Annotated in this window: 51 protein-coding genes, 2 tRNA genes, 2 rRNA genes, 1 pseudogene and 2 other annotated features (1 of these 58 only partly in view); of the genes and pseudogenes, 26 read left to right on the top strand and 30 right to left on the bottom strand. The window is 41.7% G+C overall.

Annotated elements, in window-relative coordinates; translation table 11 throughout:
• The 4 genes from acnD to F967_RS02770 all read right to left on the bottom strand — a co-directional run.
• A protein-coding gene (acnD, locus tag F967_RS02785) for a Fe/S-dependent 2-methylisocitrate dehydratase AcnD (protein ID WP_004798036.1) crosses the window boundary here: on the bottom strand, positions 1 to 1,948 show its 5' portion. It extends 683 nt beyond the left edge of the window; the window shows 1,948 of its 2,631 coding nt (coding positions 1-1,948); its start codon is at positions 1,946 to 1,948; its stop codon lies off the left edge, out of view.
• On the bottom strand, positions 1,948 to 3,105 hold the full coding sequence (prpC, locus tag F967_RS02780; protein ID WP_004777666.1) for a bifunctional 2-methylcitrate synthase/citrate synthase: 1,158 nt from the start codon (positions 3,103 to 3,105) through the stop codon (positions 1,948 to 1,950). The genes acnD and prpC overlap by 1 nt, the downstream gene beginning before the upstream one ends.
• Positions 3,106 to 3,263: 158 nt before the next feature.
• Complete coding sequence (gene prpB / locus F967_RS02775; RefSeq protein ID WP_004680108.1) at positions 3,264 to 4,145, bottom strand: methylisocitrate lyase; 882 nt, start codon at positions 4,143 to 4,145, stop codon at positions 3,264 to 3,266.
• Entirely contained in the window at positions 4,138 to 4,848 is a 711-nt protein-coding gene (locus F967_RS02770) for a GntR family transcriptional regulator (RefSeq protein WP_004665303.1), read from the bottom strand. Before F967_RS02770 ends, prpB begins: the two co-directional genes overlap by 8 nt.
• 443 nt (positions 4,849 to 5,291) lie before the next feature.
• Here F967_RS02770 and F967_RS02765 point away from each other — a divergent pair, with 443 nt between their 5' ends.
• Positions 5,292 to 6,497 carry an amino acid aminotransferase gene (locus F967_RS02765; protein WP_004798035.1) on the top strand — a complete coding sequence of 402 codons (1,206 nt, stop codon included), beginning with the start codon at positions 5,292 to 5,294 and terminating at the stop codon, positions 6,495 to 6,497.
• A gap of 201 nt (positions 6,498 to 6,698) precedes the next feature.
• On the top strand, positions 6,699 to 8,069 hold the full coding sequence (locus tag F967_RS02760; RefSeq protein WP_004798034.1) for a phosphohexomutase domain-containing protein: 1,371 nt from the start codon (positions 6,699 to 6,701) through the stop codon (positions 8,067 to 8,069).
• A gap of 51 nt (positions 8,070 to 8,120) precedes the next feature.
• Here F967_RS02760 and galE read toward each other — a convergent pair whose 3' ends face one another.
• The 11 genes from galE to F967_RS02705 form a co-directional block, all read right to left on the bottom strand.
• Positions 8,121 to 9,137: a UDP-glucose 4-epimerase GalE gene (galE, locus tag F967_RS02755; RefSeq protein WP_004798033.1), complete on the bottom strand. Its 1,017-nt coding sequence runs from the start codon at positions 9,135 to 9,137 to the stop codon at positions 8,121 to 8,123.
• Complete coding sequence (gene pgi / locus F967_RS02750; RefSeq protein WP_034430997.1) at positions 9,130 to 10,803, bottom strand: glucose-6-phosphate isomerase; 1,674 nt, start codon at positions 10,801 to 10,803, stop codon at positions 9,130 to 9,132. Before pgi ends, galE begins: the two co-directional genes overlap by 8 nt.
• Positions 10,804 to 10,805: 2 nt before the next feature.
• Positions 10,806 to 12,065, bottom strand: coding sequence for a nucleotide sugar dehydrogenase (locus F967_RS02745; RefSeq protein ID WP_004798031.1), 1,260 nt, complete (start codon positions 12,063 to 12,065; stop codon positions 10,806 to 10,808).
• Between the two features lie 18 nt (positions 12,066 to 12,083).
• Positions 12,084 to 12,959, bottom strand: coding sequence for a UTP--glucose-1-phosphate uridylyltransferase GalU (gene galU / locus F967_RS02740; protein ID WP_004798030.1), 876 nt, complete (start codon positions 12,957 to 12,959; stop codon positions 12,084 to 12,086).
• Between the two features lie 21 nt (positions 12,960 to 12,980).
• Positions 12,981 to 13,601: a sugar transferase gene (locus F967_RS02735; RefSeq protein WP_004798029.1), complete on the bottom strand. Its 621-nt coding sequence runs from the start codon at positions 13,599 to 13,601 to the stop codon at positions 12,981 to 12,983.
• 183 nt (positions 13,602 to 13,784) lie between these two features.
• The gene (locus F967_RS02730; protein WP_004798028.1) at positions 13,785 to 14,879 is read right to left on the bottom strand and encodes a glycosyltransferase family 4 protein; all 1,095 of its coding nucleotides are present in this window, start codon (positions 14,877 to 14,879) and stop codon (positions 13,785 to 13,787) included.
• 46 nt (positions 14,880 to 14,925) lie between these two features.
• A complete protein-coding gene (locus tag F967_RS02725; protein WP_228127267.1) occupies positions 14,926 to 15,945 on the bottom strand; it encodes a glycosyltransferase in 1,020 nt (339 codons plus the stop codon).
• A 61-nt stretch (positions 15,946 to 16,006) separates the two neighbouring features.
• On the bottom strand, positions 16,007 to 17,011 hold the full coding sequence (locus F967_RS02720; protein WP_004798025.1) for an EpsG family protein: 1,005 nt from the start codon (positions 17,009 to 17,011) through the stop codon (positions 16,007 to 16,009).
• Between the two features lies 1 nt (position 17,012).
• Positions 17,013 to 17,999, bottom strand: a complete 987-nt coding sequence (locus F967_RS02715; protein ID WP_228127266.1) for a glycosyltransferase family protein — start codon at positions 17,997 to 17,999, stop codon at positions 17,013 to 17,015.
• Positions 18,000 to 18,012: 13 nt separating this feature from the next.
• On the bottom strand, positions 18,013 to 19,146 hold the full coding sequence (gene wecB, locus F967_RS02710; RefSeq protein WP_004798020.1) for a non-hydrolyzing UDP-N-acetylglucosamine 2-epimerase: 1,134 nt from the start codon (positions 19,144 to 19,146) through the stop codon (positions 18,013 to 18,015).
• Positions 19,143 to 20,423: a flippase gene (locus F967_RS02705; protein WP_228127265.1), complete on the bottom strand. Its 1,281-nt coding sequence runs from the start codon at positions 20,421 to 20,423 to the stop codon at positions 19,143 to 19,145. Before F967_RS02705 ends, wecB begins: the two co-directional genes overlap by 4 nt.
• 518 nt (positions 20,424 to 20,941) lie before the next feature.
• On the opposite strand from F967_RS02705, the gene F967_RS02700 reads away from it, so the two are divergent.
• From F967_RS02700 to F967_RS02680, 5 genes are all read left to right on the top strand, one after another.
• Positions 20,942 to 22,051, top strand: coding sequence for a polysaccharide biosynthesis/export family protein (locus F967_RS02700; RefSeq protein ID WP_004798016.1), 1,110 nt, complete (start codon positions 20,942 to 20,944; stop codon positions 22,049 to 22,051).
• 1 nt (position 22,052) lies between these two features.
• A complete protein-coding gene (locus tag F967_RS02695; protein ID WP_004680161.1) occupies positions 22,053 to 22,481 on the top strand; it encodes a low molecular weight protein-tyrosine-phosphatase in 429 nt (142 codons plus the stop codon).
• Between the two features lie 19 nt (positions 22,482 to 22,500).
• Positions 22,501 to 24,699, top strand: a complete 2,199-nt coding sequence (locus tag F967_RS02690; RefSeq protein ID WP_004798014.1) for a polysaccharide biosynthesis tyrosine autokinase — start codon at positions 22,501 to 22,503, stop codon at positions 24,697 to 24,699.
• Positions 24,700 to 24,876: 177 nt separating this feature from the next.
• Entirely contained in the window at positions 24,877 to 25,584 is a 708-nt protein-coding gene (locus F967_RS02685) for a BamJ family beta-barrel-assembly machinery protein (RefSeq protein ID WP_004798012.1), read from the top strand.
• 47 nt (positions 25,585 to 25,631) lie between these two features.
• A complete protein-coding gene (locus F967_RS02680) occupies positions 25,632 to 26,315 on the top strand; it encodes a BamJ family beta-barrel-assembly machinery protein (RefSeq protein ID WP_010589301.1) in 684 nt (227 codons plus the stop codon).
• A gap of 42 nt (positions 26,316 to 26,357) precedes the next feature.
• Here the strand turns inward: F967_RS02680 and murJ are convergent, their stop codons facing one another.
• Positions 26,358 to 27,908, bottom strand: coding sequence for a murein biosynthesis integral membrane protein MurJ (murJ, locus tag F967_RS02675; protein WP_171062068.1), 1,551 nt, complete (start codon positions 27,906 to 27,908; stop codon positions 26,358 to 26,360).
• A 61-nt stretch (positions 27,909 to 27,969) separates the two neighbouring features.
• Positions 27,970 to 28,548 (bottom strand): 1,6-anhydro-N-acetylmuramyl-L-alanine amidase AmpD, encoded by a 579-nt coding sequence (gene ampD, locus F967_RS02670; protein WP_004798010.1) that lies wholly within the window; start codon positions 28,546 to 28,548, stop codon positions 27,970 to 27,972.
• A 144-nt stretch (positions 28,549 to 28,692) separates the two neighbouring features.
• Between ampD and nadC the strand changes: the two genes are divergently transcribed.
• Positions 28,693 to 29,538 carry a carboxylating nicotinate-nucleotide diphosphorylase gene (nadC, locus tag F967_RS02665; protein ID WP_004798008.1) on the top strand — a complete coding sequence of 282 codons (846 nt, stop codon included), beginning with the start codon at positions 28,693 to 28,695 and terminating at the stop codon, positions 29,536 to 29,538.
• Here the strand turns inward: nadC and F967_RS02660 are convergent.
• The 4 genes from F967_RS02660 to F967_RS02645 form a co-directional block, all read right to left on the bottom strand.
• On the bottom strand, positions 29,535 to 29,729 hold the full coding sequence (locus F967_RS02660) for an ABZJ_00068 family colistin stress protein (RefSeq protein WP_004675344.1): 195 nt from the start codon (positions 29,727 to 29,729) through the stop codon (positions 29,535 to 29,537). The two genes, nadC and F967_RS02660, sit on opposite strands and share 4 nt — an antisense overlap.
• 235 nt (positions 29,730 to 29,964) lie before the next feature.
• Positions 29,965 to 30,681 (bottom strand): ribonuclease PH, encoded by a 717-nt coding sequence (gene rph, locus F967_RS02655; protein ID WP_004680175.1) that lies wholly within the window; start codon positions 30,679 to 30,681, stop codon positions 29,965 to 29,967.
• Positions 30,682 to 30,789: 108 nt separating this feature from the next.
• A complete protein-coding gene (locus F967_RS02650; RefSeq protein ID WP_171063066.1) occupies positions 30,790 to 31,932 on the bottom strand; it encodes a fatty acid desaturase family protein in 1,143 nt (380 codons plus the stop codon).
• 30 nt (positions 31,933 to 31,962) lie between these two features.
• The gene (locus tag F967_RS02645) at positions 31,963 to 32,988 is read right to left on the bottom strand and encodes a flavin reductase family protein (RefSeq protein ID WP_004798006.1); all 1,026 of its coding nucleotides are present in this window, start codon (positions 32,986 to 32,988) and stop codon (positions 31,963 to 31,965) included.
• 310 nt (positions 32,989 to 33,298) lie between these two features.
• On the opposite strand from F967_RS02645, the gene F967_RS02640 reads away from it, so the two are divergent.
• Positions 33,299 to 33,949 carry a TetR family transcriptional regulator gene (locus tag F967_RS02640; RefSeq protein ID WP_004675352.1) on the top strand — a complete coding sequence of 217 codons (651 nt, stop codon included), beginning with the start codon at positions 33,299 to 33,301 and terminating at the stop codon, positions 33,947 to 33,949.
• Between the two features lie 107 nt (positions 33,950 to 34,056).
• Positions 34,057 to 34,692, top strand: coding sequence for a TetR/AcrR family transcriptional regulator (locus tag F967_RS02635; RefSeq protein WP_004675353.1), 636 nt, complete (start codon positions 34,057 to 34,059; stop codon positions 34,690 to 34,692).
• 54 nt (positions 34,693 to 34,746) lie between these two features.
• Here F967_RS02635 and F967_RS02630 read toward each other — a convergent pair whose 3' ends face one another.
• The gene (locus tag F967_RS02630) at positions 34,747 to 35,370 is read right to left on the bottom strand and encodes a thiol:disulfide interchange protein DsbA/DsbL (protein ID WP_004798004.1); all 624 of its coding nucleotides are present in this window, start codon (positions 35,368 to 35,370) and stop codon (positions 34,747 to 34,749) included.
• A gap of 181 nt (positions 35,371 to 35,551) precedes the next feature.
• On the opposite strand from F967_RS02630, the gene ubiG reads away from it, so the two are divergent.
• The 11 genes and pseudogenes from ubiG to F967_RS02580 all read left to right on the top strand — a co-directional run bounded on the left by ubiG (position 35,552) and on the right by F967_RS02580 (position 44,939).
• Positions 35,552 to 36,265 carry a bifunctional 2-polyprenyl-6-hydroxyphenol methylase/3-demethylubiquinol 3-O-methyltransferase UbiG gene (gene ubiG / locus F967_RS02625; RefSeq protein ID WP_004675359.1) on the top strand — a complete coding sequence of 238 codons (714 nt, stop codon included), beginning with the start codon at positions 35,552 to 35,554 and terminating at the stop codon, positions 36,263 to 36,265.
• Positions 36,265 to 36,963, top strand: a complete 699-nt coding sequence (locus F967_RS02620) for an HAD family hydrolase (RefSeq protein WP_004798002.1) — start codon at positions 36,265 to 36,267, stop codon at positions 36,961 to 36,963. Before ubiG ends, F967_RS02620 begins: the two co-directional genes overlap by 1 nt.
• 30 nt (positions 36,964 to 36,993) lie before the next feature.
• On the top strand, positions 36,994 to 37,740 hold the full coding sequence (locus F967_RS02615) for a YciK family oxidoreductase (RefSeq protein WP_004758644.1): 747 nt from the start codon (positions 36,994 to 36,996) through the stop codon (positions 37,738 to 37,740).
• Positions 37,741 to 37,909: 169 nt separating this feature from the next.
• Positions 37,910 to 38,335 (top strand): RcnB family protein, encoded by a 426-nt coding sequence (locus tag F967_RS02610; RefSeq protein ID WP_004798000.1) that lies wholly within the window; start codon positions 37,910 to 37,912, stop codon positions 38,333 to 38,335.
• Between the two features lie 111 nt (positions 38,336 to 38,446).
• Positions 38,447 to 39,802: an amino-acid N-acetyltransferase gene (gene argA / locus F967_RS02605; protein ID WP_004797998.1), complete on the top strand. Its 1,356-nt coding sequence runs from the start codon at positions 38,447 to 38,449 to the stop codon at positions 39,800 to 39,802.
• Between the two features lie 291 nt (positions 39,803 to 40,093).
• A complete protein-coding gene (locus F967_RS02600) occupies positions 40,094 to 41,086 on the top strand; it encodes a sulfonate ABC transporter substrate-binding protein (RefSeq protein ID WP_004758648.1) in 993 nt (330 codons plus the stop codon).
• A gap of 13 nt (positions 41,087 to 41,099) precedes the next feature.
• Positions 41,100 to 41,262: pseudogene (locus tag F967_RS14035) on the top strand (aliphatic sulfonates ABC transporter substrate-binding protein); the annotation flags it as partial.
• A 30-nt stretch (positions 41,263 to 41,292) separates the two neighbouring features.
• The gene (ssuD, locus tag F967_RS02595; protein WP_004680184.1) at positions 41,293 to 42,468 is read left to right on the top strand and encodes an FMNH2-dependent alkanesulfonate monooxygenase; all 1,176 of its coding nucleotides are present in this window, start codon (positions 41,293 to 41,295) and stop codon (positions 42,466 to 42,468) included.
• Positions 42,465 to 43,268: an aliphatic sulfonate ABC transporter permease SsuC gene (gene ssuC / locus F967_RS02590; RefSeq protein WP_004758650.1), complete on the top strand. Its 804-nt coding sequence runs from the start codon at positions 42,465 to 42,467 to the stop codon at positions 43,266 to 43,268. The genes ssuD and ssuC overlap by 4 nt, the downstream gene beginning before the upstream one ends.
• A 15-nt stretch (positions 43,269 to 43,283) precedes the next feature.
• The gene (locus tag F967_RS02585) at positions 43,284 to 44,084 is read left to right on the top strand and encodes an ATP-binding cassette domain-containing protein (protein WP_004797995.1); all 801 of its coding nucleotides are present in this window, start codon (positions 43,284 to 43,286) and stop codon (positions 44,082 to 44,084) included.
• A gap of 243 nt (positions 44,085 to 44,327) precedes the next feature.
• A complete protein-coding gene (locus F967_RS02580) occupies positions 44,328 to 44,939 on the top strand; it encodes a TetR/AcrR family transcriptional regulator (protein ID WP_026040037.1) in 612 nt (203 codons plus the stop codon).
• Positions 44,940 to 44,987: 48 nt separating this feature from the next.
• Here the strand turns inward: F967_RS02580 and F967_RS02575 are convergent, their stop codons facing one another.
• A complete protein-coding gene (locus tag F967_RS02575; RefSeq protein WP_034430964.1) occupies positions 44,988 to 45,554 on the bottom strand; it encodes a phosphorylase family protein in 567 nt (188 codons plus the stop codon).
• Between the two features lie 184 nt (positions 45,555 to 45,738).
• Between F967_RS02575 and ribF the strand changes: the two genes are divergently transcribed.
• The 5 genes from ribF (at position 45,739) to F967_RS02550 (ending at position 51,356) form a co-directional block, all read left to right on the top strand.
• On the top strand, positions 45,739 to 46,740 hold the full coding sequence (ribF, locus tag F967_RS02570) for a bifunctional riboflavin kinase/FAD synthetase (protein WP_004797993.1): 1,002 nt from the start codon (positions 45,739 to 45,741) through the stop codon (positions 46,738 to 46,740).
• Positions 46,741 to 46,803: 63 nt separating this feature from the next.
• Positions 46,804 to 49,641: an isoleucine--tRNA ligase gene (gene ileS / locus F967_RS02565; protein WP_004797992.1), complete on the top strand. Its 2,838-nt coding sequence runs from the start codon at positions 46,804 to 46,806 to the stop codon at positions 49,639 to 49,641.
• A complete protein-coding gene (lspA, locus tag F967_RS02560) occupies positions 49,634 to 50,215 on the top strand; it encodes a signal peptidase II (protein WP_004797991.1) in 582 nt (193 codons plus the stop codon). Before ileS ends, lspA begins: the two co-directional genes overlap by 8 nt.
• Position 50,216: 1 nt before the next feature.
• Positions 50,217 to 50,699 carry an FKBP-type peptidyl-prolyl cis-trans isomerase gene (locus F967_RS02555; RefSeq protein ID WP_004675386.1) on the top strand — a complete coding sequence of 161 codons (483 nt, stop codon included), beginning with the start codon at positions 50,217 to 50,219 and terminating at the stop codon, positions 50,697 to 50,699.
• Between the two features lie 114 nt (positions 50,700 to 50,813).
• A complete protein-coding gene (locus F967_RS02550) occupies positions 50,814 to 51,356 on the top strand; it encodes an NADPH-dependent FMN reductase (RefSeq protein ID WP_004797990.1) in 543 nt (180 codons plus the stop codon).
• A gap of 208 nt (positions 51,357 to 51,564) precedes the next feature.
• Here F967_RS02550 and F967_RS02545 read toward each other — a convergent pair whose 3' ends face one another.
• The 7 genes from F967_RS02545 to F967_RS02520 form a co-directional block, all read right to left on the bottom strand.
• Positions 51,565 to 51,876 carry an ankyrin repeat domain-containing protein gene (locus F967_RS02545; RefSeq protein WP_004758663.1) on the bottom strand — a complete coding sequence of 104 codons (312 nt, stop codon included), beginning with the start codon at positions 51,874 to 51,876 and terminating at the stop codon, positions 51,565 to 51,567.
• Positions 51,877 to 51,903: 27 nt separating this feature from the next.
• A complete protein-coding gene (locus F967_RS14445) occupies positions 51,904 to 52,245 on the bottom strand; it encodes a hypothetical protein (protein ID WP_004797989.1) in 342 nt (113 codons plus the stop codon).
• 82 nt (positions 52,246 to 52,327) lie between these two features.
• Entirely contained in the window at positions 52,328 to 52,630 is a 303-nt protein-coding gene (locus F967_RS14440) for a hypothetical protein (protein WP_004797988.1), read from the bottom strand.
• A 91-nt stretch (positions 52,631 to 52,721) separates the two neighbouring features.
• Positions 52,722 to 52,836 (bottom strand): 5S ribosomal RNA (gene rrf, locus F967_RS02535).
• A 195-nt stretch (positions 52,837 to 53,031) separates the two neighbouring features.
• Positions 53,032 to 55,925: ribosomal RNA gene (locus tag F967_RS02530) — 23S ribosomal RNA — on the bottom strand.
• Between the two features lie 451 nt (positions 55,926 to 56,376).
• A tRNA-Ala gene (locus F967_RS02525) sits at positions 56,377 to 56,452 on the bottom strand.
• Positions 56,453 to 56,523: 71 nt separating this feature from the next.
• Positions 56,524 to 56,600: transfer RNA gene (locus F967_RS02520), tRNA-Ile, on the bottom strand.
• A 190-nt stretch (positions 56,601 to 56,790) separates the two neighbouring features.
• Positions 56,791 to 57,436 (bottom strand) — a sequence feature (16S ribosomal RNA rRNA prediction is too short).
• Between the two features lie 4 nt (positions 57,437 to 57,440).
• Positions 57,441 to 57,671: a sequence feature (16S ribosomal RNA rRNA prediction is too short), on the bottom strand.

Here is a 57,671-nt window from a genome sequence, read left to right as displayed (position 1 = left end):
GGTCAGTCGTGATGTTATCACCCAAAATTGCAAGCGGACGCATGTTGGTCAAAGTACGTGGTGCAGCCAACGCCCCTTCCCAATACGGCGGACGACGAATATAAGTACTCATAGGACGCCAGTCGTAAAGTGGGCTTTCCGCTTGCTCAACTTCACCGAGGTCAAACATAGGAATGTAGACTTTACGGAATTGTTCAGGCTTCACCGCTTCTTTTACCAGTGCATCGATTTCAGCATCAGATGGCCAGATGTCTTTCAGGTAAATTGGATTACCGTCTTTGTCTGTACCCAATGCATCTTTTTCGATGTCAAAACGAATTGTCCCTGCAATCGCATACGCTACCACAAGTGGAGGCGATGCCAAGAACGCTTGTTTTGCATAAGGATGGATACGACCATCGAAGTTACGGTTACCTGAAAGTACCGCTGTCGCATACAGGTCGCGGTCAATGATTTCTTGTTGAATCACTGGATCAAGTGCGCCTGACATACCATTACAGGTTGTACATGCATAGGCTACGATACCAAAACCAAGTTTCTCTAGGTCTTTCAGTACGCCAGCTTCTTCAAGATACAATGCCGCCGCTTTAGAACCTGGTGCAAATGATGATTTCACCCAAGGCTTACGTACTAAGCCCAGTTCATTGGCTTTACGTGCCAATAGACCTGCTGCCACGGTATTACGTGGGTTAGAAGTATTGGTACAAGAGGTAATCGCAGCAATAATCACAGCACCATCAGGCATTAAACCTTCTGCTTCTTGTGCTTTTGCAACATCCAAATTCCCTGCAATACCTTTCGCTTTCAAGTCAGCAGTCGATACACGTGCATGTGGGTTTGATGGACCTGCAATGTTACGAGTGACTGTTGAAAGATCGAAACGGAGTACACGTGGGTACTGCGCTTTGGTCATATCAGATGCCCAAAGACCGATTTCTTTGGCATATTGCTCAACCAATGCCACTTGCGCATCTTCACGACCCGTCAGGCGTAAATAATCAATGGTGTTCTGGTCGATGTAGAACATCGCCGCTGTTGCACCATATTCAGGTGTCATGTTCGAAATCGTAGCACGGTCGCCTACAGACATGCTGTCAGCGCCTTCACCGAAGAACTCTAAATAAGCACCAACAACACGCTCTTTACGCAAGAACTCAGTTAAAGCGAGTACGATATCCGTTGCAGTAATGCCTGCTTGACGCTGACCGACTAGCTCAACACCGATAATGTCTGGTAGGCGCATCCACGATGCACGACCAAGCATGACATTTTCAGCTTCCAAACCACCCACGCCAATTGAAATTACGCCAAGCGCATCGGTATGTGGTGTGTGAGAATCTGTACCCACACAGGTATCAGGGAAAGCCAAGCCATCACGGTTTTGAATCACTGGAGACATTTTCTCCAAGTTGATCTGATGCATGATGCCGTTGCCCGCAGGGATCACATCAACATTTTTAAAAGCGGTTTTGGTCCACTCAATAAAATGGAAACGGTCTTCATTACGACGATCTTCAATCGCACGGTTTTTCTCAAACGCGTCAGGATCAAAGCCGCCATATTCCACTGCCAAAGAGTGATCCACGATCAACTGTGTTGGAACTACTGGATTGACTTTAGATGGGTCGCCGCCCTGTTCAGCAATCGCATCACGCAAGCCTGCAAGATCAACCAATGCCGTTTGACCTAAGATGTCATGACAGACCACGCGCGCAGGATACCAAGGAAAATCCAAGTCCTGACGGCGTTCAATCAATTGCTTTAAATAATCAGTTAAGTTTTCTGCATCAGCTTTACGTACAAGCTGCTCTGCCAACACTTTCGAAGTGTATGGCAAAGTTTCATATGCGCCTGGCTGAATGTCTTCAACGGCTTGACGCACGTCATAGTATTCGAGCTGGGTATCGCCTTGATAATTTGGCAGCGGTTTACGGTATTGATTTGACATTAACCACGCTCCGCCAATGGTTTGAATTCTAGGTTTTCAGGGCCAGTGTAGTTCGCGCTTGGACGAATGATCTTGCCATCTTGACGTTGTTCAATCACATGTGCTGACCAACCTGCGGTACGTGCAATTACGAATAATGGCGTGAACATTGCTGTTGGAACACCCATTAAGTGATAGCTCACCGCGCTGAACCAGTCGAGGTTCGGGAACATGTTCTTTACTTCTTTCATCACTGCTTCTAAACGTTCAGCGATGAGATACATTTTGGTGTTCTCTTGAGCATCTGCAAGATCACGCGCCACTTTCTTGATCACTTCGTTACGTGGATCAGAGATGGTATAAACAGGGTGACCAAAGCCGATGATCACTTCTTTTTTCTCTACACGGCTACGAATGTCTGCTTCGGCTTCATCCGCATTGTCATAACGCTGTTGAATTACAAATGCAACTTCATTGGCACCACCATGTTTAGGGCCACGCAATGCACCGATACCGCCCGTGATTGCTGAATACATGTCTGAACCTGTACCTGCCACAACACGTGACGTAAATGTAGATGCGTTGAATTCATGCTCAGCATACAGAATCAAAGACGTATGCATTGCTTGAATCCATTCTTCAGATGGCGCTTCGCCATGAAGTAAATGGAGGAAATGTGCAGCAATTGAATCATCATTGGTTTCAACTTCGATACGACGACCGTTGTTGCTAAAGTGATACCAATACAACAACATTGAACCCAAGCTTGCCATCAATTTATCAGCGATGTCTTTTGCACCTGCTTCATTGTGGTCTTCATGTTCAGGCGTTAAACAACCTAAAACTGATACACCTGTACGCATCACGTCCATAGGGTGTGCAGATGGTGGTAACTGCTCAAGTGCAGTTTTCAATGCTGCTGGTAAGCCACGAAGTGCTTTCAGTTTTGCTTTATATGCTTTCAACTCAGCTTTGTTTGGCAGTTTGCCATGTACAAGTAAGTGCGCCACTTCTTCAAATTGGCTGCCCACTGCAAGGTCAAGAATGTCGTAACCACGATAGTGTAAGTCGTTGCCGCTGCGACCTACGGTACAAAGTGCTGTGTTGCCTGCAACTTGACCACTTAACGCAACTGATTTTTTTGGCTTGAAGCCGACTGGTGTTTCATTACTGCTCATAAGATTGACCTTTTTATGGTGTTTATGTGTTTGCACTTTTACCCCCTCTAAATCTCCCCCTTATAAGGGGGAGACTTTCACGAAATCAAAATGTGATCTGATTGGTGAGGTTCCTCCCCTTTTTTTAAGGGGAGGTTAGGAGGGGTAAATTTCAGAGATTATTTATTCTTTGCAAAAGTTCCATCAAGATACTGTTCAAACGCATGGTAGTTAATGCGCTCATACAATTCTTGACGGGTTTGCATGGTGTCAACAACGTTCTTCTGTGTGCCTTCTTGACGCAGAGTCTCATACACATTTTCCGCTGCTTTGTTCATCGCGCGGAATGCTGAAAGTGGATATAACGCAATGCTCACATCCGCAGAAGCCAATTCTTCAGTGGTAAATAATGGCGTAGAACCAAATTCAGTAATGTTCGCCAATACTGGAACTTTGGTCAGATCAGCAAACTGCTTGTACATCGCCAATTCAGTGATCGCTTCAGGGAACAACATATCCGCACCTGCTTCAATGTATGCCCCTGCACGATCAATCGCTGCTTGTAAACCTTCAACCGCTAAAGCATCGGTACGTGCCATGATCACAAAGTTTTCATCAGTACGCGCATCAACCGCAGCTTTAATACGATCCACCATTTCTTGTTGCGTCACGATGGCTTTGTTAGGACGGTGTCCACAACGTTTAGCACCAACTTGGTCTTCAATGTGCATTGCCGCTGCGCCGAACTTAATCATTGATTTAGTGGTACGTGCGATATTAAACGCGGAAGCACCAAAACCTGTATCCACATCAACCAATAAGGGTAGATCACAGACATCGGTAATACGGCGTACATCGGTCAATACATCATCAAGGTTGCTAATCCCCAAGTCAGGTAAACCCAAAGAACCTGCGGCAACACCACCGCCCGACAAATAGATCGCCTTGTAGCCTGCACGCTTTGCTAACAATGCATGATTGGCGTTGATCGCACCGACCACTTGTAATGGTTTTTCATTTGCGACCGCGTCGCGGAATAACTGACCAGCAGATTTAGCCATGTTGATGTTCTCCTTGGGTTTGCAGCAATGTTTGCTCAACAATTTTGTAGGATGCATTGATGTGACGATGCATCAGCATTTCGGCAAGCTCACCATCACCCTCTGCAATCGCATCTAAAATGCGGATATGTTCATCCCAAGCTTTGCTTGGTCGATCTGGGGTATTTGAAAATTGAATTCGATACATACGGATGAGGTGATACAGCTCATCACATAACATTTTTTCGAGGGTTTTATTGCCACTGCTTTTGATAATGCAGTAATGGAAATCGTCTTGACCTTCTTGCAGATAGTAGCCCTTACCTGCTTTAAAATTTTCATCTTCAGCATGCATTCGCAGTACATCACGCAATGCTAAAATTTGTTTTTTATCAATATGCTGTGCAGCCAACTTACAAGCTAAGCCTTCAAGTGAAGCACGAATTTGGTAAAGTTCTTGAAACTGCTGTAGTGACAGTGACACCACGCGTGCACCGACATGGGCCGTACGCTCAACCAATCGCTGTCCTTCCAGACGATGGATCGCCTCACGTAAAGGACCACGACTAATCCCATAAATACGTGCTAACTCAGGCTCAGAAATTTTGCTGCCCGCAGGAATTTGTCCTAACACGATTGCTGATTGAATTTGCTTAAATACATGTTCCGTCAGGGTAATACTCTGACTTGTGCTGATGGCTTGAGGAACAAGGGTATCTTGCATATTGTCGACAATCTCTACAGTTTTGATGATTTTATAACGAGATAGAAGAAAAAATGCAATAGGATTGTCGACAATAAAATAGACTGATCCAGTCGATACTATTCGCTTGACTCACAATAGAATGTTCTGAAAAAGGCACTAAATACATAAAATAATTATATATAAAACATATTGTTAATAAAATTTAAGTACTTTATTTCAATTGATTCAAGGCATTTTTCCCAGTATTTATATTACGTATGCTACGACCATGGTATGACAGCTTGATTGTAGACAATCCTTATAATCGATCGATTTTATACGAATTTTTGTAAGTAAATACTGCACCAGAAATGTAAATAACAGCGTGCTTCATAGGCGCTTTATTGGTACATTATTGGGCATCTGGAGTCATGCTCCGCAAGACACATCCATGCACCTTGTTGAATAAAAGGACATTGTTAATGTTTCAACATATCCCACCTTATGCAGGCGACCCAATTCTCTCTTTAATGGAACAGTTTAATGCTGATCCACGCGCTGAAAAGGTTAATCTAAGTATTGGTTTATACTATAACGAAGACAGTATCGTTCCTCAGCTTGATACCATTATCGAAGCGCAAAAACGTATTGCCCCTAAAAATGATAAAACCAAACTTTATCTACCAATGGAAGGCTTTAAGCCTTACCGTGACGCAATTCAAGCTCTACTGTTTGGCGCAAACAGCCCTGCTATTCAACAAGGTCGTGCTGTAACAATCCAGACATTGGGTGGTTCAGGTGCATTAAAGGTCGGTGCTGACTTCTTAAAAACCTATTTCCCAAATTCAGAAGTTTGGGTCAGCCAACCAACCTGGGATAACCATGTTGCGATCTTCAATGGTGCTGGCATCAAGAGCAACTACTATCCATATTTCGATGCTGAAACACGCGGCGTTGATTTTGATGGCATGTTATCGACATTAAAAACTTTGCCAGATCAAAGCATCGTATTGTTACACCCTTGCTGCCACAACCCGACAGGTGCTGACTTAAATCCAGCCCAATGGGATCAGGTGATTGCGGTATTAAAAGAGCGTAACCTAATCCCATTCCTCGACATCGCTTACCAAGGCTTTGGCGATGGTATGGAACAAGATGCTTATGCGATTCGTGCTTTAGACCAGGCTGGTTTAAACTTCATCGTCAGCAACTCGTTCTCTAAAATCTTCTCACTTTATGGTGAGCGTGTGGGCGGACTAACCTTTGTCTGTGACGATGCTGAAGCGGCTCAATGCACATTCGGTCAATTAAAGGCAACCGTACGCCGCAACTATTCTAGCCCACCAACAACGGGTGCATGGTTGGTTGATCAGGTGCTCAATGACGCTGATCTCAATCAACAATGGCAAGGCGAAGTCAAAGAGATGCGTGAGCGCATTATCAAAATGCGTAGTATCTTAAAAGATGAGTTGACGAAAGCACTTCCTGACCGTGACTTTAGCTACCTTGTAAACCAGAAAGGTATGTTCAGCTACACAGGTTTGACAGGCGAGCAAGTCGACACCTTACGTGAGGAATATGCAATTTATCTGGTACGTAGTGGTCGTATCTGCGTTGCAGGTTTAAATATGAATAATATTTATAAAGTTGCAAAAGCGATGGCTGAAGTTCTAGCAAAATCAGCTTAATTAAAGACTGATTTTCAAACAAAAAAAGGTTGTTTCACGTGAAACAACCTTTTTTATTTTATCGACTAAGCACAATAGAACCTAGAACTGGCCACCTACCTCAAAAGAAGACTTTCGATTAAATCTGTATCAATCAATGTTCAATCCAGCCCAGTCTTTGTATACTGCAACATATTAATAAACTACACAGCTCTTCTCAAAATGACTCAACTGACTTGCTTTAAAGCCTATGATATTCGCGGAAAATTAGGCACAGAACTGAACGAAGAAATCGCCTATAAAATTGGTCGTGCCTACGGACAAATCTATCAACCTACAAAAGTGGTGATTGGGTGTGACATCCGTCTGAGCAGTGAAAGTTTAAAACAGGCCACCATTCAAGGTCTCAATGATGCGGGTGTCAATGTACTAGATTTAGGCATGACGGGCACTGAAGAAGTCTATTTCGGCGCTTTTCATCTTGATGTTCAAGGTGGGATTGAAGTCACCGCCAGCCATAACCCAATGGACTACAATGGCATGAAATTGGTTCGTGAAAATGCACGTCCAATCAGTGCTGATACGGGTTTAAAAGAGATTCAATCACTTGCAGAATCAGGTATTTTTGCCGAAGTTGAGCAGAAAGGTACAACTGAAAACTATAATATCCTACCTGAGTTTGTTGAACACCTACTGACTTATATTGATCCACAGAAAATTAAACCACTCAAGCTAGTAGTGAATGCAGGCAATGGTGCAGCAGGCCATGTCATTGATGCAATTGAACAGAAATTCCAACAACTGAATATTCCTGTTGAATTTATTAAAATTCATCATGAAGCGGATGGGACTTTCCCCAATGGGATTCCGAACCCAATCTTAATCGAAAACCGTGATAGTACTCGTAAGGCTGTGCTTGCGCACAATGCAGATATGGGTATTGCATGGGATGGGGATTTTGACCGTTGCTTCCTATTCGATGAAAAAGGGCAATTCATCGAAGGCTATTATATTGTTGGCTTATTAGCACAAGCATTCTTGATCAAACAATCAGGTGAGAAGATTGTGCATGACCCACGTTTAGTTTGGAATACCTTTGATATCGTAGAGCAATATCAAGGTATCGCGGTTCAATCAAAATCTGGGCATGCTTTTATTAAAGATGTAATGCGTGAACATAATGCGGTTTACGGCGGTGAGATGAGCGCACATCACTATTTCCGTGACTTTGCGTACTGTGATAGTGGCATGATTCCATGGTTACTGACTATTGCCCTACTCTCTGAAACAAGTCAATCACTTTCAACATTAGTTGAGAATATGATTACCAAATTTCCATGTAGCGGTGAAATCAATTTTAAAGTAGCGGATACACAAGCAACGGTACAAAAGATTTTTGATCATTATGCAGACCAAAATCCATTAGTAGACCGTACCGATGGTGTGAGTCTTGATTTTGGTGCGTGGCGTTTGAATGTCCGCGCATCGAATACCGAGCCTTTATTGCGTTTAAATATTGAAAGCCGTGCCGATCAAAACCCGCAACCGATGCAACATTATGTAGATGAATTAACTGGGTTAATTCAGGGTTAATTCAACCCAATAAAAAAGGAGCATATCGCTCCTCTTTTATTGCTTTAGCATTCAGTTAAAGCCGTTGGGATTCTGCTTCTGCCAATTCCAACTATCCGCCAGCATATCTTCCAATGTATATTGAGGCTGCCAACCGAGCTCGCTCAATGCACGCGTATTGTCTGCAAATGAAATGGCCACATCACCTGCACGACGTGGTGCAAATTCAAACGCAACAGGCACACCATTGATTTGCTCAAAGGTGTTTTTGACTTGTAATACGGATGAACCATTGCCTGTGCCAATGTTCCATGCACGACATCCCTGCGCAGCAAGGCGATTATTCAACGCACATAAATGTGCATTGGCTAAATCTACCACATGAATATAATCACGCACACCTGTTCCATCAATCGTGTCATAGTCATTGCCATAAATGGATAATTTCTCACGACGACCAACAGCCACTTGTGTCACATATGGCATGAGATTGTTTGGAATGCCTTGAGGATCTTCCCCAATCTGACCACTTTTATGTGCGCCAACAGGGTTAAAATAACGCAGTAATGCAATCGACCAACGTGAATCTGCCTGCGCCAACTTTTGCAACATCTGCTCAATGATGAGCTTGGTATAGCCATAGTTGTTGCTTGGCATGCCTGTTGGCATATCTTCATTCAATGGGGATATATTCGCTTCATCATAAACCGTTGCCGATGAACTAAACACCAGTCTAAATACACCTGCTTTTTCCATCGACTTCATTAACTGAATACTGCCAGCGATATTGTGATCAAAGTAAACCAGTGGAATTTGCTGGCTTTCCCCAACCGCTTTCAGACCAGCAAAATGAATCACAGCATCAATCTGGTGGTCTTGAAACACCTGATCAACCTCTTGTTCAAATCGGATGTCACCTTTAACAAAAACCAAATCCTTATTCGTTAATTTCTGTACACGATGTAAAGATTCTTCAGAACTATTCGACAGGTTATCAAATACAACCACCTCATGCCCTGCATTTAGCAGTTCAACACAAGTATGAGAACCGATATAGCCAGCACCACCTGTCACTAAAATCTTAGCCATCTGTTTTTCCTAATAATATTCGAAGTAGACCTTGCGTTGAGGTATCAAATGCAGATAAATCACCCTGTTCACCATTTAGAATTGGTAATAGTTGATTGGCGATTTCTTTACCTTTTTCAACACCCCATTGGTCAAAGGGATTGATATTCCATAAAACAGATTGCACAAACACTTTATGTTCATACAATGCGATAAGCATCCCTAAGCTATAGGGATTCAACTCTTTTAATAGAATGGTTGAGCTCGGTTGATTACCCTCATATTGCTTATAACTAGGTAAATCTTTTAGCTCATCTACTGAGAGCGCTTGATTGCCAAAGGCGAGCAAACGCGATTGAGCCAAACAATTAGATAATGCCAAATGATGTTGCTCAACTAAGGCCTCTGCATTTTCAGCATAGGTAAATTGGTTGGCATTATAACGTTTCACTGGCGCAATAAAATCACAGCTGACCGAATGTGTCCCTTGGTGTAAGAGTTGATAGAAAGCATGTTGCGCATTCGGTCCAACTTCTCCCCAGACAATTGGGCAGGTCGCTGAACTCACCTTCTCACCATTCCGCTGGATGGATTTACCATTTGACTCCATCTCAAGCTGTTGTAAATATGCGGCGAAATACTTTAACCGCCCATCATAAGGCAGTACCGCATGAGTCTGAATATCGAGAAAATTATTATTCCATACACCCAACAACCCCATAAGGACTGGAATATTTTGCTGAAATGGTGCAGTTTGGAAATGCTGGTCAATCGCATAAGCACCAGCTAATAATTGCTTAAAGCCCTCTACCCCAATACTCAGCGCAATCGGCAGACCAATACAGGACCATAAGGAATAGCGACCACCAACCCAATCCCATAATAATAATTGGTGATCAGATGCAATACCCCACGCGGTCATCTTGTCTGGTTTCGTAGAAACCCCAATAAAATGATGTTTGAGAATATTATTGTCTACACCTAATGTGTTCTCTAACCATTGACGTGCTGTCTGGGCATTAGAAAGCGTATCAATCGTACCAAAAGACTTGGACGAAATAATAAATAAGGTAGTTTCAGGTCGAAGCTGGTGTAGCAATTCAGATAGCTGACTACCGTCCATGGTTGAAACGAAATGTACATCTAGAGGTTTTGTAGTCGCGACCTTAAAGTCGGAGAGTGCATGCGTCACCATTAACGGGCCGAGATCAGAGCCACCCACACCAATATTCACCACATCTTGAATCACCTCACCCGTCGCACCACGATACTGCCCTGCATGGATTTTATCCACCAAGGCATACATAAGTTCTAACTGCTGCTGTACCGGATGATTCACTTCAGTAAAATCTGGACTCGATTGGGGTAAGCGTAAAGCCCAATGCATTGCTGCGCGGTGTTCAGTATAATTAATCGGTTCAGATGAAAAGAGCTTTTTGATCCATTGTTTTAAGTCTTGGGCCTGTGCCAAGTCAACCAAACCATTTAAAATAGTTTGATCAATCCGATGCTTACTAAAGTCTAAGACAATTTGATCACATTCAACTGAAAAACGTTTAAAACGTGCAGGATCTTCCGCGAATAATCCTTTTAGATGAGTGCCTTTAAATTGCTGTTGCAAAGATGATAAATGCTCCATCACAGAGGCACGCTCTTTTACTGCAAAGGGTTGAATCTGCTTAATCATCATTAACGTCCCACCCCCATATACGCAAAGCCTTGCGCTTTAACATAATCTGGATCATAAATATTGCGACCATCCAGAATTAATGGATGTGCCATCAACTGTTCAAGCTGCTTAAACTCTGGGCTCCAGTACTGTTTCCATGCAGTCAGCACGCAAAGACCATGCACATTCTTGACCGCATCATATTGATCTTCACAAAGAATCAGATTATCGCGTTGCCCATACATCTGTTTTATTTCATCTAAAGCTTGCGGATCATGAAGATGAACCGTTACCCCTTGTGCCCAAAGCGCTGCAAGCATTTGATGAATTGGGGACTGCTGAATACTTGAGGTATTTTCCTTAAAAGAAGCACCCCAAATTGCAACAGATTTCCCTTGCAAATCACCATGGTAATAATTCCATAGTTTACGAAACAGGATTTCTTTCTGTTGCTCATTAATTTCCCAGACTTGACCCAGCAACTGGCTTTTTACCCCAGTATTTGCCACCGTATTGGAAAGCGTCAAAATATCATGAGAAAAGTTTTCACCACCAAAACCAGCACCTGGCGCTAAATAAGCTGAACCAATACGGCTATCAGCGGCCATACCCTGACGCACTGAAGCAATATCAATACCGAGTTTCTCAGCAACAACAGCCAGATCATTAATATAGCTAATGCGTGTTGCCAACATTCCTGAAATACTGAGTTTAGTAAATTCCGCATCTAAAATCGGCATAAACAGATATTGTTGTTCCAAAGGAAAGAAAGGTCTAAGCAATTCTTTTACTTTAACCTGAACGTCCGTCTGGATACATCCGACAATGAGTTGTTTAGCTTGAGTTAAACTATGTAGAGCATTTCCTTCTTGAATCGTATCTGGCAAATAGACCCAATCATCCTCAGATAGAATCTGCTTAAAACGCTCTGTGCCATGCAAACCAAAGGTTGAAGCATTAATCATGAGTTTGGGATGAATAATCGGTCGTTGTTTTAACGCCTGTAAGAGTTGAAAAACTTGTTGTTCTTGTGTCTGATTAAAACTAAAGAGATAAGCATCAATATCGAGAGGGATACCATCCAAAGCGCGATAACTCAAAAAACCAGTACTTAATTGCTTCTCTAATAGCTGGCTGACATGCTCATCATGAAATGAATATTGTTGCCCTTCTACAGCTTTATCTAGTTGTGAACACCAATAAACAAAGTGCCCAGATTCAGACAATAATGCAGACATGACGCCTGCATATAAAGTATTACCAAAAATTGCAACTTTCATTAACATTTGCTCCCCAATCTAGAGAACCAATTCGTGGATTAAGCTCTTAAAATCTTCGCCTAGTTTTGGATGTTCAATACCATAGTGTAATACAGCTTTTAGATAGCCCAGCTTACTACCACAGTCAAAGGTCTGTCCCTTCATCCGATACGCTTCAACCACTTCCGATTGCTGCAATGCTGCAATCGCATCAGTGAGCTGAATTTCATTTCCCGCTCCACGTGGGGTTTGTTCTAGAAGTTCCATAATCTGGGCAGGCAGAATATAACGACCGACAACAGACAAATTTGAAGGTGCTGTCCCTACAGCAGGTTTTTCTACAATACCCTGCATGACGATACTTTCACCTTCATTTGGAGAAACAGCCACATCTACAATGCCATACTGGTCAACCAAATGGTCTGGCACGGCCTCAACCATAATCTGTGCAGCCTGAGATTGATCAAACCGTTGAATCATCAAGGATAAATCATTTTTATGGCTTTTATTTTTTACGAGTACATCTGGTAATAACACAGCAAAGGCTTCATCACCGACAATATCTTTAGCACAAAGTACCGCATGTCCAAGCCCTAAAGGTTGTGGTTGACGTACACTCACGACACTGACATGTTTTGGCAAGATATCAGTAATTTCTTTAAGTAGATCAAATTTCTTTTTTTGTTCTAAAGTTGTTTCCAACTCAAAATTACAATCAAAATAATTCTCAATTGATGCTTTAGATGAGTGTGTTACGAGAATAATTTGTTCAATGCCTGCTTCCACTGCTTCACGTACAACATATTCAATCGCTGGGCGGTCAACAACAGTGACCATTTCCTTAGGAATAGATTTACTCGCAGGTAAAAAACGAGTTCCAAGCCCTGCAACAGGCAAAATAGCTTTTTTGATCATTACAATTTCTTTCAAACTAAGTTATTGGTGTGTAGATTTACGACCTGATTGTTCAGAACCGGAGAACCGGCTTGCTCCGATCGCTTGGTCTGGTGAGTCTATACCTTCTTTTTTCAACATGACTTCAACAGTTTTAAACATAATTTTAAAGTCAAAAAAAACCGAATGGCTTTCAACATATTCAACATCCAGATCAAATTTTTCTTCCCAAGACAAATTGTTTCGACCACTCACTTGCGCAAGTCCAGTCATCCCTGGTTTGACTTCATGCCGACGCATCTGATGGGGGGTGTAATGTTCTACAAACTCAGGGAGTTGTGGGCGAGGACCAACAATACTCATATCCCCTTTAATCACATTTAGTAGCTGTGGCATTTCATCTAGACTTGTTGATCTAAGTTTTTTACCAAATGGTGTAATCCTAAGTTCATCAGCTAAAGGTTTGCCTTCTTTATCAACAGCATGCCTCATAGATCTGAACTTAATCATTTTAAAAAGCTTTCCATCTTTCCCTGGTCGATCCTGATAAAAAAAGATAGGAGAACCTAAATGTTTACGGACTTTAAAAGCAACCAAAAGAAATACTGGAGACAGTAATACAAGTGCTATTGATGCAATGACTATATCGATAAGTCTTTTCATTTGTATCTTCTAAGCCTTTTCACTAGGATGCGAGCCAATTTTATACTTTAAACAATCTGATTAGCTGTTAATCATTATAGTATAGCAATTCTTGTATTCTTAATCACTATTAAACTAATATGTTATGCATAGTTGATAGGACTATCATTGATATTTATAAATATCTCTCAAAAATTAAAAGCGTCATTTCTGAAAGTAAATCGTTCTATAGTCGCTAACCATCCGATCAACTGTAAACTCCCTTGTTACATATGAATATGCTTTTTCACCATATTCATATACTAAATCTCTATTATTAATACAAAAAAGCATTTTTTCTTTAAGTTCTATCGCATTTCCACTATACAATAAGCCTGATTCATTATCTAGCACAACCTCAGGAATTCCTTCAACATTCTTAGCAATCGATGGAATCTTGAAAAAAGCTGCCTCGCAGAAAACCAAACCAAAAGCCTCCCATAAAGATGGCTGACATAGGATATCAACTGTGTTTAGAAAACTACTTTTATCACAAACCCATCCATACATTATGACATTACTCTCTAATTTATATTTTTTTAACAAATCTTCACAATCTTTCCTTAACTCACCATCTCCAGCGATAGTAAATTGAAATCGGCTAATATCAACTTCTTTAGATAATAAATATATAGCCTCAATGAATTCTAAAGGATTCTTTTGAATGTCCAATCTACCAAAAAAAGCAAAATGTATTTTCTCATTGATTTTTTTGGTAATTAAGGGTTTTAATTTCGAAAAATCACAACCATTATAAATAGTAATTGTTTCTACAAGTGGATAAAATTTTCTATAGTGCTTATTAACTGATAAATTATAATCTCCAAATAGTGTTGCAAAATTCTCAAACAAATAATATGCCAATCTTATAAAAGGATTTACATTATTATGGAAAGCTATCCCATGCACAGTATGAATTATTTTTTTTGTTCCAGCTAACTTTGCTGCAATTCTTGCAAAAATTCCTGGTTTTGTTGAATTGGTATGAATCACATCGAAATTATACTTCTTAAAAATTTTATACAAATCAGAAATGACTATAAAATCATGAAAACCAAGCTCACGTTTAAGTGATGAAACAGTGATAATAGAAACACCTAACTCATTAAATTTATTAATAAAATCATCACTTTCACCAGTAAAGTCAGCACAAATCACATACAAATCATGTCCTTCTAAAGCTAATGAAGACAATATTTCATAGGAAATTTGTTGAGCCCCAGACATAATTGGCTTTACTTGCACATGAGCAATTTTCATAAAAATTCGATTTCCATAATATTAACAAATAAAAAATATAAAAAAATCAACTATCGTGAAATAGTTCTATCCACAATTTAGCTATTTTTTCAGGATGATAATTCTTTATTAACGCCAAATTTTCATCAGAATGCATTTTACGTAGATCAACATTAGAACATATTGTTTTTAGGTGACTTGCATAAGAATCAATATTGTATTCAGAAACAATTTGAGTGTTTTCTGGTCCAAGAATTTCTTTTGCGCCCGTTGGAAAGTCGCTGACTAACACCGGTAAACCATAGTTCATTCCTTCTAATAGTACCATTGGGAATGCTTCAAACCTACTAGTCATACATAATAAAGAAGAGTTCCTATAGTATTTTTCAATATCTTTTGAAAATTTATAAATTTTAACATAACTATCTAAACCATGTAATTTTATTGTTTCATTAATTAATCGATGTTCAGAACCCTCACCTATTATCTCTAGAGTCCACCCATTTTCGTAGACTCTTGAAAGCTTAAAAGCATCAACTAAAAACTTTAAATTTTTTTGATATTCAAGCCTTCCCACAGCAATAATTTTGTTAGTATTTTCTTTATATTCACTTTCAACTGGATAAATAAAATTAGGTATAACAACAGTATCTATACCATCATTTTTAAATTTTCTTTCATCAGTTTTTGTTAGGCAAACTAATTTTACACCTGCTTGTTTATAAAAAAATTTCCTAAAAATATTTCTTATGCCTTTATGATAACCATACTCTATATGCTCACAAACAATTGATTTACATTGATACTTCCTTGAAAGAATAATATTTAAAATATTTAAATCATAAGAAAATGTTACCACAAAGTCTTTTGAAGTCAGCTTAATATTTTTCATTAATGCTTGTAAGTACCTCATTCTATGAGATAACTTATTAAATTTACCAGACGTTGGAAAGTCTGAAATATTTAAAGATTTAATATTTAAATTATCATATCCATTAAAAGCCACCAACGTTGTTCCTGGAACAATAATAACTACGTCTTTTAATATCGTGGCTAATTGTAAAATCACTCTCTCAGTACCACCCATTCGATGAATACCATTGGTTACAAAATATATAGTCATAGAGGTCTACTTTCAAAAATAAACATTAATTCAAATATCCCAAAAAGGCGTTTACACTAGAATATATTTTGTAAGAAAAAAATACACCTAATGGCAAAGTTGAGAAATATAATACCTTCTTAAACTTTAAAGTTAAAAACAAATATGGCAATAGAAGGTATTGAAAAGGTATACCCAATCTCACCAAAATTTCCAGTTCAGGTATAATAAAATATGGAATAAATCCTAATGCACCATAAATTCTCAAGTCATTTAATTTTTCTGAATTTAACTTTGGTGAAAGAATTAAAAAAACATAACAAATAAAGGATATATATCTTGCAATATTAGATACCTCATCATAATTATCATTATTTAAATAAATCCCAATCCTACTCATTAAAAATTCAGGAAGAAAACTAAATATAGACCCAAACTTAAACATAACTAAAATAACAATAAAAACAATATGAATAATTTTCCCACTACTAATATTATTAATAGACTTTCTAAGCCAAATAAACAACAAAGAAAAAACTGAAAATATACTAGAATAATGTGAGAAAATTGCTAAAAAACTTATAGGAACAAGTTTAAAAATTATGTTTCTCACACCTGCTGGGTTTAAATAATATACACTATATAAATAAACAAAAATACTACTTGCCAAACCAAATCTAATTTGAATCAGTCCATGCATTAATCCATATGTCATCAACCAAAAAATTAGTAAAAAAATTGATTTTCCAATTGAATTCTTAAAAAAATTTAAAAAAGAGTGTGCTAAGAAAAATTGAATAAGAAAGATATAGATTGAATAAAAAATCACCAACGGATCAATAAAGAACAGCCCACTGAAATACTTTGCAATTTTAGAGAACAAATAGACAGTTGGCTCTATACTTAAAGAAAACTCAGTACTTGAGTTCATTATAATTAAATAATTATATTGATCCGGGTTTTTAATAACAAATAAAGAGATATAAACCAATATATAAGTTAAAAAAAACAGTATCAAAGGTAGGAAAAAAGATTTTTGATTTAATCTCATATTATATCACTTCAAATTTCTTAAATTTTTTTAAGATTTCCTTTATATACTTTTCATCAGAATAATATTTTTCAAAAAGCAACGAATATTCAGACTTAACCTCATCAGAACAAATTTTATTCTCTTCAAATTTTATGACCTTATCAATCATATCCAAATGACTTTTAGAACTTATCAAAAAATCACCTTTTAAATTTAACTTAAAATCAAAAATAAAATCTGAGTAAATTGGAATAACTCCATTAGCTAAATAGCCATTCATCTTTGTTGGAGTTGATACATTATTCACAACCATATCTTTTCTTATCAAGAAACCATATTTTATATTTTTCAACACATCATTCAGCTGTGAATATTCAACATAATCTACTACAATGTTCTTAATCTGATTTTTTTCAATTAAAAAAAATGCCTTTTCTTTCTCCGCAGTATATAAAAACATTTTTGCTGCAGGGATTTTATATTGAATCTCTTTAAAAACTTGCAGTGTTTCATTAATGCACTGCCAGTCAGATAAAGAGCCAGCATAAACAAAAGTTGGTTCTTTATATTTCTCGTCATAAAATGCATTCATATTTAATTTCTGATTGTAACAAGGCATAACCATAAAATTATTTTTTTTATATTTATATTTATATTTATAATGGTCTAACATTGCTCCAGACACAAAAAAATTAAACTTAGAAAAAAGCAATACAAACCTTTCAAAGAGAGATAGGTACATCCAACGTATGTTTCTTTGAAACCTTTTATTAGAAAAAAGCATCCTTGCCTCTTCAGGAGTAACCCCCTGAAACCAGTGAAAAATGAATTGCTTTGGGTTTCGCAACCATGTATAAAAGAAAGCTTTTAACGATATAGTTAAAACTTTATCATTTTTTTCAATATTTTTTAAATCATCAATAATCAATACAGCTTGGCCACTAGCCTCCAATGATTTCTTTATAAGCTGCACATAATAGTCTGTAGCATCATTGCGCTCATTCATCAAGAAAACTATTTTATACATTTCTTAAAATCTCAATAATCTTTTCACTTGCAGTTCCATCGCCATAGGGATTATGGGCTGTACTCATTTTCTTAAATTCGTCATAATTATCTATTAATAATTGTGATTCATTTACTATATTTTCTTTTATTGCTCCAACTAGTTTCACAGTTCCTGCTGTTACAGCTTCTGGGCGTTCAGTTGTGTTACGCATCACCAATACGGGCTTCCCTAATGAGGGAGCTTCTTCTTGAATACCACCACTGTCTGTAATAATAAAAAAAGATTTGCTCATCAAATAGATAAAATCCTCATATTGTAATGGTTCTATCAAATGAATATTATCAATCCCTTTTAATGTATCATTTACAATCTGACGGACATTGGGGTTAAAGTGCACAGGATATACAATGTCAAGTTCTGGATTTTTTAATGCTATCTCTTTCAAAGCTTCACAAATATTTAGAAAACCATTACCAAAATTTTCACGTCTATGCCCCGTAACTAAAATAAATTTTTTATTATTGAAATTAGTATATTTACTTTTTATGCCCTGACTTATTCTTGTTAATAAGCTTTGATCATTTTCAATCTTATCAACAGTATATAATAATGCATCTATCACGGTGTTACCTGTAACAAAAACTCTTTCCTCTTTCTTTTTTTCGTTCAGTAAATTTATTTTGCTTATTTCAGTAGGGGCAAAATGTACATCTGCTAAAACGCCTGTTAATTGGCGATTTGCTTCCTCTGGCCATGGAGAGGATATATCATAAGTTCTGAGTCCGGCCTCTACATGCCCTACCTTAATTTTGGTATAAAACGCGGCTAAACTTGCTGAAAAACTAGTTGTAGTATCACCATGAACCAAAATAATTTCAGGTTCAAAATCCATCAAGACTTGTTTCAACCCCAACAGAACATTTGCAGTGATATCGAATAAATCCTGCCCTGCTTTCATGATATTAAGGTCATAATCAGGTTTTATTTCAAAAATATTAAGGACTTGGTCTAACATTTCCCTGTGCTGAGCTGTCACACATACTTTTGTTATAAATTCTTCAGGATGACTACATAGTGCTTTTACAAGTGGTGCCATTTTAATAGCTTCAGGTCTTGTTCCAAATACCAATAAGATTTTTTTCATAACTTCTTACCCTTAATCATCACTATCATTGCCACTGTTAAGATAATTTCACCAATTATCATCGCGTAAAGTATACCATCTATCAACATCTCAGGTATAAGTATGAGATTCATGAGAGTTGTAATTGAACCACTTACAATAAAGGCTAACATATAGAATTTGTCTAATTTTTTTGCCGAAAGATATTGAATACCCAGAACATTATTCATTACGCTAAAAAACAACCAGATCATCATCACTTGTAGAACATAAGAGTAGATAACCATTTTTTCACCATAAAACATCTCAACAATAAATGGTGCAAATAACGCAACGCTACTAGAAATGACTAAAGCAATTAAAGCCATTACACTGATCAATTTTTTCAAATATTGTTTTTGAGAGTCGTTATCTTCTTGGAATTGCTTACAACTTATTGGATATAATGCCTGAGTAATAGGCGCAAACAAACCTACAATTGCTTTGAATAGTTTTTCTATGGCAGCATACAACCCCACTACAGTATTAGAAGCGTAAAATCCTAATATCAATAGTCCCGATGATGTTAAAGCTGTACTTAACATAGTTGTTAGAAATAAATTCGACCCTCCTTTCACATGTTTAAGTAATTCTTGGCGCGTTTGTAACTCAAAATAGATACCAAAATCTTTTCTAATCAAGTACAAACTATAAATTCCACCTACAATAGAGCCTAAAGCTACAAGCACAGGAACTATAAAATAATCTTCAGGACTTTTGACAAATATGAAAATACTGAGTGTAGATAGGACTTTTGATATTACATTTATTACAGTAATAAACTGCATTTTTTCTACTCCCTGGAAAAACCATACAGGAAATAGTACTTGCCCTATCACAGACCCAAATGTAAGCCAATATACCAAAGCATATTCATTAAACTTATGAACAAAATGGATCAATAACGCCAATATACCTACTGACAATATTGTTAAAAACAACTTAATAGTCATTACGCTATTAACTATTTTCACCAACTCTTTTTTATTTGACTTATTTAATGATATTTCTCTGGTCGCTGTATAGTTAAAACCGTAGTCTGTTACAACAATAAAAAAAGCTATAACAACTGTTGCTAATGAAAGTACGCCGAACTTATCAACACCAACAACTCGCACTAGATAGGGTAACGTCAATAAAGGCAATAAATAATTCAAACCTTGCACAGTTGCAAGAGAAATGAGGTTTTTTAAAAATACAGACTTATTTTTTAAAAATTTGCTTAAACTCATACAACTTATTATTGATGAGTCACTCACTCATCAATACCTTTTCAAAATTTTACACTTAGAAGCTTTGTCAACCAATCACTTGAAACTTATCTACTCTACATCTAGACATATAGAACTTTGCAATTTTTCCAATATGAATTATTACAGCTATTTTATTAACTTGAAAATAGGACATGCCCTATAAATTAATGAAATTATTCATTCTACATCTTATCAAACAGTTTAGAGTACACACTTTTAAAAAGCTATTTTTAAAATGAATTCAGCCAAACCATAAGAAATAAAATATTATTTAATTAAATTACAGCAACTTAGCCAAAATTAAATTAAACATAGTCATATCTAAAAACGCAATATTTTCCATTTCTCCTCCGAAAAACTATTAACAAAAAACACTAACGTCTCTATAAAAATTTCGCTTCTAATACAATTGCGCTTAAACAAGCTCAAACAATTAGATACCCAACCTAACTTTTTTAGCTTACAATCCATTTTTAAGATTAGACTCTAAGCAACAATCGCAGTATAAAATAAGGGTTTTGAATGTGAAGCATCCGTACACATCACTGTTTACAATTTTAGCCATTTCGATTTCATTTTCTGGTTGTGCTATCACTTCAGGACTTCAAACTTATGATCTACCAAGTGAGGGAAACTATCAGACTGATCAAGGTGCCAATATTGCAGTTGTTCAGTTGACTCAAGAAAACCTACTCAATCAAATTAATGAGAATAATACGCCAAAAAAGGATCTTCGCCCTCTATTTAACACACAGCATTATCAATATCGCTTAAGTGCTGGTGATGTACTTTCTATTCAATTATGGGCTTATCCTGAAATCACACCGCCAGTCAACAATATTAATAATACTGAATCGGCTCAAGCAAGCGGATATCCTATTGATACGAGTGGAAATGTACAACTTCCTCTAGTCGGTCAAGTGCATGTTGCAGGTAAAACACTCCCTGAAATCAATCGCTTTTTACATAGTCAATTCGCAAAATATTTAAAAGCACCAGACATTGTTGTTCGCGTTCTATCCTATGAGGGCAATCGCTATTTTGTAAATGGTCAGGTTATGCGTAGCGGGCAATATACCTTAAAAGACCAACCGATTAGTTTATATACCGCATTAAGTATGGCTGGTGGTATCAAAACTGAAACTGGGGATAGCACAGCAATTCAACTGATTCGTAATGGCCTTACCTATGATCTAGATCTCATTTCGCTTGAAAAAAATGGCTACTCTTTACACAAGCTATTAATTCAACCCAACGATACCATTTTTGTGAATACCAAGCAAAATCAAAAACTTTATGTCATGGGTGAATCAAATAAAAGCCAGGCACTTACTTTACGTGATCAGGGCATGACCTTAAGTGATGTATTGGGTGAAAGTGAAGGTATTAACCCTTATTCTGCAAGTGCTGCACGTATTTTTGTGATGCGTACAGATTTAAATACTAAAACCTCTACAATTTATCATTTGAACTTAAGCAGCTTAGGCAATTTAGCTTTAGCCAATCAATTTCAGATGCAAAAAAATGATATTGTATATATCGATGCAACGGGGCTTACACGCTGGCAACGTATCATGAATCAAATTGTGCCTTTCTCGAGTGCACTTTACACATTTGACCAGTTAGGTAAATAGCATGCAAATTCAAAATGTTTTAGTTGTATGCATTGGAAATATATGTCGTAGCCCCATGGCTGAATATTTTCTAAAAAACAATCATCCCAATTTAAATATTGAGTCTGCAGGTCTCTCTGCAATGTCTGGGCATTCGGCAGATGCAAAAGCTATACACTGTATGGATCAGCTGAATATTGATATGCGTCCACACATTGCCAGACAAATTACTGCCGAAATGATTAAAAAATCAGATTTAATTTTAGTCATGAGTAATAATCAAAAAAAACATCTTGAGCAAACTTGGTCTTTTGCCAAAGGAAAGGTTTTTCGTTTGGGGCATTGGCAAAATCAAAATGTGCCCGATCCTTATCAACATGATCAAGCTTTTTTTGATGAAACTTGTCGCAACATTCAAAAATACGTTTCTGACTGGCAATCCCATTTTTAATTTTTAGCAGTTTTATTTCATGAATTCGAATAGCACACCTCAAGACGATACCATTGACTTAAAAGAATTATTCTTTTCTTTGCTGTCGCAATGGAAGCTCATTGCTCTATGTACACTCCTTAGCCTCGTTTTCGCTCTCCTTTACTTAAAAGTAACGCCAAATGTCTACTCAACGGATGCTATGATTCAGGTTGAGGACGCTAAAGGTGCTGGTGCCGCAGCTCTTTTAGGGGATTTAGGAAGCGCACTACCTGGAGGAGTGGGTGGAAAGTCAGCTGCAGATGCGGAAATTGAAATCTTAAACTCGCGCAAAGTGCTCGGACAAACCATACAAGACTTAAAGCTAGATATTCGTATCACCGATGAACAAAGTAGCTTGACGCATCGTTTGCTCAACACAATTCAAAGCAAAGTGATCTATAAAAATAATGTTGTGACTTGGCAAGATAAAAAAAATGTATTTGTTATTCAATCTTTTGATGTGCCTAATTTTTATCTCGATAAAAAACTCACACTAAACTTTATCAATGGACAAGAGTTTAGCCTGTCTTATAAAAAAGATGTAGTGTTTAAAGGCAAGTTAAATGCGATCAATCAAAGCCTAGATCAGAAAGGTTTATGGAAAATTCAAATTTATGCGAAAAACCCTATCTCGCATGATTTTTCAGTCACTAAATTATCTATGCCTTCAGCCGTACAATGGATTAAAAAAGATTACGGCGTAGCGGAAAGAGGTAAAAACTCTGGTGTGATTGGTCTTAACTACAATGGTGAAGATAAAGAACATATCACCCAAGTACTTAACCACATCTTAAATATTTACCAAGCACAAAATATTGAACGTAAATCACTGGAATCGGCTCAAACATTGAGCTTCCTTGAAAAGCAACTGCCTGAGTTAAAACAACAACTCGAAGACTCTGAAATTAAATTTAACCGTTTCCGAGAACAATACAACACAATTGATGTAACACAAGAAGCGGAGTTAATGCTAAAACAGAATGTTGAACTGGAAAAATTAAAAATCCAACTACAACAGCAACAAGCAGAACTCTCTTCAAAATATACGCCTGACCACCCATTAATGTCAGCAATTAACGCTCAACTTTCTGAAATTAACAAAAAAACTTCAGAAATGACTCAATCCATTAAGCGTTTACCTGAAACCCAGCGACTGTACTTACAACTGTACCGCGATGTTAAGGTAAATACTGAGTTATACACTGCGTTATTGAATAGCTACCAACAACTCAAAATTGCCAAAGCAGGTGAAATTGGTAATGTACGCATTATTGATACTGCAATTGAACCTGTAAAACCAATTAAACCTAAAAAGCTCATCACATTAGTACTTGCTATTTTTGTAGGTGGCTTCTTGGGCACATTATTGGCCTTACTGCGTAATATGTTGCGCTCAGGTATTAAAGACTCGAATCAAATTGAAAATGAACTTGATTTACCTGTTTATGCCACTGTACCACGTTCGCCAGTGCAAGAAAGTCGTATTAACATTCTGAAAAAGAAAAAGAATATTCCTATTCTTGCGGTGAAACATAGTGATGATATTGCCATTGAAAGCCTACGTAGCATGCGTACTACCATTCACTTTGCCTTAAGCAGTGCCAAAAACAATATCATTATGATTTCTGGCCCTGCACCAGAGTTGGGTAAATCTTTTATTTCGACCAACTTAGCGACCATTTTGGCGCAAAGTGATAAGCGCGTATTATTGATTGACGCCGATTTACGTCGTGGTTATATGCACAAATACTTTAATTACGACCCTAAGCCTGGCTTAACCGAATACCTGAATGGTCAACACGAGTTAGGCAGTATTGTACGCAGTACTGAAGTTGAAAATTTAAGCTTCATCAGTCGTGGTAAAAGCCCTGCTAATCCGTCAGAGTTGTTAAGTACTCAAAAATTTGCAGATATGCTCACGCACTTGTCGAGCCAATTTGACCATATTCTGATTGATACCCCACCAGTTCTTGCAGTCACCGATGGGATTATTATTTCACAATATGCGGGTGTGAATTTGGTTGTGGCACGTTATGCCAAGACGCAAATGAAAGAGCTTGAACTGACTGTCAACCGCTTTGAACAAGCTGGCGTGAAAGTAAACGGCTTTATTTTGAATGATATTCAACGTGCTGGTGCTGGTTACGGGTATGGATACAATTATTCATATGCTTACAAAGCAAATAAAGATGATTAAAAATCCATCACAATAATCATCTCAAAAAGCCAGATCTCAAAGTCTGGCTTTTTATCGATAAACACATAAACTATATAAAAAATACACGCATTTTTTAGCTGAGTTATTCAATGCTTAAGCTTAGACATGCTAAGATCATGACCATGTTTTTTATTAAAATCTTACTTCGGACATCTCATGAGTAAAGCTTTACCTGTTGTGGTTGCAGTCGTTTTAGCTGGTGCAGCCCTTGTTCCAATTTATTATGCAACTCAACACCCAGCGACTGAGCTAGGCACCAAAGCAGATAAAAATGCGGCACCTGTTGCAAAAATCAGTTATGCGCTCGGTTATGAAGTTGCAAAGCAGACTCCGCCTGAATTGGAAACAGCTGCATTTATTACAGGTTTCCGTGATGCGCATGCACAAAAGCCTGCTGCCTATACTGAAGAGGAATTACAAGCTGCGTATATGGAGTTCCAAAAAGAATTACAACAAAAGCAACTGAACGAAACAAAGAAAGCAGAGGCAACAGGTAATTCATTCCTCACTGAAAATGCTAAAAAAGACGGCGTTAAAACCACTGCTTCAGGTTTGCAGTATAAAATCATTACAGAAGGTACGGGCAAACAGCCTACTGCCACTTCTGTGGTGAAAGTTCACTATAAGGGACAGCTCACTGATGGCAAGGTCTTTGACAGCTCCTACGACCGTGGTGAGCCCATTGAATTCCCATTGAATCAAGTCATTCCAGGCTGGACCGAAGGTCTACAGTTTATGAAAGAGGGTGGTAAAGCCACACTCTATATCCCAGCAAACCTGGGTTACGGTGCTCAGGGTGTACCTGGTTCTATTCCACCAAATAGTACCTTAATCTTTGATGTAGAACTCATTGCCGTAAAATAACTGATTAATAGGGAGAGCATGTGCTCTCCTTTATTTTGGAAGAAATAATGAAAAAATTAAGCCTTATTTTAATAGCTTCAACTTTTGCTACAGTCCACGCTGCCCCAATTACGCTAAAAAGCCCACAAAAAGATCAACTGGGCTATAGTTACGGTTATTTAATGGGGAAAGGCAATGCCGAAACCCTAAAAGACCTGAATATTGAAACTTTTGTTCAGGGAGTACAGGAAGCTGTTCAAGGAAAAGTCGCATCTTTGACTGATGAAGACATGGCGAAAGTACTCAACCAATATAAAAAACGTTTAGAGGCAAAACAGCTGATTGAGTTTCAGGAAGTTGGCCAGAAAAATGAACTTGCTGGTAAAACATTCCTCGCTGAAAATGCTCAAAAGACAGGCATCATAACCACCAAGTCAGGCTTGCAGTACCAAATTTTGCAGGAAGGTAAAGGGAAATCTCCAAAGGCAACCTCTACAGTTAAGGTGAACTACGAAGGCCGTTTACTGGATGGCACTGTGTTTGACAGCTCAATTGCCCGCAACCATCCAATTGAGTTTAAACTGAACCAAGTGATTGCTGGTTGGACTGAGGGTGTGCAAACCATGAAAGAGGGCGGTAAAAGCCGTTTCTTTATTCCAGCCAATTTGGCCTATGGCGATGTTGGTGCAGGTGATGCAATCGGACCCAACAGTACCCTAATTTTTGATATTGAATTACTTGAAGTTAAATAGTAAAAACCCTCCTGATGGAGGGTTTAGTTTTTTAGAGAGCTATTAGGCTCTTAAATGTCTTGGGCGGAACCCAGTTGCCAATAATCCTACGGCATAGGCCACTACCCCAACGACACACAGCCCAACCACTTCAGCAATCCTTAACCACTGTGAAATATCGCCCTGATACCAAGTCAGTGCATACCAAAGCGCAGCAATCATGGTCAGGTTGGCAATGGTAAATTGTACTGCCAGTTTCTTCCAGTGAGTTCCAAAGCGATAGATATTGCGTTTGTGCAAATAGAAATACAGCATGCCTGCATTGACCAAGGCAGAACCTGAAGAAGCCAGCGCCAAAGCCATATGTTCTGCATGCCAGTCAATCAGCTTAAAGAAACCGATAAACACCACGTTTAAAATGGCATTCGCCGCAACCGCCATTAACCCCACACGGACAGGAGTCTTGGTATCTTGCTGAGCATAGAAGCCTGGTGCAAACACCTTAATCAACATAAAAGAAATCACACCAGCACTCATACACTGCAACGCCAGCGCGGTCATATGTGTATCTTCCACGGTAAATTCACCGCGTTGGAACAATGCCTGAATAATCGGCGTAGACAGCATAAATAAGGCAATACTTGCAGGAATGCCCACCAACATAATGATCCTGGCTGCCCAGTCAATCATACTCCTGAATTTGGCTTGGTCCTGTTCAGCATGGCGGGCCGAAAGTGATGGCAGAATCACTGTGCCAATCGCCACACCGATCAAGCCCAAAGGCAGTTCAGTCATACGTTCTGCGCTATAGAGCCAGGAAACCGAACCATCCTGCATAAATGATGCCCAAATGGTATTCAGCAATAGGTTGATCTGTGTAACTGAAACACCAAACAATGCTGGTAGCATCAACTTTAAAATACGGTCGACACCCTCATGTTTAAAATCAACCTTGGGTGGAATCAGTAGATTCTTTTTCCATAATTCAGGAATCTGGATGGCAAGTTGCAAAATACCTGCGGCAACAACAGCCCAACCCAATGCCATAATCGGCTCAGCCATATATGGCGTTAACCACCACGCTCCTGCAATCATGGCTACATTCAGCAATACAGGTGAAAATGCGGGTGAGGCAAATGAGCCGTAACTGTTCAGTATACTGCTGGCAAATGCCGTCAACGACATAAACATCAGATATGGAATGGTTAGGCGGAACATATCAACCGCAAGGTCAAATTTCTCAGGATCGTTGTGGAAACCAGGCGCATACAGATAAATAATTGCAGGTGCGGCAACCATCGCCACAAAGGTCAGCAAGGTCATTGCGGTGAGTAGACAACCAAAGACACGGCTAATCAGGATCTGAACTTCGGCATGAGCACGGCTGGTTTTATATTCTGTCAGGACTGGAATAAAGGCCTGGGAAAAAGCCCCTTCCGCAAACAGCCGCCGAAAAAAGTTGGGAATACGAAAGGCAACGACAAAGGTATCAAAGTCCTTACCTGCACCAAACACATTGAGCAGCACTACATCGCGTACCAAACCCAAAATTCGGGATAACATCGTCATTGCACTGACAATTACAGTCGATCGCCACAATGCCATCGCACTCACCTACGGCTTATCTTTAAAAAGCGTTATTGTAATGAAAGTTAAAATAGATTTCGTTGTGAAATCATAAATCGGTTGATGTTTTTTCAGATAACAACTGACGGAACAATTGCCAGTCAAAATACAACCCTGGGTCGGTCTTACGTTTTGGTGCAATATCTGAGTGCCCTGCAATATGGTTCTGAATTTTTGGATAGGCCTGGCGCAGTATTTTCACCACGTTTACAAGTGATTGATATTGTTCTGACTCAAAAGGCAAGTCATCACTGCCTTCTAATTCGATGCCAATCGAATAGTCATTACATTCTTTTTGAGCGAGATAGCTGGAACGTCCTGCATGCCATGAACGTTCATTAAAGTTGACGAACTGGATGACCTCTCCCGTACGCAAGATCAGCAAATGTGCGGATACCTGCATCCCTTCAATGGTCTGAAAATATGGATGGATAGACCAATCTAATTTATTTTGAAAAAACTGCTGGATATAGCCTCCCCCAAACTGTGATGGTGGCAGGCTAATGTTGTGGATCACAATCAACTGAATTTCAGTATCAACAGGACGGGCATTAAAATTGGGGGATGCGATCTGTGTTGCGCCTTGTAATATTCCATCTTGCACTTGAGCAAATCTAGATTGTTGCATTGTGACCCGAATCAGTAATTTAATATTTATCCTCCACATTCTGACATGCTTTATCGTGAATAATCGAGATCAAATACTTATTTTTTACGAGGACAATGCTAAGATAAGCCCCAAGTTTTTTGGTCAACATCTACTGGAAATCGTATGAGCATCCCACAATCTTTGCTTGAACAATCTATTCAAATCAATATTCAGCAAGCATTACAGGAAGATATTGGGGACGGCGACATCACGGCCCTGCTCACACCAGCAGATGAACAGGCCACTGCGACCATTATTAGCCGTGAAGAGATGGTGTTGGCAGGACAGCCCTGGGTCAATACATTGATTCAGGCTTATGACAAGACCGTTCAAGTCACTTGGTTAAAACAAGAGGGTGAAGTGGTTGGAGCCAATGAAGCATTTTTAAAGCTTGCTGGTTCTGCCCGTAGTCTTTTGACAGTAGAACGCCCTGCATTGAACTTCATCCAAACCCTGTCTGCGGTGGCAACCAAAACCGCAAGTTATGTAAAACAACTGGATGGCTTACATACCAAACTATTAGATACTCGTAAAACCTTACCCGGTCTGCGTATTGCGCAAAAATATGCGGTTGGTATCGGTGGCGGACAGAACCACCGTTTAGGTTTGTTTGATGCATTCCTGATCAAGGAAAATCATATTATGGCGGCAGGTGGAATTGCTCAGGCCATTGCCAAAGCCCATGAGATTGCCCCAGGAAAAGCCGTTGAGGTTGAGGTGGAAACCTGGGATGAACTGAATCAGGCACTGGAAGCAGGTGCCGATATTGTAATGCTGGATAATTTTAGCCAACAGCAAATGATTGATGCCGTGAAACACGTTGCGGGACGTTGCAAACTGGAAGCATCAGGCAATATCACCATTGAGAACCTACGTGAAGTTGCCAGCACAGGGGTTGACTACATTTCGATGGGCGTATTGACCAAAGATGTAAGAGCTGTTGATTTATCCATGCGTTTTAACGGCTAGACCTGTTCGGAATCATCTTCCTCTACAGTTGTTTTATCTTTAGCCGAAGCATCTGCAACCTTTGGGGTTTCAGATGTCTTGAGTTGTTTAGTCCAAGCTGACTTGGCTTCAGTTGAATCAGTTGGACGTGGATCGGCTGCCATGAGAACGAAAGTCACTGCGGTAAGAAATACTAAAAAAACCTGTAACATGATTATCCCTATTTATTGTTCCTGTTTAATTTGCTTAATTTAACAGGGCAAAGTGAGATGAATTTGCTGACTTTGTTACAACATAGACAGACTAAGTGAATTTATGTTGAAGAGCATGCTGTTCTGTCTAATGCTATTTAGACTTATGTAAATATCCGATATCAAACGCCCAGATTGATTAGGACAAAAAAAGGCGGTCTAAAGTAGCCAGACCGCCTGAACTATCAACTGGAAATTACCAACCGAGAGCTTGTTGTTGCTTTTGGATCAGTTCCTGAATCCCTTTTTCTGCAAGCTCTAACATGGCATTGCACTGGCTACGGGTAAACGGCTTGTCTTCTGCCGTTCCCTGAATCTCAATAAATTCGCCTGCCTGCGTCATCACCACGTTTAAATCCGTTTGGCAATTTGAATCTTCTTCGTAGCAGAGGTCGAGTAAAACCTCGTCCTGATACATCCCCACCGAGATGGCTGCCACCAGACCTTTTAACGGGTCCTGTTTAATTTTCTTGTTGCTGAGCAACACATTCATTGCATCAACTAAAGCTACCGCTGCGCCTGTAATGGCTGCTGTACGGGTACCGCCATCTGCTTGAATGACATCACAGTCGATGGTGATGGTGTTTTCACCGAGCTTTTTCAGGTCAACCATTGCTCTTAGGCTACGGCCAATCAAACGCTGGATTTCCTGGGTACGGCCTGTCTGTTTTCCCCGTGCCGCCTCACGATCACTTCGTGTATGCGTTGAACGCGGTAACATGCCATATTCCGCAGTGACCCAGCCTTGCCCCTGTCCTTTCAAAAAGCGTGGTACTGAATTGTCAATACTCGCTGTACACAGCACCTTGGTATGACCAAATTCAACCAAAACTGAACCCTCTGCATAGCGGGTATAGTTACGGGTAATTTTTACCTCACGTAATTGGTCTAATGTTCTTTGGTCAATACGCATAACGATTCCTTAAAACTATGGCACAAATATAATTGCACCATAGTATAGCTCAATTACACGCGATTTCAGTTTTACTTATTCGTTACAATTCCACGAATAAGCAATCCTTTAAGCAAATTTAAATCTCGCTTTTAAATTTGTCCAACCTTGCGCCAATTGTGCCGACATATCATTTGGCAATGAACATTTTGCTAAGCGCACCCACACAGTACCAAATTGCTTCATGAAATTAGCTTCGTTATAGTTCACGCCATATTCAGCGCATAACGCCCTGATCTGCGGTGCCACTTGCTCATAACGATTTGCTGGCATATCTGGGAACAAATGGTGCTCAATCTGATGGCTTAAGTTACCACTCATAAAGTGCATCCACTTACCACCTGTGAAGTTGCTTGAACCACGGATCTGGCGTAAGTACCATTCTGCCTTGCTTTCGTTCTCACTATTATCCGCTTCAAAGGTTTCTGCATCTTCAGTAAAATGACCGTTAAAAATCACTGCCGAAGACCATAAGTTACGAATCACATTGGCTACAGCATTGCCTGCCAATACTGGGATAAAGTTAATCGTCGCAATCGCTGGGAAAAACACATAATCTTTGAGGACTTGGCGAGTCGCTTTTTTACGAAACTCGGCTGCATCTGCCCACACTTGTTTCCATGTTTTGGTTTTATACACTAGCGCATCTTCCAAATGTAGGTTTTGTACGCCCACATACCATTGGAAAAAGAACATTAACTGTAATGCCAATGGAATATTTGCCAAATGACGAACTTCCCATTTTTGGTCTTCCGTGACACGTAAGATGCCATAGCCAACGTCATGGTCTTTGCCCACAATATTGGTATAAGTATGGTGCATATAGTTATGGGTAAAACGCCAATCATTTCCTGAGCAGGTATTGTCCCAGTCATAATCTTCACCACGTAAACTTGGGTCATTCAACCAGTCAAACTGACCATGCATGACATTGTGTCCAAGTTCCATGTTTTCGACGATCTTAGATACGCCTAACATTGCTGTACCTAATAACCATACAGGTGGAATCCAACCACCAAACATCAACATGCCACGAGATGCAATCTCGGTATAACGCACAAAATTACGGACTTTATAGATATATTTTGAATCTTCTTCGCCTAAATTCTGCATAACAGCTAAACGAATTTCTTCGACACGGCGACCCAATTCCTGAACTTGTTCAGGGCTTAAATGTGCTGACTTTGATGCTGCTTTAAATTCTAATGCCATATTCATTTCAATTATCCTCAATATTTGTTTTTATAGGTCAATCGTGACTGGGCTAAGGGCTTGGCTTACGCATAACTTGATCGCACGATTAGGCTGATCATCAATCTCACCCGTAATCACGTTCTGTGTTACACCACTAACTTTGGTACAGCTACAGCGATTACATACCCCCATGCGACAACCATGCTGTGGGCGTAAACCTGCTTGCTCCGCACTACTTAATAGATTGGTCGTTGCAATAAAATTCTGTTGTGCACGACGGAAAGTAATCGGTTGAGCTCCGTTCGACTGCTCAATTTGTACAGGTTGGAAAAATTCTTGATGAAAATTTCCTACCGCATCCTGTTGAGCATAAATCTCTTGTGCTTGGCGCATCATGCTATGATGACCACAGGCATATGTCTGTAATTCTTTAAAGTTCGGAACTAACTTTTCTAATAAAGCGGTATCTAAATGCTGCTTTTGCTGTGCTGTATTAAAAAAGTGATATTTCAGTTGTGGATATTGTTCTGCTAAAGCCAATATTTCCTGATGGAACACTTCAGCACGGTTAAAATACACTACGTGAACTTCTTTTAAATTCTGTGCAACAGCTTGTTGTAACAGTGAATAAATCGCTGTAATCCCCGAGCCTGATGCAATCAATAATGCAGCTTGTGATCCTTGATGCAGAACAAAATCACCTTGTGCCTGCGAAATCTCAAGACTATCACCCACATGCAAAAGTTGCGCTGCGCTTGACACCAAGCCCTGTACTTTAATACCCAGACAAATTTCACCTTGTGCGGTAACATCAATAATTGAGTAGCTACGTTGATGATAAACCCCGTGAATCATCAAGGTAAGCAAAATACTTTGACCTGCACGTACCGCAGCGATATCAAAGTTTTTGTTTGGTTTTAAAGTCAATAAAACCATATCTTTACTTAAGGACTGTACCCCAGTCACTTCAGCAAGGATGCGTTTCCATGCAAATGTCGGCTTGATTTTCTGTAAGATAAAATCAACAAAATCTTCTCTAACCCAATGTGGCTGATAGCTTAACTGTGCGTTCATAAGTTCCTCGTTTTGTATCTGGCTATTTATCTTGAGTGAACGTATGTTCATATAGTGAACATATGTACACTATATTTATTTGTGTTCACTGAGTCAACACTTGTTCACTAATTTTTTGAATATTTTTTATTCTTTTTATAAGTGGCTAAAAATCATGAAAAAATAAATGATTTAAACCTGATGCTTTTTGCCCAGCCACAACGCCCTGGTTTTGGACAAGCAGGAATCTGTCTTATTTAGCAATGGTTGGGGCTAAAAAAGTTTTGTTTTTTTTGCTAGACTCTGCTTATGGTTTTAATGGAACTTATTCATGTCGATTAGAGATGAACGAAAACAACAGAGTCGGCAGGCTCTACTGGATGCGGCACTTCATCTCAGTACCTCTGGGCGCTCATTTAGTAGCATCAGTTTGCGTGAGGTGGCTCGCGAAGTTGGGTTGGTGCCAACGGCGTTCTATCGTCATTTTCAGGACATGGATACATTGGGACAGGAGCTGGTTGACCAAGTGTCACTCCATTTAAAAAGCCTGATCCATCAGTTGGGACAAAGCTATCTACAGCATGGCGGAAGCGCCAAAACCCGTACCAGCATTGAACTATTTGTACAGGCAGTCAACCATAGCCCGCAGCAGTGGCAGTTCATGATTGCTGAACGCTGGGGCGGTTCTGAGACGGTAAGAATCGCAATCGCACGGGAAATTGAGTTTTTGATTGAGGACCTTGCCATTGATTTGTGCAAGCTTGAAACCTTTAAGCACATTAAAGAGTCCAAGGACCTGCAAGTGCTATCCACCATCCTGATCAATATGTCATTTACATGGGCCATGACCTGGATCAACCTCCCGAAACAGTTCACGATTGATCATTTACTCGAACAACAGAAGCTGTTTATTGACAATGCGGCAACTCAGGTACGCTTATTATTCCGTGGCATCTCCAACTGGGAACCACAAAACGCCTGATCTTATCAAAGCTAAAGTTTGATATATAAAAGCGTTGCTTAGCGTTATGATTAATAACACACTAATGCAAATGCCGTTTAGAACACTATGAGGAGCCTATAAGCATCATGAACCCTGATCGTCATACTCAGTTCTTAATTCGTAAAGAAAAAATTTTGCAGGTTGCGGAAAAGCTATTACTTGAAAATAACCAAGAAATGACCTTGGATGAACTGGTTGCCGAGCTAGATATTGCTAAAGGTACTTTATATAAACATTTCCGCAGTAAAAATGAATTACTGTTGGAACTGATTATTCAAAATGAAAAAGAAATCCTCAAGATTTCAGAAAAATATAACACTGATGTCAAAGAATATGCGCCTCGTTATATGCTTTATCATTTAACGTCACCGAGTCGTACGATTTTACTGCATCAGTTAGAAGAACATCTGACCATGACCGAGTCAAAGCTGAAGCACCTGTTTGATGAGCTGTATGCGGTTCGCCAGCAACGTATTGTTTCACTGAAAGAAATGACTGAGAAATATTTAAAGTCACTTAACTATGATATGTCGATCCGTGACTATCTGTCCTATATCTGGTCCTTGACCTACGGTGCCGCCCTGTTGCTTAACTCAAGCTATTACCAGCGTTCAATTGGTTCCCGCCAGAAGCTGATCAACCTCTATGTCAGTCAGGCGCTGTCACTACCGACCCAGACGGTACAGATTGATTTAAAAGAGTTTCAACTGGAACAGCCCTAAAATAAAAAGGACCGTATTGAACAGTCCTTCTTTACACCACCACAAACCCGTAAATTATTTACCGCCCTTACGCTCTTTCTCAAGCAGATAGTCAACCACCTGGGTGACCTTGCCATCTTCACCTTGCACCACATATTTACCCGCAACCACCACGGCTGGCACACCCGTCAACTGGTACTGCTGCGCCAACTGATTAGATTCAGCCACTTTTGCAGTGATCGGGAATGAATTAAACATGCTGTTGAACTTCTGCTCAGGCACATCATAACGGGCAAAGAATTTTGCTTGGGATGCTTGATCAAAAATCTGCTGACCACCATCATGGATGGCGTGGAACAGTGGAATATGGGTTTTCTTACGCACACCCAGTGCCTCAGACACATAATAACCACGAGCACCCTGTTCCCACACCTTGTTCATTGCCGCTGGGGTACGCAGGAAATACACATCTTTTGGAATTTTCTTTAACCACGTTTGCATATGTGGTTCAAGCTTAAAGCAGTGCGGGCAACCGTACCAAAAGAATTCACGTACTTCAATTTTTCCCGCTGGGGCAGCTGTTTTACCTGGATTGGCAACCACGGTATAGTCTTTACCAGCAACAAAATCAGCAGCCGTTGCATTCATTGAAAACGCCATTACAACTGCACTTAAACCACTTAATACTAAATTTTTCATTGAGTTTGCTTTTCCTCTAAGCATTTTTCGTAAGTTTATATACTAAATATAAAACAAACACGACCAATTCGTTTTGCTTCTGTGAAGTTTTTTATTGGATTTATCGCTTTTTTTTCCAGAATCGCTACACTACCAACAGATTAAACCAAAATAATCATCCTAATATGAATGAGGTGACACCATGTCGCAGTTGAATGTTGATCCACAGGAAATCGCAAAATTTGAGGCCTTGGCTGCCAAATGGTGGGATCAGCATTCCGAGTTTCGTCCCCTGCATCAAATCAACCCGTTGCGCTTAAACTGGATTGATGAGCGGGTCGGTGGACTGTCGGGCAAAAAAGTGCTGGATGTGGGCTGTGGTGGCGGTATTCTGGCGGAAAGCATGGCACGCCGTGGTGCCAATGTGCTGGGCATTGACATGGGCGAGGCACCACTTGCGGTGGGTCGCCTGCATGCACAGCAGGATAATGTACAGAATATTGAGTACCGCCAGATTCCCGTTGAACAACTGGCGCAGGAACAGGCAGGACAATACGATGTCGTCACCTGTATGGAAATGATGGAACACGTTCCCGATCCAGCCTCCATCGTCAAGGCTTGCCAAAGCTTGGTCAAGCCAGGTGGTCATGTGTTCTTCTCCACCATTAACCGTAATCCCAAATCCTACTTGTTTGCGATTATCGGTGCGGAATATGTGCTGCGCCTACTGCCAAAAGGCACCCATGATTATCATAAGTTCATTCGTCCATCGGAAATGGCGCATGACATCCGCAATGCAGGTCTTACCTTAAAGGAAATGACTGGCCTGCATTACAATCCATTGACCAAGCATTACTGGCTGGCACCCAATGTCGATGTCAATTACATGGTTCATACAGTCAATACAGGTGCCTAATGAAAGCGGTTTTATTTGATCTTGATGGTACCCTGATTGACACCGCGGCGGACTTTATCCGTATTATCCAGCAAATGTGCCGTGATGAGCAACGTCCTGTGGTGGAGGCGGAAATCATCCGAACCCAGGTGTCCGAAGGTGCACGTGCGATGGTCCAGCTGGTTTATCCTGAAATGGACGTAACAGACCCCGTATTTTTGGCGCATCGTCAGCGTTTTCTAAATACCTATGGCGACAATATCGTGGTCGACACCAACCTGTTTGAGGGAATGTATCCCCTGCTTGAGGAACTCGAAGCCCATCAAATTCCCTGGGGTATTGTCACCAATAAACCGCGTGGTTTAAGTGAATTGTTGCTGGCCGCACTAAACCTGACCGAACGCTGCGCGGTACTGGTGTGTCCAGAGGATGTCAGCAAAACCAAGCCTGACCCTGAACCGATGTATTTGGCAGCGAAACAGTTGAATCTGGAGGCCAGGGACATTATCTATGTGGGGGATCACCCACGTGATATTGATGCAGGGCGCAATGCGGAGATGTATACGATTTTGGCAGCCTATGGTTACCTGCCTGTTGAGTCCCGTGATGACCTGCTGGCATGGCAGGCTGATGCGATTATTCAAACCGTGCCTGAACTTCACCAACTGTTAAAAAATAAAATCGCGGTTTTAGCCGAAAATCAGGGTATGATGGGCTAAGCATACAAGATAACAATAGGAGGTATAACAATGAAATATTCAGAATATCAACCTCGTCCAGACCTGCTCAAGGATCGCATTATCCTGATTACAGGTGCAGGTGATGGAATTGGGCGTGCTGCTGCTATTAGTTATGCCTTACATGGCGCCACGGTTGTGCTTCATGGTCGTACCCTGAACAAACTCGAAGTCATCTATGATGAAATTGAGGGTCTGGGTGCGCCACAACCTGCCATTCTGCCCTTACAGCTTTCAACCGCCTCCAGCCATGACTATGAGCTTCTGGTCAATACACTGGAACAGCAGTTTGGCCGCTTAGATGGTATCCTGCACAATGCGGGCATGCTGGGTGACCGTGTTGAACTGGCACATTATCCAATTGATGTGTGGGATGACGTGCTTTCCGTCAACCTACGTGCGCCTTTTGCCCTGACACAGGCACTGCTTCCACTGCTGCAAAAATCGGCACACGCCTCGGTGGTGTTCACCAGTTCCAGTGTGGGACGTGAACCGCGTGCGTTGTGGGGCGCCTATTCCGTCTCCAAGGTGGCCACGGAAGCCATGAGCAAGATATTTGCCTCAGAGAATAGCTATCCAAACATCCGCTTTAACTGCATCAATCCAGGGGGCACACGCACCGCCATGCGCGCCAAGGCCTATCCTAATGAAGACCCGAAAGTGCTGCCAACAGCTGACGAGATTATGCCTGCCTATCTTTACCTCATGGGTGATGATAGTTTGGACATGAATGGTCAGAGCATTGATGCGCAGGCCTAGGTTTTCAGCATCAACCAACAATAGGCCTGTAACGGTCACAACCTATCGTTTTTAAAGTGCAACTGGGGAGAGTCTCCATCTTTTTAATGGAATAATGAATTGATCTTCACAGTTTCTCTGCATTTTTAGAGTAAAGTTTTCCCATGAGAGACATCCGCCTAGGTGCATCATGAAAAAAGTTTTCATCATCTTGATATTAGGTTCAACCACCCTTTTCAGCAGTATGGGTAGTTTTGCAGGCCCGCATTTTGACCGTGACGATTCCCGTGGCGGTGGTTGGCAGGGCCGCAACCTTGATCGTGATGATGATCCGCGCGGCAACTGGCAGGGCCGTCCAGCCGATCGTCCAGGAGAGGAAAACCGTGATCGTGAGCGCCGCATGCGTCAGGAACGCGGTGTTGAACGCCTGAAGCAGCATCGCTGGCAGGAGGGTTATGTCATGCCGCAGCATTACCGTGGTAACAGCTACAAAGTTGACTACAAGAACAATAATCTGCCAAAACCAGGCCGTAACGAGCAATGGTACAAAATCAACAATGACTACATCCTGGTCAACTCGGATGACAACAGCATTGTGCGCATCAGGGGATTCTAGACGTTTTCCCATGTGCAGGTCCAATAAACTTGGGCCGTTGTTTTAGGAATAGATTTATCTTTTCATTTTTTTCGTTAGAATCAGATAAATTGATAGCGATCTGAGATCAACATGGCGAACCAAATCACTGAAATATCACAGAGTAGCACACAGGATTATGTGCATTGGTTTCGCCATTCCGCACCCTATATCAATGCGCACCGCCATAAAACCTTTGTGCTGATGTTTGGTGGTGAGGCCGTCTTACACCAAAACTTTCAGCATATTATTCATGATATTGCCCTGTTACATTCACTCGGCATCCGCCTGATTCTGGTACACGGCGCACGACCACAGATTAACCAGAACCTCACTGAACGGAATATTGAAACACCTTTCCACCAAAACCGCCGCATTACCACACGTGAGTCACTGCGTGGGGTGATGAATGCCGTGGGTTCAATTCGCCTGGAAATTGAGGCACTGCTTTCCATGGGACTTGCCAACTCTCCGATGTATGGCGCACGCATTGATGTGGTTTCTGGAAACTTTGTCACCGCCAAACCCTATGGCATCCGTGATGGCGTTGACTTCCAGCTTACAGGCGATGTCCGCTCAATTGACACCGATGCCATCCATCGTCATCTGGACAATCACAATATTGTGTTGTTAGGGCCAACGGGTTACTCGACCACAGGCGAAGTGTTTAATTTGCTGGCGGAGGAAGTAGCCACCAAAACGGCAACCATGTTAAAGGCGGACAAGTTGATTTTTCTGGGCGAACAACAAGGTTTAATGGATGCCAAACAGCAGTTGCTGCGTGAGCTCAGCCCACGTCAGCTTGATCCCTATATTCAGCAATACCAAAACCAGTCTCCCGAATTTGCCCTACATTTAAAACAGGCGCAACAGGCTTCCCTGTCAGGCGTACATCGTGTACACCTGATTTCCTATGCCTATGATGGCGCACTGATTGAGGAACTGTTCACTCGTGATGGCATTGGCACCATGATTACCGATGCCCATTATGAGGAGGTACGGATTGCTAATATTCATGATGTGGGCGGCCTGATAAACCTGCTGCGGCCACTTGAGCAGGAAGGTATTCTGGTGTATCGCTCCCGCGAACGCCTTGAAAGTGAGATTGAGCAGTTTGCCGTGATTGAGCGTGATGGCATGATTCTGGCCTGTGCCGCACTCTACCCGATTCCAGCGAAAGCCAATGAAAAATGTTCTGCCGAAATCGCCTGTGTTGCTGTCGACTCCAGTTACCGCAAATCTAACCGTGGTAGCCAGATCTTGCAGTTTCTGGAAAGCAGGGCGAAACAGCAAGGTATTCAGCAACTATTTGTCCTCACCACACGCACGGCGCACTGGTTTCTGGAACACGGCTTTAGCCCTGCCAGTGTGGATGACCTGCCAAATGCACGTCAGGCACTTTATAACTATCAACGTAATTCTTTGGTATTTAAAAAATCCCTTGACTAACGCCTCTGGAGATATTGTTATTTTTGATAATGATATCTCCACATCCTGTCTTTTTGTTATATCCGCCCTCAGCAAAACCATAGCCTTAAAATAGAAAAACACTAAAAACAATGGCTTATAAAAATAATGCTCCTTTTTGATATCTATACCCACGATAAGCATATCCAATATTCTGTTTTGCACTTTTTAAGATAAATAAAGCCTGATTAGTTATTTTTTATGCAATAAAAAAAGTTTTAGTTTGATTGCTCAGCTTATTTCATCTTTTGATTTTCGGGGAGCACAAGCAGCATGGCCATTTTTATCAGTCGTTTATGGACACAACCTATCCTGATTACAGCAATGCTTGCCAGCTTGGTTAACATCACAGGTTGTGCAAAAAAAGCTGAGCAGCAAGAAGCCAAACCACAAGAAACCACAACATTAAATATCGGCTTTCAGAAGTATGGTATTTTGCCGATTGTTAAAGCAAAAGGTGAACTAGAAAAAAACCTTGCTGCTCAAGGCGTAAATGTCAAATGGGTAGAGTTTCCAGCGGGTCCACAACTTCTGGAGGGCTTGAATGTTGGCAGTGTCTCTTTGGGTGAGGCAGGTGAAGCCCCGCCTATTTTCGCTCAGGCAGCCAATCCAAATCTGGTGTATGTGGCCAACCAGCCAGCAGCACCTACTGCTGAAGCCCTGATTGTACAAAAAGATTCGCCAATTCAATCCGTACAAGACCTGAAAGGCAAACGTATTGCACTGAACAAGGGTTCAAACGTCCACTATTTATTATTGAAACTGTTGGAAGCCAACAACCTCACCCTCAATGACATCCAGCCTGTCTATCTTCCACCCTCAGATGCCCGTGCCGCATTTGAAAAGGGCGCAGTTGATGCCTGGGTGATTTGGGACCCATTCCTAGCTGCGGCGGAACATCAGGTACATGCGCGTGTCATTGCCAATGGCGAGCATTTGGTCAGCAATTACCAGTTCTATTTAGCGGACCGTAAATTTGCCGAAAATCATCCTGAAATTTTAAAGACCGTTGTTCAAACCCTGAACCAGACCACCGACTGGGTCAAGACCTATCCAGATGATGCCGCGAAACTACTGGAAAAACCAACCGCACTGGAATTTGAGGTGTTAAAAGCATCGATTTCACGCATGGGCTTCGGGGTTCAGCCCATCTCTGAAAAGGTTGCCAAGGAACAGCAATATGTTGCTGATGCATTCTACGCGCAGAAACTGATTCCAAAACAGTTGGTAATTCAGGACGCGTTGCTTAAGAACGAAATCAGGTAATAGGGGGAACGGGATCGCACAGCGGGTTTTAGACAAGCGCCCAAAACCCTTGCCTGTACATGCACTCACGACCGAGGTGATCAACAATCAGCAACAGATCGCCGATCTGTTTTAAACAGGAACAGCTCATCCCCCTACAGATCGACATTCAGCACAGTGTCTGGTCTGCCAAATAAATTTTTTACTTTTTCATAAGGAACATCGACATGAATATTTTCTGGTTTATCCCCACTCACGGTGACAGTCGTTATCTAGGCACCAGCAAGGGTGCGCGTCAGGTCGATCATGCCTATATGAAACAGATTGCAGTGGCCGTTGACAACCTGGGCTATGATGGCGTACTGATTCCAACAGGCCGTTCCTGTGAAGACCCATGGATTACAGCTGCCAGCCTGATTGATGCCACCAGACAACTTAAGTTTCTGGTAGCCCTCCGTCCAGGCATTACCACGCCTGCGCTCGCCGCCCGCATGGCAGCGACTTTCGACCGTCTTTCCAATGGACGTATCCTGCTCAACCTTGTCACAGGTGGAGATGAACAGGAACTCAAGGGCGATGGCCTGTATGAGGACCACAGTACCCGTTACCAGACCGCTTCTGAATATGTCAAAATCTGGCGTGAAATCCTGACCCGTTCGCATACAGGTGAATCGTTTACTTTTCATGGCGAACGCTTAAGCGTCGATGATGCCAAACTGCTCTATCCACCCGTACAACAGCCTCATCCCCCGTTATGGTTTGGTGGCTCATCCGAAGCGGCGACTGAGCTGGCAGCAGAACAGGTTGATACCTATTTAACCTGGGGTGAACCACCTGCCGCAGTCAAGGAAAAAATCCAATATTTACGTGCCAAGGCTGCCGCTATAGGCCGAACCCTAAATTACGGCATTCGCCTACATGTGATTGTGCGTGAAACCAATGAACAGGCCTGGGCAGCGGCGGATGAACTGATCCAGTATCTAGATGATGCCACGATTGCCGCAGCACAGAAGAAATTTGCGCAAATGGATTCAGTGGGCCAACAACGCATGGCGGCGTTGCATGGTGGACGTAAAGATCAACTTGAAGTGTCCCCGAATCTTTGGGCAGGCATTGGTCTGGTTCGCGGTGGTGCAGGCACGGCATTGGTGGGTGACCCAGAAACGGTGGCTGCAAGGATTCAGGAGTATGCAGATTTAGGCATTGATACCTTTATTTTCTCAGGCTATCCACATCTGGAAGAATCGATTCGTTTTGCGGAATTGGTGTTTCCACTCTTGCCGCTGAAAACACGCAAGAAACTGGCACAACCGCACTTAACAGGACCATTTGGGGAAATCATTGCCAACAACTACGTCCCTGAGACTACGGAAGCAAAAAATCTGGTCAAGGAGACAGCATGAGTGCAAAAGTTTTCTTAAACAATGTTTCACGTGGAACACAGCAGCTTGGCAAAGGCCTGTTACCGTGGCTGTTACCGATCTTATTGATCGTCATCTGGCAAATTGCCTCAAGTACAGGTTTACTGCAAAGTCGGGTTCTGCCCGCGCCCACTGCTGTGGTCAGTGCCTTTTGGCACCTGCTCATCAGTGGTGAGCTTTGGCAGCATGTCAAGGTCAGTGCTGGTCGGGCTTTACTCGGCTTATTGGTGGGTGGGGGGCTGGGGCTAGTTCTCGGCTTGCTGAATGGCTCATCCCGTTTTGCATCAACGCTGCTGGACACCACCCTGCAAATGATCCGCAACATCCCTGCACTTGCCCTGATTCCACTGGTGATCTTATGGTTTGGCATTGATGAAACCGCCAAGTTGTTTCTAGTGGCGGTCGGGGTGTTTTTCCCGATCTATATCAATACCTATCATGGCATCCGTTCAGTTGATCCGCAGCTGATTGAAATGGGCAGAAGCTATGGGCTGAACCGCTGGCAACTGTATAAAGACATTATTTTACCTGGCGCAATGCCCTCCATTTTAGTGGGGCTACGTTTCTCTCTCGGTTTGGTGTGGGTATTGCTGATCGTTGCTGAAACCATTTCCGCCCAGTCAGGCATTGGCTATATGACCATGAATGCACGGGAGTTTTTACAAACCGATATCGTGCTAGTGGGTATCCTGCTGTATGCCTTGCTGGGGAAACTGGCCGATGTCTTTGCGCAACTGCTGGAACGTTATTTATTACGCTGGCATTCAGGTTATCAAAAATAAAAAAGGAAAATAAACATGAGCAACCTCAATCTAAACCTATATGAAAATAATTTCATCCAGCCCATTATTAAGCTAGATACCACAAACGCCCCAGCCAATGGTGCAGATATCCTGATTGAGCAACTGTATAAGTTCTATGGCGAGGTCAAGGTACTTGAGGATCTGGATTTAAACATTCAGGCAGGCGAGTTTGTTGCCATTGTCGGGCGCAGTGGCTGTGGTAAAAGCACCCTGCTACGCCTAATCGCACAACTGGAAAAGACCAGCTATGGTGAAATCAAGTTCCAGTCCGCACGCAACTTCCGTGAGGGCATCACCAATGATGACATTCGGGTGATGTTTCAGGACCCACGCCTGCTACCCTGGAAAAGTGTCTTGCAAAATGTGCAACTGGGATTGGCCAAAAGTCAGCGTGGGCTTGCAGAGCAACTTCTAGAAAAAGTCGGCCTAAAGGAAAAGGCTGCACAATGGCCTGCCCAGCTATCAGGCGGTCAGCGTCAACGTGCCGCACTGGCTCGGGCATTGTCACATGCACCGCGTATCCTGTTGCTGGATGAACCACTTGGCGCACTGGACGCACTTACCCGTCTGGAAATGCAGAACCTGATTGAACGCCTCTGGAAAGAACAGGGCTTTACCGCAATTCTGGTGACACATGATGTCAGTGAAGCAGTACAGCTTGCTGACCGAATTATTCTGCTGGATCAGGGACATATTGCGCATAATTTTCAGGTCAATCTTCCACGTCCACGCAAAAAGAGCATTGCCTTTGCCCAGTTGGAACAACAGGTCCTTGATGCGGTTTTAGCCACCTAAAACCGCTTTTACCCATCTCAAAAACCACATTTCAAGAACAACAACCACTCGACAATTTCTCGCAATGACTGAGGAATTATTTACAAAATATGTCTTACCCATTTTAGATTTCAATAATTATCAAGTACATCGTGACTACTGGTCTGGCAATCCCTGCTTTTTCGATAAAAAATACGGTTATTTTGCACAAATCCGCCAATTTATCTTACAATGTCAATGACATTTTTTGAATCAAGCTCGCAGATGGAACAGAAAAAGAGTACACAAAAGCGCAATCAACTGCTGAATGCTGCCCTGGATGTTTTTTCCGTCTATGGATTTAGTGGTGCAAGTCTGGATGAAATTGCACAACTGGCAAATATGCATAAATCCAATATCTTTTATTATTATGAAAACAAAGAGTCACTGTATGTTGAAGTGCTCACCACCGTAATGCAAAAGTGGTTGGCACCCTTACAGATATTGGAAGTCGAGCTTGAGCCAACTGAGGCCTTAACTCATTATTTGATGCAAAAAATCGAAAGTTCAAAAGATCAGCCAAAAGCTTCTCGTTTATTTGCATTGGAAATCATTCAGGGTGCACCGCATATTTTACCGATTTTAAAAGGTCCATTGAAAAAGCTGTTTAAACGCAAAACCAAAGTGATTGAGACTTGGCAGGAACAAGGTAAATTATCCAAAGAAATTGATGCAGAATTATTAATTATCAATATTTGGGCAATCACCCAAAATTATGCGGATTTTTCTACTCAAATGGAAATGGTCACAGGCAAGACCCTGCGCAACCGCAGTATGTATCAACGCACCATTGAGCATACGGTACACTTGATGCTATATGGTGTATTGCCACGTTAAAACCAGAAAGCATTGATCAGGCCTATCTCAACAGATAGGCTTTTTTATTTAAAAATGGGTCTGATACAGCGCCAATAGTTTCTGTGCCCCCACCAGCAGATTTTCCTCCCAGTCCAGATGCGCAGTATCGTTGGCGCCATCGGTAATATACTTGACTGAAATCAGGCGCACCCCCAGCTTCTGACACACTTTAGCGAGGGCATAGGCTTCCATGTCTACCAGATTACAGGATACTTTTGGTTGCCCTGTTTCAAAAGAGTCGCCTGTACCACAGACGCCTTTCGGTAAATGTTCAAAATGCGGCTGGGCATGAATTTCGGCGGGAATGTCCTCATCCATTGGTGTCACGCCCACGGCAAAACCCAGCGGTGACACGTCCATGTCCCGTTGCACAAAGGTGATCACCTCAACCAGACTGTGTGCATCAAAGTGCGAGCTGCCCGCACTGCCTAGATTGATCAGGGTTTTGCAGCCAGTTTTCTGAATCACCTCAAAGGCTTTAAATGCCGCATTGATTTTGCCAATGCCACTATAGTGAACCTGAATGCCTGCCTGCTCAAATAGACCTTTAGATTCATTCGGCAAAGCCATAATTAAAGCAATCTCAGACTGCATCATGATCACCCAACAATTTAAAATGCGTAGTGTAGCGGATTATCCCACAGAATGAAGTAGGGTCAGCAATTGCCCTAACAACCCTTTCTCCGAATTTTTTGCTGATGAAAAACACAACAACAAGACGAAACGCCGAGAATATGGCAATATATAGCCTTTGCAAAATTCACTGAATTTAACGCCCATGAAGTTGCTTCGTCTCAACGCATTATCGCCAGATTTTCAGTTACCTCCGAGCGCGGTAACGATTGGCAATTTTGATGGTGTCCATCTGGGACATCAGGCGATGATTGCTCAACTGAAAACATTGGCAGATGCCAAAGGCTTAAAAACATTAGTGATGATTTTTGAGCCACAACCGCTTGAATTTTTTAAAGGTTATGATGCCCCACCCCGTATTAGCTCGCTCAGAGAAAAAGTAGAATATTTAACTGAGTTAGGCGTGGATTATATTGCTGTCGCCAAGTTTGACCAGCACTTTAGAAGCATGAATGCCACTGCGTTTGCCGATTTACTCAAAAATAAATTAAACGCACAAAGTCTGGTTTTAGGTGATGACTTTCATTTTGGTAAAGACCGTCAGGGCAACAGCGAGTTTCTACGCAAATATGGCTTTGATGTCACCAATTTAAATACGGTTGCACTGAATGGAGAACGAGTCAGTTCAACCCGTATCCGTCAGGTTCTACAGCAGGGCGACCTTGCTTTGGCGGCAAAGCTGCTGGGCCGTCCCTACAGCATTACGGGACGGGTGCAATATGGCGACCAGATTGGACGCACCCTTGATTTTCCAACCATCAATGTCCGTTTAAACCGCCATAAACCGTGTTTAAGTGGTATTTATGCGGTGGATGTCGTCTGTGAAAATGCCTCACTCACAGCAAAAACAAAGCACACTGATTCTGCTTTGAACGGAATTAAGGGCTATCAAGCCGACAGTTTATTTGGCGCAGGTCATGTCGGAACACGTCCAGCCATCAAACAAGAACATCCAGAGTGGCGATTAGAGGTACATTTCCCCGATGTTTCTGCTAATCTGTATGGCTTATTGATGCGGGTAACTTTCCTTCACTATCTACATGGTGAACTGAATTACCCTTCGCTTGAAGCACTCAAAGCTGGGATCGATGATGATGTGCAAAAACTACGAGACTATCGTAAGCGCACACCAGAATTTCCTTTTTAAATTTTAAATTTCATTTTTGTAGAACATGTCAGTTTAGACTGATAAAACTGGAAGAAAACTTGCATGAGCGATAAGCAAACTCCTGAAAATGCAGTGGATTATAAAGCCACACTCAATTTACCAGATACTGAATTTGCCATGAAAGCAAATTTGGCTGTGCGTGAAGCCAAATGGTTAGAAGAGTGGTATGCCGACAACATTTATCAGCAGATTCGTGAATCGCGTATTGGTAAGAAAAAATATGTTCTTCATGACGGCCCTCCATATGCCAATGGTCAAATTCATTTGGGTCATGCGGTGAATAAAGTCTTAAAAGATATCATTATTAAAAGCCGTATTATGGATGGCTTTGATGCGCCTTATGTACCAGGTTGGGACTGCCACGGTCTTCCAATCGAACTTAAAGTTGAAGAAAAAGTCGGTAAAGTGGGTGTCAAAGTCGATGCATCAACTTTCCGTAAAGCGTGTCGTGAATATGCCTACACCCAAGTCGAATTACAGAAAAAAGACTTTGTGCGTATGGGCGTATTTGGTGACTGGGATAATCCATACCTCACCATGAACTTTAAGCAAGAAGCGGACATTGTCCGTTCGCTTGGCGCAATTGCCAAAGCAGGTCATATCGAACCCGGCTTAAAACCTGTGAACTGGTGCTTGGATTGTGGTTCTGCGCTGGCAGAAGCGGAAGTTGAATACGAAGATAAAAAATCAGATGCAATTGATGTTGGCTTTACGGTTGTTGATCTTAAAGACTTAAGCAGCCGTCTTGGTGTTGATGTTCAAGATGTGACGGACATCGTGATCTGGACCACTACACCCTGGACACTGCCTGCCAACCAAGCAGTGGCACTCCATGCTGAAATCGACTACCAACTTGTTCAAGTACAAAGTGATCGTGGTACACAAAACTTTATTCTGGCCAAAGATCTGGTTGAATCGGCAGTCGAACGTTATAAGCTCGAAAATCCAGTGGTACTGGCTGATTTTAAAGGTTCAGCAATCGAGAATATCTTATTACAACATCCACTGATTACTGATCGCCAAGTGCCTGTGATCTTAGGTGAACACGTTATTGCAACCAGCGGTACAGGTGCAGTACATACCGCTCCTGGACACGGTGTAGACGACTATAAAGTTGGCTTACAGTACAACCTAAAAGTTGATAACCCTGTCGGTGGTAATGGCGTATATTTACCAACAGCGCCGATTTTTGCAGGCGAACATATCTATAAAGCTAATCCAAAAATTATCGAAGCTTTGGGTGCTGCTGGTCGTCTATGGGCGCATCAGCCAATCAAACACAGCTACCCACACTGCTGGCGTCATAAAACCCCGATTATCTTCCGTGCGACACCTCAATGGTTTATCAGCATGGATGCTAAAGGTTTACGTCAGACAGCCTTGAATGCGATTGAAAATGACATCGAGTTTGTCCCAGATTGGGGTAAAAATCGTATTCAATCCATGATTGAAGGACGCCCTGACTGGTGTATCTCACGTCAACGTACTTGGGGCGTACCAATCCCATTCTTTGTACACAAAGATACTAATGCATTACACCCTCGTACACCTCAACTCATTGAAGAAGTCGCTAAACTGATCGAACAAGAAGGTATTGATGGTTGGTATAACCGCGATGCTAGCGACTTCATTGGCGCAGATGCTGAACAGTACAATGCCGTACGCGATACACTTGACGTTTGGTTTGACTCAGGTACTACACATTATGCAGTGTTGCGTGAACGTGAAGAGTTACAAGACCCTGCAGATTTGTATCTTGAAGGTTCAGACCAACATCGTGGCTGGTTCCAATCGTCATTGTTAACTTCAATTGCGATTAATGAACGTGCACCGTATAAAGGTCTACTCACTCACGGTTTCGTGGTCGATGAGAAAGGTCGTAAGATGTCTAAATCATTAGGCAACATCATCACCCCACAAGACATTATTAAAGATATGGGTGCTGATGGTTTACGTTTCTGGATTGCATCTGCTGACTATCGCTATGAAATGACGGCTGGTAAAGAAATCTTTAGCCGCGCATCAGATGGTTATCGTCGTATTCGTAATACCTTACGTTTCTTGTTGGCAAACCTGAATGGCTTCAAACCATCAACTGATGCTCTACCTGTAGATGAATTGATTGCATTGGACCAGTACATCTTGCAACGCGCTGCTGAAGTGCAGAAAACCATTCAGCAAGCCTATAAAGAGATGAATTTCCATATTGTGACCAACGCATTGACCAACTTCTGTATCAATGACTTGGGTGGGTTCTATCTCGACATTATTAAAGATCGTCAGTACACCACCAAAGCAGATTCACAAGCACGTCGTTCTGCTCAAACAGCGCTATATCATATCGTGCAAGCCTTTGTTCGTTGGATGTCGCCAATCTTGAGCTTTACCGCACAAGAAGCCTGGCCATTGATTCCTGAACAGACAGGTAAATATGTGTTTACCGCTGAATGGTATGACCTTCCAACTGCATCAACAGCAAACTTACTGTCTGAAGCAGATTGGCAAACATTGATTAGCGTAAAATCAGCAGTAAATAAACAGATTGAAGCAGCACGTAACGCTAAACTCGTCGGTAGTAACTTATCTGCAAAAGTTGAACTTTGGGCAGATGAAGCATTACAGAAATTATTAAACCAATTGGCTGATGAATTACGTTTTGTCTTGATCACCTCTCAAGTCATCGTTTACCCTTATGCTGAACAAGGTGAAAGCACTGACTTAACAGGATTACGTGTCCAAGTCTCCGCAGCAGATGGTGAAAAATGTGTACGTTGCTGGCATGTATTGCCAGATGTAAACACCCACGCAGGTCATGCAGGTTTATGCGCACGATGTATTGTGAATGTCACTGATAGCGGTGAGGTCAGAAAATATGCCTAATGCAACGAAAAAACAGGGCTTATTGCTGTTCTACCCTCATAACCTCCTTTGGCTGGCACTGTCGGTGCTTGCGATAGTGTTCGATCAACTCAGTAAATGGTTTGCTTTAGCCAAAATTCCGCATCTGGACTTACCTTGTCAGTATAGTGCAGACAAAGTCTGTGCCTACTCCGACTCTATCTCGGTCATTCCGCGTATTTTTGACTGGACGCTTGCCTATAACCATGGTGCAGCGTTTAGTTTTTTATCTGATGCTGGCGGTTGGCAACGCTATTTATTTACCTCTTTAGCGGTGGTGGTTTCGATCATTTTTGTGTTTTGGTTACTGCGCATGCCAAAGAAACTACTGGTTTTACCACTCGCCATTGCCTTGATTTTGGGCGGTGCGGTGGGTAATTTAATTGACCGCATGACTTTGGGTTATGTGGTGGATTTTATTCACGTTCACTACGACACCATTTGGCATTTCCCAGTATTTAACCTCGCCGACTGCGCTATTACTTTAGGCACCATTTTGCTACTTATTGATACTTTCTTCCTTGAAAAGAAACGTATCCAAAATGCGGATGCATAAGATGACTGAAATTATCCAACCAAACGAAGAAATTCGTATTCAAGACGGCTCAAAAGTCGACTTACATTTTTCCGTTTCAATTGAAAATGGTGTTGAAATTGACAATACACGTAACCGTGAAGAACCCGTAAGCCTCGTGATTGGCGATGGTAACTTATTACCTGGCTTTGAAAAGGCATTATTTGGTTTACGTGCTGGCGATCGTCGTACCGTACACCTCCCGCCTGAAGATGCGTTTGGACCTTGGAATCCTGAAAATATCCAAATCTTCGATACCGTTAAATTTGAGCAACGTCCAATCGTTGGTCATATGATTGAGTTTGAAGACAAGGCCAAGGCAACACTTTTTGGTGTAGTAAAATCGGTCAATGATGACATCACCGAAATTGATTTTAACCACCCGCTTGCAGGTAAAAACATTACCTTTGAGGTTGAAATCTTTAAGGTCACCCCTGCTGGACAACAAGGCGTTCAATTGATGTAACACAAAAGCTCTCAAATGAGAGCTTTTTTAATCAATAAACAATTATAAAATCATTTAGGTTCATCCAATTCCATTAAAAAATCAATCCAACATCAGAAATATAGGAATCCACCCATGCTTATTTATATTATCGTTGGCAGTGTTCGTGAAAACCGAACCGCAATTAAGGTTGCCAATTGGCTACATCAAGAGATTGGCAATTTTTCCTTACAAGACATCCAAACAGAAATTATTGACTTAAAGGAATGGGATTTACCAATTTTTGCAGGTGCCCACCCACCCGCGACTGGAATCTATGATCAACCGAAGCAACAGCAATGGGCAGATAAAATTGCCACGGCAGATGCATTTATTCTTATCAGCCCTGAATATAATCATGGCTACAGCCCAGCCCTTAAAAATGCACTGGATTACATTGGTAAAGAATGGCAGGGTAAACCCGCAGCCTATATCGGCTATGGTTCAACCAATGGTTCACGTTCGATTGATCAAATCCGTCAGGTAGGTACACAACTTGGACTGATTGATTCCAATGCCATTCTTGAAATCCGAGATATTTTTAGACGAAACCAAACAAAAGCTTTTGAGGCAAATGAATTTGAAATCAAGATACTCAATGTCATCATTGAAAAATTACAGAAATATCATTTGGCATAAATGTAAGCTTAAACGTACATTAATCAGAGTCATTGACGAATATACGGCTATCAACTTTAATTTTAATATACACATTATAGAGAGACAGGAAGTCTCATTCAGAACAACAAGATGCACAGGATGTGTTTGTTTATAGGCAATAAACTGAATATGAAGAAGCCCCGTCAGAATGATGGGGCTTTTTTTATCTATCATTTTTAAACGCGATTTAAAGACTTTTAAGATAAGCAACCACTTCGCTATGCTCTGCCATTTCAGCAAGCTGTAATGCTGTATATTCGCCTTTATACGCGACATTTGCTCCTTTACTCACTAGTAGCTTCACCACAGCTAAATTGTCATTTTCAGCAGCTGCTTGTAATGCGCTATAGCCTTCATCATCGGTCTGGTTGGGATCTGTACCTGCTGCCAATAATTGCTCGACTTGTTCCACATCACCGAGTGATGCCCAATACACTAGTTCAGGAAGATGGAGTTCTGCATCATCTTCTGGAATTGGAGAGATTGAGTTAAGTTTCATAATAATTCTCTTTAATAACCTTTCAAATTAATAATTCTCAACGATAAATTCACCATGAGATTCAGCAACAAGAAATTGAACCACATTTTCACGTGTCTCTAGAACCCATACACCTGTAAATTCTGGTGTCCGTATTACAGTAAAATACAACTTAAAAAGATCACGGATGGAACTTATACCATCCCTTACTACTAAAGCAAAATCTTCCCATTCCTTATTGTTTCCCCAAGGATTATCGGCGTGTAAATATTTTCCTAATCGATCATACAATTTAATAAACTGATTTTTGTCAAAGAATTTTCCTGTTTTTCTATCAAAATGCCAAGTCCCATTCTCTAACTTTTTAGCTGGTAACAAAGGTATAGTCAAACTACTTTATTATCCATACAGGATTCGAAAAAAAATCGAAATAATTCATCGATTGAGTTGTATTAGTTCTATAATGATTTGACTATATAGGGTAAAAGTCAGAATTTATTCCACTTAAAGCTTTTAAAATTGAGCTAGCTTTATAATCTTTTGTATAGTCAGGATTTTTATCAGCTTGAGCACGATATTCTTGATATTTGATTTTATTTGGGGCGATCGAAGCTAAAGCAAATATTTCTAATGCTTTACGTAAATGTAATATTGAGGATTCTAAATCTAATAAATCTTTAATTTCGAAATATGACTCTATAAGACTTTCACACTTCTGTAATCTAAAAAGTGCCTCATTTACTTTATCAGTATAAATTTTTTGTAAATCTTTCATTTCAATATCTGTTTAAAATTCAAACAATATATTACTTTCGCAATAAAAAACACCCTCTCTGCTTTTGCGGAGGGGGTGTTTAGTATTTAAAAGCTGGCGATGACTTACTCTCACATGGCAAACGCCACACTACCATCAGCGCGAAGAGGTTTCACTTCTGAGTTCGGGAAGGGATCAGGTGGTTCACTCTTGCTATTGTCGCCAGCAAACTGTTGTGGTGTTTTGGGGTCTTATTGATCATGTTGTGTTTTCACTTCATGTCTGCCTTACTTACGAACCAAAGAGTTATTAACGGATTAGATATTGAGTCTAACTTTGTGTTCAGCATTTTAACTAGTTTTTACACTAAATCAAGTTATGTATTGAACTTATCTTGAATACAACAACTGTTTGGGTGTTGTATAGTCAAGCCTCACGAGCAATTAGTATTGGTCAGCTTCACACGTCACCGTGCTTCCACACCCAACCTATCAACGTCCTGGTCTCGAACGGCTCTTTAGAGGACATAAAGTCCTAGGGAAATCTTATCTTGAGGTAGGCTTCCCGCTTAGATGCTTTCAGCGGTTATCCCTTCCGAACATAGCTACCCGGCGATGCCACTGGCGTGACAACCGGTACACCAGAGGTTCGTCCACTCTGGTCCTCTCGTACTAGGAGCAGATCCTCTCAAATTTCCAGCGCCCACGGTAGATAGGGACCGAACTGTCTCACGACGTTCTAAACCCAGCTCGCGTACCTCTTTAAATGGCGAACAGCCATACCCTTGGGACCTGCTTCAGCCCCAGGATGAGATGAGCCGACATCGAGGTGCCAAACACCGCCGTCGATATGAACTCTTGGGCGGTATCAGCCTGTTATCCCCAGAGTACCTTTTATCCGTTGAGCGATGGCCCTTCCATACAGAACCACCGGATCACTAAGACCTACTTTCGTACCTGCTCGACTTGTGGGTCTCGCAGTTAAGCGCGCTTTTGCCTTTATACTCTACGCGTGATTTCCGACCACGCTGAGCGCACCTTCGTACTCCTCCGTTACTCTTTAGGAGGAGACCGCCCCAGTCAAACTACCCACCAGACATGGTCCTCGTCCCGGATAACGGGACAGAGTTAGAACCTCAATATTACCAGGGTGGTATTTCAAGATTGGCTCCATCGGAACTAGCGTTTCAGTTTCAAAGCCTCCCACCTATCCTACACAAGTAAGATCAAAGTTCAATGTCAAGCTGCAGTAAAGGTTCACGGGGTCTTTCCGTCTAGCCGCGGGTACACCGCATCTTCACGGCGAATTCGATTTCACTGAGTCTCTGCTGGAGACAGCGCCCCCATCATTATGCCATTCGTGCAGGTCGGAACTTACCCGACAAGGAATTTCGCTACCTTAGGACCGTTATAGTTACGGCCGCCGTTTACTGGGGCTTCGATCAAGAGCTTCGCTTACGCTAACCCCATCAATTAACCTTCCAGCACCGGGCAGGCATCACACCCTATACGTCCACTTTCGTGTTTGCAGAGTGCTATGTTTTTAATAAACAGTTGCAGGGGCCTGGTTTCTGCGGCTGCCAACCGCTCAGGGAGCAAGTCCCATCACCGTCAGCAGCGTACCTTCTCCCGAAGTTACGGTACCATTTTGCCTAGTTCCTTCAGCAGAGTTCTCTCAAGCGCTTTGGTCTACTCGACCTGACCACCTGTGTCGGTTTCGGGTACGATTCCTGTGTAACTGAAGCTTAGAGACTTTTCCTGGAAGCATGGTATCAGCCACTTCACTGTACAAGTACAGCTTGCTATCGACTCTCAGCATAGAGCACCCCGGATTTGCCTAAGATGCATGCCTACAACCTTCCACCTGGACAACCAACGCCAGGCTGACTTAACCTTCTCCGTCCTCTCATCGCATTACATAGAAGTATTGGAATATTAACCAATTTCCCATCGACTACGCCTCTCGGCCTCGCCTTAGGGGTCGACTCACCCAGCCCCGATTAACGTTGGACTGGAACCCTTGGTCTTTCAGCGTGCGAGTTTTTCACTCGCATTGTCGTTACTCACGTCAGCATTCGCACTTCTGATACCTCCAGCAGACTTCTCAATCCACCTTCATCGGCTTACAGAACGCTCCCCTACCACGTAACTTAAAAGTTACATCCGCAGCTTCGGCACATAGTTTTAGCCCCGTTACATCTTCCGCGCAGGCCGACTCGACTAGTGAGCTATTACGCTTTCTTTAAAGGGTGGCTGCTTCTAAGCCAACCTCCTAGCTGTCTATGCCTTCCCACATCGTTTCCCACTTAACTATGATTTTGGGGCCTTAGCTGGCGGTCTGGATTGTTTTCCTCTTGACTACGGACGTTAGCACCCGCAGTCTGTCTCCCGGATAGTACTCATTGGTATTCGGAGTTTGCATCGGTTTGGTAAGTCGGGATGACCCCCTAGCCGAAACAGTGCTCTACCCCCAATGGTATTCGTCCGAGGCGCTACCTAAATAGCTTTCGGGGAGAACCAGCTATCACCAGGCTTGATTAGCCTTTCACCCCTATCCACAAGTCATCCCCTGGCTTTTCAACGACAGTGGGTTCGGTCCTCCAGTTAGTGTTACCCAACCTTCAACCTGCTCATGGATAGATCGCCTGGTTTCGGGTCTATACCCAGCAACTAAACGCCCTATTAAGACTCGATTTCTCTACGGCTCCCCTATTCGGTTAACCTCGCTACTGAATATAAGTCGCTGACCCATTATACAAAAGGTACGCAGTCACCGAACATGTCGGCTCCCACTGCTTGTATGCATGCGGTTTCAGGATCTATTTCACTCCCCTCACAGGGGTTCTTTTCGCCTTTCCCTCACGGTACTGGTTCACTATCGGTCAGTCAGGAGTATTTAGCCTTGGAGGATGGTCCCCCCATATTCAGACAAGGTTTCACGTGCCTCGCCCTACTCGTCATCATTATGTGTGCCCTTTCGTGTACGGGAATATCACCCTCTACGTTCGCACTTCCCAGAGCGTTCCACTAAAACACACATAACTTAATGGGCTACTCCCCGTTCGCTCGCCGCTACTAAGGGAATCTCAATTGATTTCTTTTCCTAAGGGTACTGAGATGTTTCACTTCCCCTCGTTCGCCTTGCAACACTATGTATTCATGTTGCAATACCTACCTTATGGTAAGTGGGTTCCCCCATTCAGATATCTCCGGATCACAGGATATTTGCCGCCTCCCCGGAGCTTTTCGCAGGCTATCACGTCTTTCTTCGCCTCTGACTGCCAAGGCATCCACCACATGCACTTAATTACTTGACTATACAACCCCAAACAGTCGTTAACACATACAAGTGAGTGTTATCGTTGCAAACTTAATTGCTACTGGTTTGTTGTCTGTGAATTTAATCACCATACAGCTTCAATCTAAATTCATATACCAAAACGCTTGATTCAGTGTTTTTGCTAGTTCTCATTTCTAACAACTCAGCTTAAAGAATTAATTCTTCTTGCTTTGTTATTGAATGAGTGAACAATTTATTTCAGACTCAATTTTCTAATCTGTTAATGATTAACTACAGCCTCGTCAGCTTGCAGTAAACTGTGATAAATCACAGAAGTTAATAAATCTAAATCAATCTCTTGATTCACCTTATTTATTAAGTTCTATAATTTAAAAATATCTTTCACTACCATATTAGATCAGATACTACGCGCAGCATAGCTGCTTGTCTTGCGCTTCGGCAAAGCGTTGCTTTGCTGATCGAAGCTCTGGTGGAGACTAGGAGAGTCGAACTCCTGACCTCCTGCGTGCAAAGCAGGCGCTCTACCAACTAAGCTAAGTCCCCAGCTTACAATCATAATGAACGATATATCTTCTCATCTAGTAGCTTGTGATTATTCATCACTTCGTCAGTAGTGGTGGGTCTGACAAGACTTGAACTTGTGACCCCACGCTTATCAAGCGTGTGCTCTAACCAACTGAGCTACAGACCCTGAGAAATAAAAGAAGAGATCGTTGATCTCTTCTTTTATTTCGCAAGACAAGCGCAGCGCGTAGTGCACGACTTATCTCTAAAATTAAAAAAGAGAAACAATACTTTTTCTATCTTTCATTCGATATATCTCGAAGAACAACTTGTTGTGGATTCTTACCGATCGTCAATCTTTCGTTAAGGAGGTGATCCAGCCGCAGGTTCCCCTACGGCTACCTTGTTACGACTTCACCCCAGTCATCGGCCACACCGTGGTAAGCGTCCTCCCTAAGGTTAGACTACCTACTTCTGGTGCAACAAACTCCCATGGTGTGACGGGCGGTGTGTACAAGGCCCGGGAACGTATTCACCGCGGCATTCTGATCCGCGATTACTAGCGATTCCGACTTCATGGAGTCGAGTTGCAGACTCCAATCCGGACTACGATCGGCTTTTTGAGATTAGCATCCTATCGCTAGGTAGCAACCCTTTGTACCGACCATTGTAGCACGTGTGTAGCCCTGGCCGTAAGGGCCATGATGACTTGACGTCGTCCCCGCCTTCCTCCAGTTTGTCACTGGCAGTATCCTTAAAGTTCCCATCCGAAATGCTGGCAAGTAAGGAAAAGGGTTGCGCTCGTTGCGGGACTTAACCCAACATCTCACGACACGAGCTGACGACAGCCATGCAGCACCTGTATGTAGATTCCCGAAGGCACCAATCCATCTCTGGAAAGTTTCTACTATGTCAAGGCCAGGTAAGGTTCTTCGCGTTGCATCGAATTAAACCACATGCTCCACCGCTTGTGCGGGCCCCCGTCAATTCATTTGAGTTTTAGTCTTGCGACCGTACTCCCCAGGCGGTCTACTTATCGCGTTAGCTGCGCCACTAAAGCCTCAAAGGCCCCAACGGCTAGTAGACATCGTTTACGGCATGGACTACCAGGGTATCTAATCCTGTTTGCTCCCCATGCTTTCGTACCTCAGCGTCAGTATTAGGCCAGATGGCTGCCTTCGCCATCGGTATTCCTCCAGATCTCTACGCATTTCACCGCTACACCTGGAATTCTACCATCCTCTCCCATACTCTAGCT

It is taken from the genome of Acinetobacter sp. CIP 102637 (genome assembly GCF_000368425.1).
GTDB lineage: Bacteria > Pseudomonadota > Gammaproteobacteria > Pseudomonadales > Moraxellaceae > Acinetobacter > Acinetobacter parvus.
Note: the sequence above shows the minus strand (reverse complement) of the source record. Positions and strands in the feature narration are given on the sequence as shown.

Bases quoted from the DNA above. Each gene is read 5' to 3' on its own strand.
- ribF (WP_004797993.1), top strand. From the start codon at position 45,739: ATGAAGTTGCTTCGTCTCAACGCATTATCGCCAGATTTTCAGTTACCT.
- F967_RS02745 (WP_004798031.1), bottom strand. From the start codon at position 12,065: ATGAAAGTTGCAATTTTTGGTAATACTTTATATGCAGGCGTCATGTCT.
- F967_RS02680 (WP_010589301.1), top strand. From the start codon at position 25,632: ATGAAAAAATTAAGCCTTATTTTAATAGCTTCAACTTTTGCTACAGTC.
- F967_RS02585 (WP_004797995.1), top strand. From the start codon at position 43,284: ATGAGCAACCTCAATCTAAACCTATATGAAAATAATTTCATCCAGCCC.
- prpC (WP_004777666.1), bottom strand. From the start codon at position 3,105: ATGAGCAGTAATGAAACACCAGTCGGCTTCAAGCCAAAAAAATCAGTT.
- F967_RS02635 (WP_004675353.1), top strand. From the start codon at position 34,057: ATGAACCCTGATCGTCATACTCAGTTCTTAATTCGTAAAGAAAAAATT.
- F967_RS02715 (WP_228127266.1), bottom strand. From the start codon at position 17,999: ATGAATGAGCGCAATGATGCTACAGACTATTATGTGCAGCTTATAAAG.
- F967_RS02735 (WP_004798029.1), bottom strand. From the start codon at position 13,601: ATGAAAAGACTTATCGATATAGTCATTGCATCAATAGCACTTGTATTA.
- lspA (WP_004797991.1), top strand. From the start codon at position 49,634: ATGCCTAATGCAACGAAAAAACAGGGCTTATTGCTGTTCTACCCTCAT.
- F967_RS02610 (WP_004798000.1), top strand. From the start codon at position 37,910: ATGAAAAAAGTTTTCATCATCTTGATATTAGGTTCAACCACCCTTTTC.
- ssuC (WP_004758650.1), top strand. From the start codon at position 42,465: ATGAGTGCAAAAGTTTTCTTAAACAATGTTTCACGTGGAACACAGCAG.
- ampD (WP_004798010.1), bottom strand. From the start codon at position 28,548: ATGCAACAATCTAGATTTGCTCAAGTGCAAGATGGAATATTACAAGGC.
- F967_RS02615 (WP_004758644.1), top strand. From the start codon at position 36,994: ATGAAATATTCAGAATATCAACCTCGTCCAGACCTGCTCAAGGATCGC.
- pgi (WP_034430997.1), bottom strand. From the start codon at position 10,803: ATGATTAAGCAGATTCAACCCTTTGCAGTAAAAGAGCGTGCCTCTGTG.
- F967_RS02580 (WP_026040037.1), top strand. From the start codon at position 44,328: ATGGAACAGAAAAAGAGTACACAAAAGCGCAATCAACTGCTGAATGCT.
- ileS (WP_004797992.1), top strand. From the start codon at position 46,804: ATGAGCGATAAGCAAACTCCTGAAAATGCAGTGGATTATAAAGCCACA.
- F967_RS02725 (WP_228127267.1), bottom strand. From the start codon at position 15,945: ATGGGTGGTACTGAGAGAGTGATTTTACAATTAGCCACGATATTAAAA.
- F967_RS02600 (WP_004758648.1), top strand. From the start codon at position 40,094: ATGGCCATTTTTATCAGTCGTTTATGGACACAACCTATCCTGATTACA.
- F967_RS02640 (WP_004675352.1), top strand. From the start codon at position 33,299: ATGTCGATTAGAGATGAACGAAAACAACAGAGTCGGCAGGCTCTACTG.
- F967_RS14440 (WP_004797988.1), bottom strand. From the start codon at position 52,630: ATGAAAGATTTACAAAAAATTTATACTGATAAAGTAAATGAGGCACTT.
- F967_RS02770 (WP_004665303.1), bottom strand. From the start codon at position 4,848: ATGCAAGATACCCTTGTTCCTCAAGCCATCAGCACAAGTCAGAGTATT.
- nadC (WP_004798008.1), top strand. From the start codon at position 28,693: ATGAGCATCCCACAATCTTTGCTTGAACAATCTATTCAAATCAATATT.
- prpB (WP_004680108.1), bottom strand. From the start codon at position 4,145: ATGGCTAAATCTGCTGGTCAGTTATTCCGCGACGCGGTCGCAAATGAA.
- galE (WP_004798033.1), bottom strand. From the start codon at position 9,137: ATGGCTAAGATTTTAGTGACAGGTGGTGCTGGCTATATCGGTTCTCAT.
- F967_RS02690 (WP_004798014.1), top strand. From the start codon at position 22,501: ATGAATTCGAATAGCACACCTCAAGACGATACCATTGACTTAAAAGAA.
- ssuD (WP_004680184.1), top strand. From the start codon at position 41,293: ATGAATATTTTCTGGTTTATCCCCACTCACGGTGACAGTCGTTATCTA.
- F967_RS02685 (WP_004798012.1), top strand. From the start codon at position 24,877: ATGAGTAAAGCTTTACCTGTTGTGGTTGCAGTCGTTTTAGCTGGTGCA.
- galU (WP_004798030.1), bottom strand. From the start codon at position 12,959: ATGATCAAAAAAGCTATTTTGCCTGTTGCAGGGCTTGGAACTCGTTTT.
- wecB (WP_004798020.1), bottom strand. From the start codon at position 19,146: ATGAAAAAAATCTTATTGGTATTTGGAACAAGACCTGAAGCTATTAAA.
- rph (WP_004680175.1), bottom strand. From the start codon at position 30,681: ATGCGTATTGACCAAAGAACATTAGACCAATTACGTGAGGTAAAAATT.
- F967_RS02650 (WP_171063066.1), bottom strand. From the start codon at position 31,932: ATGGCATTAGAATTTAAAGCAGCATCAAAGTCAGCACATTTAAGCCCT.
- F967_RS02630 (WP_004798004.1), bottom strand. From the start codon at position 35,370: ATGAAAAATTTAGTATTAAGTGGTTTAAGTGCAGTTGTAATGGCGTTT.
- F967_RS02730 (WP_004798028.1), bottom strand. From the start codon at position 14,879: ATGAAAATTGCTCATGTGCAAGTAAAGCCAATTATGTCTGGGGCTCAA.
- ubiG (WP_004675359.1), top strand. From the start codon at position 35,552: ATGTCGCAGTTGAATGTTGATCCACAGGAAATCGCAAAATTTGAGGCC.
- argA (WP_004797998.1), top strand. From the start codon at position 38,447: ATGGCGAACCAAATCACTGAAATATCACAGAGTAGCACACAGGATTAT.
- F967_RS02765 (WP_004798035.1), top strand. From the start codon at position 5,292: ATGTTTCAACATATCCCACCTTATGCAGGCGACCCAATTCTCTCTTTA.
- F967_RS02760 (WP_004798034.1), top strand. From the start codon at position 6,699: ATGACTCAACTGACTTGCTTTAAAGCCTATGATATTCGCGGAAAATTA.
- F967_RS02620 (WP_004798002.1), top strand. From the start codon at position 36,265: ATGAAAGCGGTTTTATTTGATCTTGATGGTACCCTGATTGACACCGCG.
- F967_RS02645 (WP_004798006.1), bottom strand. From the start codon at position 32,988: ATGAACGCACAGTTAAGCTATCAGCCACATTGGGTTAGAGAAGATTTT.
- F967_RS02575 (WP_034430964.1), bottom strand. From the start codon at position 45,554: ATGCAGTCTGAGATTGCTTTAATTATGGCTTTGCCGAATGAATCTAAA.
- F967_RS02720 (WP_004798025.1), bottom strand. From the start codon at position 17,011: ATGAGATTAAATCAAAAATCTTTTTTCCTACCTTTGATACTGTTTTTT.
- F967_RS02545 (WP_004758663.1), bottom strand. From the start codon at position 51,876: ATGAAACTTAACTCAATCTCTCCAATTCCAGAAGATGATGCAGAACTC.
- F967_RS02550 (WP_004797990.1), top strand. From the start codon at position 50,814: ATGCTTATTTATATTATCGTTGGCAGTGTTCGTGAAAACCGAACCGCA.
- F967_RS02695 (WP_004680161.1), top strand. From the start codon at position 22,053: ATGCAAATTCAAAATGTTTTAGTTGTATGCATTGGAAATATATGTCGT.
- F967_RS02660 (WP_004675344.1), bottom strand. From the start codon at position 29,729: ATGTTACAGGTTTTTTTAGTATTTCTTACCGCAGTGACTTTCGTTCTC.
- F967_RS02555 (WP_004675386.1), top strand. From the start codon at position 50,217: ATGACTGAAATTATCCAACCAAACGAAGAAATTCGTATTCAAGACGGC.